Raw genomic sequence first — 56,654 nt, 5'->3', positions numbered from 1 at the left:
CGCAGGCCAGCCTGGCGTCGAGCAAGTCGCTGGCCGAACGCTATGCCGAGCTGGTCAAGGACCAGGCCGTCAGCCGGCAGGCCTACGACGAGGCGCGTGCCGCCAGCCTGCAGGCCGAGGCGGACGTCGAGCGCGCCCGCATCGACCTGCGCTACACCAAGGTGCTGGCGCCCATTTCCGGGCGTATCGGCCGCTCCGCCGTTACCGAAGGAGCACTGGTCAGCAATGGCCAGGCGCAGGAGCTGGCGACCATCCAGCAGCTGGATCCGATCTACGTCGACGTCACCCAGCCGGCGCGCGAGCTGCTCGCCTTGCGGCGTGACCTGGCCGAGGGCCGTCTGCAGAAGGCCGGCGAGAATGCCGCCAAGGTGACCCTGACGCTGGAAGACGGCAGCGCGTACCCCCATGAAGGCAAGCTCGAATTCAGCGAGGTCACGGTGGATTCCGGCACCGGTTCGGTGACCCTGCGGGCGGTGCTGCCCAACCCCGACAAGGTGCTGCTACCCGGCATGTTCGTGCATGCGCAATTGGTGGCGGGCCTGAAGAGCGAGGCGATCCTGGTGCCGCAGCAGGGCGTGACCCGCAATGCCAGGGGCGAGCCCACGGCAATGGTGGTCAATGCCGAGAACAAGGTCGAGCTGCGCCGGATCAGGACCGAGCGCACGGTCGGCAATCGCTGGCTGGTGGGCGAGGGGCTGCAACCGGGCGATCGGGTGATCACCGAGGGGCTGCAGTTCATCCAGCCGGGCGTCGAGGTCAATGCCGTGCCGGCGACCAATGTCGACAATATCGGGGCGCCTGCCGGGCCCCAAGGCCAAGAAGGCTGAGGGGTTCCTAGTTCATGTCCAGATTCTTTATCGACCGGCCGATCTTCGCTGGGTGATCGCTCTGGTGATCATGCTGGCCGGTGGCCTGTCCATCCTCAATTTGCCGGTCAACCAGTACCCCAGCATCGCCCCGCCGGCGATCGGCATCCAGGTCAACTATCCGGGCGCCTCGGCACAGACGGTGCAGGACACCGTGGTGCAGGTCATCGAGCAACAGCTCAATGGCATCGACGGGCTGCGCTACATCAGCTCGGCGAGCAACTCCGACGGCAGCATGGAAATCACCGTCACCTTCAACCAGGGCATCAATCCGGATATTGCCCAGGTGCAGGTGCAGAACAAGCTGCAGCTGGCCACGCCGCTGTTGCCGCAGGAGGTCCAGCAGCAGGGCATCCGCGTGACCAAGTCGGTGCGAAACTTCCTCATGGTGGTCGGGGTGGTTTCCAGCGACGGCAGCATGACCCAGAGCGACCTGGCCGACTACATCGTGTCGAATATCCAGGACCCGCTGTCGCGTACCCGTGGCGTCGGCGACTTCCAGGTGTTCGGTTCGCAGTATGCGATGCGCATCTGGCTGGACCCGGCCAAGCTGAACAATTTCCAGCTGACCCCGGTGGACGTGAGCAACGCCATCCGCGAGCAGAACGTGCAGATTTCCTCGGGCCAGTTCGGTGCGTTGCCGGCGGTGCCGGGGCAGCAACTGAGCGCGACCATCATCGGCAAGACCCGCCTGCAGACCCCCGAGCAGTTCCGCGAGATTCTGCTCAAGGTCAACAGCGACGGTTCCCAGGTGCGCCTGAAGGACGTCGGCCAGGTCGAACTCGGTGCCGAGCGCACGGCCATCACCGCCTTGTACAACGGCAAGCCGGCCGCCGGTATCGGTATCAAGCTGGCTACCGGTGCCAATGCGCTGGATACCGCCAAGGCGATACGCCAGACGCTGGCCGAGCTGCAGCCGTTCTTCCCGCCGGGCGTGGAGGTGGTCTATCCCTATGACACCTCGCCGGTAGTGGCGACCTCGATCAACAACGTGGTGCACACGCTGTTCGAGGCCATCGTGCTGGTGTTCCTGGTGATGTACCTGTTCCTGCAGAACTTCCGCGCGACCCTGATTCCGACGCTGGCGGTGCCCGTGGTACTGCTGGGCACCTTCGGCCTGCTGGCCGCCTTCGGTTTCAGCATCAACACCCTGACCATGTTCGCCATGGTCCTGGCCATCGGTCTGCTGGTGGACGATGCCATCGTCGTGGTGGAGAACGTCGAGCGGGTGATGGCCGAGGAAGGCCTGTCGCCGGTGGAGGCCACGCGCAAATCCATGGGGCAGATCCAGGGCGCGCTGGTGGGGATCGGCCTGGTGCTTTCGGCGGTGTTCGTGCCGATGGCCTTCTTCGGCGGCTCGACCGGCATCATCTATCGCCAGTTCTCCATCACCATCGCCTCGGCGATGGGCCTGTCGGTACTGGTGGCACTGATCTTCACGCCGGCGCTGTGCGCCACCATGCTCAAGGCCAGCGACGGCGAGCACCAGCAGAAGCGCGGCTTCTTCGGCTGGTTCAACCGCACCTTCGACCGCGGCGTGCATCGCTACGAGCGGGGCGTGGCCGGGGTGCTGAAGCGCAAGCTGCCGTTCCTGGTGGTCTACCTGGTGATCGTCGCGGCCATGGCGCTGCTGTTCACCCGCCTGCCCAGCGCCTTCCTGCCGAACGAGGACCAGGGCGTGCTGTTCGTCCAGGTGCAGACGCCGGCCGGCTCCACCGCCGAGCGGACGCAGAAGACCGTGGACGCCATGCGCGAGTACCTGCTGGAGGAAGAGGGCGATGTGGTCCGCTCGGTGTTCACCGTCACCGGCTTCAACTTCGCCGGGCGCGGGCAGAACTCGGCCATCGCCTTCGTCAGCCTCAAGCCCTGGGGTGAGCGTACCGCGGCCGGCTCCAGCGTCTTCGAGCTGGCGCAACGCGCGCAGCAGCGTTTCTTCCAGTTCCGCGACGCGCAGGTATTCGCCTTCGCCCCGCCGGCGGTCATGGAGCTGGGCAACGCCACCGGCTTCAACTTCTACCTGCAGGACCAGGCGGGCCTCGGCCACGACGCCCTGATGCAGGCGCGCAACCAGTTCCTGCAACTGGCGGCGCAGAGTCCGGTGCTGCAGGCCGTGCGGCCCAACGGCTGAACGACGAACCGCAGTACCAGCTGCTGATCGATGACGAGAAGGCGCGCGCGCTGGGCGTATCGCTGAGCGACATCAACAACACCCTGGCGGTTGGCTGGGGCTCCAGCTACGTCAACGACTTCATCGACCGTGGCCGGGTGAAGAAGGTCTACGTGCAGGGCGATGCGCCTTCGCGCATGACGCCCGAGGACCTGGACAAGTGGTTCGTGCGCAACGACCAGGGCGAAATGGTGCCGTTCAGTGCCTTCGGCAGTGGCGAATGGATCTACGGCTCGCCGAAGCTCGCGCGCTACAACGGCGTGCCGGGGATGGAAATCCTCGGCGAACCGGCGGCAGGCTACAGCACCGGCGATGCCATGGCCGAGGTGGAGCGGCTGGCACAGCAGCTGCCGTCCGGCGTCGGGGTGTCCTGGACCGGGCTTTCCTTCGAGGAAATCCTCTCCGGCGGCCAGGCGCCGGCGCTCTATGCGCTCTCGCTGCTGGTGGTGTTCCTCTGCCTGGCGGCGCTGTACGAGAGCTGGTCGATCCCCTTCGCGGTGATGCTGGTGGTGCCGCTGGGCGTCATCGGCGCGGTGCTGGCGACCACCGGCCGCGGCCTGACCAACGATGTGTTCTTCCAGGTCGGCCTGCTGACCACCATCGGCCTGACGGCGAAGAACGCCATCCTGATCGTCGAGTTCGCCAAGGACCTGCACCGCGACGGCATGGAACTGTTCGAGGCGACGGTGCAGGCCTGCCGCATGCGTCTGCGCCCGATCATCATGACCTCGCTGGCCTTCACCCTCGGCGTGGTGCCACTGGCCATGGCCAGCGGCGCCGGCGCCGGTAGCTCGCACGCCATCGGTACCGGGGTGATCGGCGGGATGGTCACCGCCACCGCGCTGGTGATCTTCTGGGTGCCGCTGTTCTTCGTGCTGGTGACCTCGATTTCCAGTCGCAAGTCCGAGCAAGGTGAACAAGCGAAGGGGGATGCCCAGTGAACAAGTCCTTATTGAGCCTGGCATTGCTGGCCGCCCTGAGCGGCTGCTCGCTGATCCCCGACTATCAGCGGCCGCAGAGTCCGGTCGCCGATGCCTGGCCCGAGGGGCCGGCCTATGCCGCCAGCGCGGCACAGGCGCAGCGCGAGCTGGGCTGGCGCGAATTCTTCCGCGACCCGACGTTGCAGCAGCTGATCGAAGTGGCGCTGGAGAACAACCGCGACCTGCGCGTGGCGGCGCTCAACGTCGATGCCTACCGTGCGCTGTACCGCGTCCAGCGCGCCGACCTGCTGCCGGCGGTGAGTGCCGATGGCGCGGGCAGCCGCAGCCGCACGCCCGGCGATCTGAACATGACCGGCGAGCCGGCGATCAGCAGCCAGTACAGCGCCACCTTCGGCGTATCCTGGGAGCTCGACCTGTTCGGCCGGCTGCGCAGCCTGCGCGACCAGGCGCTGGAAGAATTCTTCGCCAGCGAGGCCGCGCAGCGCAGTACCCAGATCAGCCTGATCGCCAGTGTCGCCAACGCCTGGCTGACGCTGCAGGCCGACCAGGCACTGCTGCAGGTGACCCGCGACACGCTCAAGACCTACGAGCAAAGCTTCGACTTGACCCAGCGCAGCTTCGATGTCGGCGTCGCCTCGGCGCTGGAGCTGCGCCAGGCGCGCAGCGCCGTCGACACCGCGCGGGTGAGCATCGAACAGTACACTCGCCAGGTGGCACAGGATCGCAACGCCCTGACCCTGCTGCTCGGGCAGAACCTGCCCGCCGGTTTGCCGAGCGAGGGCGGCCTGGAGCGCACCCAGCTGGCGGCCCTGCCGGTCGGCCTGCCCTCCGATCTGCTCTACAAGCGCCCGGACATCCTCCAGGCCGAGCACCAGCTCAGGGCGGTCAATGCCAGCATCGGCGCGGCGCGGGCTGCGTTCTTCCCGCGCATCAGCCTGACCGGTGCGGCGGGTACTGCCAGCAGCGAGCTGTCCGGCCTGTTCGATGGGGGCTCGGGTTACTGGAATTTCGCGCCGAGCATCAGCGTGCCGATCTTCAATGCCGGTCAGCTGCGGGCCAATCTGGATTACGTCCGGATCAGCGAGAACATCCAGGTGGCGCAATACGAACAGGCCATCCAGACCGCGTTCCGCGAGGTCGCCGACGGCCTGGCCGCCCAGGCCACCTACAGCCGCCAGGTCCAGGCGCAGCGCGATCTGCTGGAAACCAGTGAGGCCTACTACAACCTCGCCGAACGTCGTTATCGCACCGGCGTGGACAGCTACCTGACCCTGCTCGACGCCCAGCGCCAGCTGTTCAGCGTGCAGCAGCAGCTGATCGGCGACCGCCTCGCGCAGATGGTCAGCGAGGTCAATCTGTTCAAGGCGCTCGGCGGCGGCTGGCAGGAAAACGGGCAGGCGCAGGCCGGAAACGACTGAGGCGCCATCGGCGGTCACGGGGGGTCGTGACTGGCCGGAGCGCAGACCGGCAAAGCGCACAAACGAAAACGCCGCCCATTCGGGCGGCGTTCTTGTATGCGCTTCGGTTCAGCGATTGCGCGTCAGCAGCGCCGGTTTCTCGCCGCGCGGCCGGCTCGGCAGTTGCTCGAGCTGCTCCAGGCTGGGCAGGCGGTCGATCTTCGACTCCTTGTGGATGATCACCGGCTGCTTCTCGCGCGGCTTGGCCGCTTCCTGGCGCGTCACCGCCGGCTCTTCGATACGGCGGCCCTCGTTCTTGCGCCGCGGCTGGCCGTTGCGCCCCTGGCCCTGGCCACCACGGGCGGCCTGCCCCTGCCCCTGGCGCTTGCCTTTGCCCGAGGCGGCACCCGCGCCGGCAGCATGCGGCTGGGCATTGCCCTGGCGAGCGGAAGCGCCTGGGCGACGGCCGCGGTTCTGTTTGTTCTGGTACGGGCTGACGTAGTCGACGCGATTGCCGAAATTGTCCACGTCGTCGTCGAGAAACTCCTCGGGATCACGATCCGCTGGCAGTTGCGGTGGCCGGGTGATGGCCTGGGCCTCGCCGGTCGCCCCATCGCGTGCGGGCTTGCGGGCCTTGCTCTTGTTGCGGCGGTTGCGTTCCTTCTGTTCGGCGCCTTTCTCGGCCGGCTTGTCGCGCTCGCCGCGGGCCTTGCGTTCGCCGCGCTGCGGCCGGGGCTGGCGCGGTTCGCGGGCTTCGGGCTTTTCCGCCTCGATGCTGCTGGCGTCGAAGCCCATCGGATCGCCATCGGCAATCTTCTGCTTGGTCAGGCGCTCGATGCCCTTGAGCAGCTTCTCCTCGTCCGGCGCGACCAGAGAGATGGCTTCACCGCTGCGCCCGGCACGGCCGGTACGGCCGATGCGGTGCACGTAGTCTTCCTCGACGTTGGGCAGCTCGAAGTTGACCACATGCGGCAACTGGTCGATGTCCAGGCCGCGGGCGGCGATATCGGTCGCCACGAGGATGCGCACCTGGTTGGCCTTGAAGTCGGCCAGGGCCTTGGTCCGGGCGTTCTGGCTCTTGTTGCCGTGGATCGCGGCGGCCGGCAGGCCGTGCTTCTCCAGGTACTCGGCCAGGCGGTTGGCGCCGTGCTTGGTACGGGTGAACACCAGCACCTGTTCCCAGGCGCCCTGGGTGATCAGGTGCGCGAGCAGGGCGCGCTTGTGGCTGGCGGCAACGCGGAACACGCGCTGCTCGATGCGCTCGACGGTGGTGTTCGGCGGGGTGACCTCGATGCGCTCGGGTTCGTGCAGCAGCTTGGCGGCGAGGTCGGTGATGTCCTTGGAGAAGGTGGCCGAGAACAGCAGGTTCTGGCGCTTGGCCGGCAGCTTGGCCAGCACCTTCTTGACGTCGTGGATGAAGCCCATGTCGAGCATGCGATCGGCTTCGTCGAGCACGAGGATTTCCACGTGGGCCAGGTCGATGGCCTTCTGGTTGGCCAGGTCGAGCAGGCGGCCCGGGCAGGCGACCAGCACGTCGAGGCCCTTGGCCACGGCCTGGATCTGCGGATTCATGCCGACACCGCCGAAGATGCAGGCGCTTTTCAGCGGCAGGTCGCGGGCGTAGACCTTGAAGCTGTCATGGACCTGGGCGGCGAGCTCGCGGGTCGGGGTCAGCACCAGTACGCGCGGCTGTTTCGGGCCGTAGCGGTGCTCGCGGTCCGGGTGGCCGCCGGGGAACAGCAGTTCGAGTACCGGCAGGGCGAAGCCGCCTGTCTTGCCGGTTCCGGTCTGGGCGCGACCATCAGGTCGCGGCCTTGCAACACGGCGGGGATGGCCCGCTGTTGCACGGGAGTAGGCTGGGTATAACCGGCGGCCTCGACGGCACCGGCCAAAGCCTCGGAGAGACCGAGGGAAGCAAAGGACATGAGTAATCCTGTCTTGTTAGGGGCGTGGCCCTTGGGATGATCATGCCTGGCTTGAATCGCGACTGGCGTGCGATCCCGTCCGGTCCTGCCGCGATCTGCTGATGGCGGCATCCGGGCGTAAGCCTGGCGGAAGCGCGGAGTATAACAGAGCCTGTCAACGCCGCATTGCTTTGACAGTGTCGCAGGTCACGGGTTCATTAGCCAGCTCCGTATTGCTACGGAGCCGGGAAATTTCACCGAGGCAGCTTCAGGTTGTTCCAGATCGCCAGGCTCGGCTCGGCCTGGTTCAGCGTGTAGAAGTGCAACCCCGGCGCGCCGCCGACCAGCAGCTTCTCGCACATCTCGCTGATGACCTGCTCGCCGAAGGCCTGGATGCTGTCGATGTCGTCGCCATAGGCTTCCAGCTGCTTGCGCACCCAGCGCGGGATCTCGGCGCCGCAGGCATCGGAGAAGCGCGCCAGCTTGCTGTAGTTGGTGATCGGCATGATGCCCGGAACCACCGGGATGTCGACGCCCAGCTTGCGTACGCGCTCGACGAAATAGAAGTAGCAGTCGGCATTGAAGAAGTACTGGGTAATGGCGCTGCTGGCACCGGCCCTGGCCTTGTGCACGAAGTTCGCCAGGTCGTCCTCGAAACTGCGTGCCTGCGGGTGCATCTCCGGGTAGGCGGCGACCTCGATGTGGAAGTGGTCGCCGGTCTCGACGCGGATGAATTCCACCAGGTCGCTGGCGTGGCGCAATTCGCCGTTGGCCAGACCCATGCCGGACGGCAGGTCGCCGCGCAGGGCGACGATGCGCTTGATGCCGGCGTCGCGGTAGATGTTCAGCAGCTGGCGCAGCTCCTGCTTGCTGTCGCCGACGCAGGACAGGTGTGGCGCGGTCGGCACCTTCACCTCGCTGTCGAGCTGCAGCACGGTATTCAGGGTGCGGTCGCGGGTCGAGCCGCCGGCGCCGTAGGTGCAGGAGAAGAAATCGGGCTGGTAGCCGGCCAACTGGCGAGCCACGTTCAGCAGTTTTTCATGCCCGGCTTCGGTCTTGGTGGGGAAGAACTCGAAGCTGATCGACGGGCGATTAGCAGAAGTCATCAGTAATTCCTTTGACTGCTTCAGGCGCAGGCTGGAAAGCGCGTGCAGCACTTTCCAGCGCCTGGGATGGGCAGGTGGAAAAGGCCTGTGGCCGTTTTCCACCCTACGGCGATCAGTAGCGGTAGCTGTCCGGCTTGAACGGGCCTTCGACCGTTACTCCGATGTAGTCGGCCTGCTTGGCGGTCAGCTGGGTGACCACGCCGCCGAAGCCCTTGACCATTTCCAGCGCCACTTCTTCGTCGAGCTTCTTCGGCAGCACCATGACGGTGACGTTCTTGGTCTTCTCGGCCACCGGCAGGTCGGCGAACTTCTCGTTGTAGAGGTGAATCTGCGCCAGCACCTGGTTGGCGAAGGAGCCGTCCATGATCCGGCTCGGGTGGCCGGTGGCGTTGCCCAGGTTCACCAGGCGGCCTTCGGCCAGCAGGATCAGGTAGTCGTCGTTGGCCGGGTCGACGGTCTTGCCGGTGCGGTGGATCTTGTGCACCTGCGGCTTGACCTCTTCCCAGCCCCAGTTCTGGCGCATGAAGGCGGTGTCGATCTCGTTGTCGAAGTGGCCGATGTTGCACACCACGGCGCGCTTCTTCAGCGCCTTGAGCATGTTGGCGTCGCAGACGTTGACGTTGCCGGTGGTGGTGACGATCAGGTCGATCCGGCCCAGCAGGGCGCTGTCGACGCAGGTCTCGGAGCCGTCGTTGATGCCGTTCTGGTACGGGGAGACGACTTCGAAGCCGTCCATGCAGGCCTGCATGGCGCAGATCGGATCGACTTCCGAGATCTTGACGATCATGCCTTCCTGGCGCAGCGACTGCGCCGAGCCCTTGCCGACGTCGCCGTAGCCGATGACCAGCGCCTGCTTGCCCGACAGCAGGTGGTCGGTGCCGCGCTTGATGGCGTCGTTGAGGCTGTGACGGCAGCCGTACTTGTTGTCGTTCTTGCTCTTGGTGACCGAGTCGTTGACGTTGATCGCCGGGACCTTCAGGGTGCCGCCCTTGAGCATGTCGAGCAGGCGGTGCACGCCGGTGGTGGTTTCCTCGGTGATGCCGTGCACGCGCTCGAGCACCTGCGGGTACTTGTCGTGGAGGATCTGGGTCAGGTCGCCACCGTCGTCCAGCACCATGTTGGCGTCCCATGGCTGGCCGTCCTTGAGAATGGTCTGCTCGATGCACCACTCGTACTCTTGCTCGGTCTCGCCCTTCCAGGCGAACACCGGGATGCCGGCGGCGGCGATGGCGGCGGCGGCCTGGTCCTGGGTGGAGAAGATGTTGCAGCTCGACCAGCGTACCTCTGCCCCCAGCGCGACGAGGGTCTCGATCAGCACCGCGGTCTGGATGGTCATGTGGATGCAGCCGAGGATTTTCGCGCCCGCGAGCGGCTGCTCGGCGGCGTACTTGCGGCGCAGGCCCATCAGCGCCGGCATTTCCGATTCGGCGATGATGATCTCGCGGCGGCCCCAGGCGGCCAGGGAAATGTCGGCGACCTTGAAGTCGGTGAAACCGGCAGGCGTCATGACAGCACTCATCGAAGAGTTCTCCATTCGTAGTATGCGAATGGGCGCCGTTGATGCGTTCGAGGAAACGCCCCATCCGAGCCTGACAGGCGAGAACCGGATTCGACCTTCGCCAGGTTCGAAACGGTTCTCCATCTGCTGCAGCGCCCCTCGGACGGGTGGCGGGCACGGCCGAAGCGGGGTCGACCGGGAAAAGCCCGGCGATTATAGCCGCGCCGGCGGGCAATCCCAAGCCCGGCGCCGGCGAACTCGGCCGTGTGCTCGGGGGTCGTAATTTCAGGTTCGGTGCAAAGGCGCCGGGCGAGATCCAGGAGAACGCCATGAACCTTTTGCTGCGCATTGCGCCCCTGTTCCTGCTCGGCGCCTTCAGCCTGTCGGCCGCTGCCCAGTCCTGCTATGTCCGCAGCGAAGCCTCCGGTGCGGTGCCGTCGCCGGTGGTGACCGAGCACTGTTTCGAGTTCCACAACCTGGATAAGGACGACGCCATGGACTGGCTCTGCCAGGACAACGGGGCGGTCGAAAGCTCGCGGCGGGAAATCCGCGCCAGCTGCCCTGCGGGGTACTTCGGCATCTGCACCGCGCCGATGACCCCGGAGACCCTGGCCAACGAGCGCGCCGCCGGCTCCCAGGCGGCCAATGGCACCTGGCCGACCACCGTCGATGACGATGCGCGGATCGTGACCTATCACTACCAGGCCACGAACCGGGCGCAGGCGCGGGCCGAATGCGAAAGCGCGGGCGGCACCTGGTCGCGCTAGGCGCGAACGGTGGTGTCCACGCAGCCGATGCCCGAGCGATTTGTTCAACCGCGCCGGGGCGGGGATAATCCCGCGCTTTGCATCGATGAGTGGTTGAACCATGAAGCTGAGACTGCTGAGCCTGTCCCTGATCGCCGCCCTGGCCCTGAGCGCTTGCGATCGGGTCGACCCCAACTCACCGCTCGGCAAGCGCAAGGCGATCTACCAGCAGATGCTCGACACCAAGGAGGACCTTGGCGGGATGCTGCGCGGTCGCCTGGCCTTCGATGCGGCGGGGTTCGCTGCCGGCGCGGCCAGGCTCGACGAACTCTCGCGCCAGCCCTGGCAGCACTATCCTGAGGCCAAGGAGAAGCAGAGCGACGCGCGCGACGACGTCTGGCAGCGCCAGGAACGCTTCAACGAGATGGCGCGTGAACTGGAAGGCACCACCGCCGCGCTGGTCGAGGTGCCCCGCGCCTCGACGCCGACGCCCGAGGGCGTGGCGCCGGCCTTGCAGCGGGTCGAGGATGCCTGCGAAGCCTGCCACAAGGAATTTCGCGCCTACTGACCGGTATTCACTGCCGCAGGGCGCCGAGCTTGTGCCGGGCCTTGGCCAGCTGGTTCCTGCGCAATTCGATCAACTGCGCATCGCCGGTACCCAGCGCCTCCCGCAGGAGCGTCTCGCGGCGCTCCACCCGGCGGACGGCCTGTTCGTACTCGACCTGGTGAGGATGCAGCGCGACCAGCCCCTGGCACCGTTCGGTCAGGCCCTGCAGTTCGCCGTTCAGGTGGGCCTGGCGCAGCTTGTCGCCCCGCAGGCGCGCCTGCTGTAGCTGCTCGCGCAGTGACTGGCGCTGTTCGTTGCAATAGGCGTCGGGTTGCGCCGCCGCCGGCAGCGGACTGGCAGCAGCGCAGGCGAGTAGCAGGGCAAGCGGCAGATGCCTGGCAGTCATGCTTTGCCTCCGTAGTTGTTCTTCAGCTTCTATCGACCGCGGCGCCGGGCGAAAGTCCCTCAGAAGCCGGATATCCCGGCGCCATGCAGGCGCTCGCGCAGGGGCTGTAGCTCGTCGGCGCTGAAGAAGGCCTGCAACTGGCGGGCCCGACCCGGCCCGATGCCGGGCTCGGCCTGCCATTGGGCGGTGCTGCGCGCGGCCAGGGTGTTCCAGTTGGTCGTGGCGGCGAGCGATACCTTGGCCGGCAGGCCGAGCGCCCGCAGCCATTGCGGCAAAGACCTGCTGCGTGCCTGGGCGAAGCTGCCGGCCAGCGCTTGCGCCCGCTCCGCGCCGATGCCGGGCAGCTGGCGCAGTGCCGCGGCGTCCAGTTCCAGCCAGGCGAGCAGGTCCGGCAGCAGGCCCGCCTCCAGCAACGCCTGCCAACTGCCGATGCCGACGCCGGGAAGGTCGAGGCCCTGCTTGCCGCTCAGCCAGGCCAGGCGGGCGAGGAACTGCTGGCGACAGCCCGGCGTCGGTCGCCAGCAACTGTGGGCGTGATGCAGCGCCGGATCGGGCGCCACCACCACAGCGCGTTCGTGGGTGCGCCAGACCACGGCATCCAGCTGCGGGATGGCCTGGCCGGCGAGCACGATGGAAATCTGGTCGCCCGGGCGCACGTCCAGCGCCTGCCAGCGTTGCAGCGATCCCAGGCTGAGCCTGCCGATGCGCCGATCGTCCAGCTGCACCGGTTCGAGCTGCAGCAGCGGCGTGATCCGACCGCTGCGGCCGATGCGAAACTCCACGGCGCGTACCTGCGCCAGCGCCCTGCGCAGCGGATACTTCCAGGCTACCGCCCAGTACGGTTCGGCCTGCCAGCGTTCGGCCGGCGGCCGCTGGCCCTGGCGCAGCACCACGCCGTCGCTGGCGAAGGGCAGCGGTTGGTGATACCAGTGCTGGCGCAGGCGGCTGGCCTGGGCGGCGTCCTGCAGGCGCCGGGTGAAGCGTTGGCTGTCGCCGAAGCCCAGCGCCGCCAGGCGTTCGAGCCGCGTGGGCATGTCCTGCGGACCATTGGGCCAATCCCAGACGAACAGGCCGATCCGCGCGGCGCTGGCGGTTTCGAGCTGGCGGCTCGCCATGGCCCCGGCGACCCGGCTGCGCGCGCCCCCGCTACCGGCCACGGCTTGCACATGCCGCTCCAGCCGCCAGTAGAGTTCGCCCTGCAGAATCACCTCGCCCGGCTCCGCCAGTTGCTGCGGGATCGTCGGCAACTGCCAGGTCCTGGCGGTCCAGTCCTGACCGCTGCGACCGTCGCCGCGGCTGATGGCCTGCTGCAGATGGCCGTCGCGATAGACCAGGGTGACGGCCACGCCGTCGACCTTGGGCTGGATCCACAGGTCCGAGCGCTGTGCGATCCATGTGCGAACGGCGCCTTCGTCGGCGAGCTTGGCCAGCCCGGTCTGCCGCACCGGATGCACCTGCGGCCCGCCGGCACCGGCCAGCGGGTCGGCCTGCCGATAGCCGTCCGTGGAAAAGCAGCGCTGCCAGCCGTGCAGGCGGGCGCGGCTCTGGTCGTAGAGTTCATCGTCCACCAGCGACAGGCCGCGCCGGTGATAGGCCTCGTCCCAGCGGGCGAGTTGCTGCTGGAGATGGAGGATTTCCCGTTGTGCCCGTGTGGGAGTCCAGTCCGGGCAGGCGGCGAGGAAAGGCGAGACGAGGCACAGCGATAACGCGATCAGGCGTTGCATGGCGAGCTTCCTTGCTCCGATGGAGGGATGCGCCTGCCGTGACGGCAGGCCGCAGCGTCATTGTCGCCGGCTTGCCGCTGGCTGGCCGTGCGTCAGCGCATATTGAACAATTCCTGGTGGAAATCCTTCGGCGACAGGCCATGGCGCTGCAGATCCTGGCGCAGATCGTGGCCGAAGCCGGCCGGGCCGCAGAACCATAGGTCGCAGTCCTGCCAGTGCGGCGCCAGCTGGCGCAGGCGCTCGGGGGACAGCCGGCCGTTCTCGCTGGCCACCAGCACGTGCAGGCGCACGCGGGCGCGCCCGGCCAGTTGCTCGATGCGCTCGATGAAGCCGCGGTCCGGCGCGCTGGTGCAGTAGAACAGATCGGTGTTGCCGCCCTGGCCGCTGTCCGCCAGGGCCTGCAGCCGGCCGATGAAGGGGGCGATGCCGATGCCGCCGGCCACCCAGATCTGCCCGGGCTTGTCGCCGTGGAAATCGAAGCAGCCGTAGGGGCCCTCGATGGTGACCAGGTCGCCCACCTTCAGGGTGTCCGGCAGGGTACGGGTGTAGTCGCCGAGCCCCTTGATGGAGAACGCCAGCCGGCCGTCGTTGCGCCAGGCCGAGGAGAGGCTGAACGGGTGCGGGCCTTCCCGCGGGTCGAAGGTGACGAAGGCGAACTGCCCGGCCTGGTGGCCCGGCCAGGCGCCGTCGAGCTGTATTTCGACCCGCAGGACGCGGTTGTCCTGATGGTGGGTCAGTGCCTCTATGCGGCCGACCACCTGGTGCTTGCGGCCGATGCGGCGCAGCAGCGAGATGCACGCGGCCACCGAGCCGGCGGCCAGCATCAGCGCCAGCACCACGCCCAGCGGCGAGCGCCAGTACGCCGCCGGCGTCAGCACCAGCGAATGCAGCACCAGCAGCAGGTAGATCAGCGCCAGCCAGCGGTGCGTCTTGAAGAACCAGCGGTAGGGAAAGCGCTTGACCAGCGCCAGCACGATCAGGATCGCACCGGCATAGAAGGCCCACTCGCCGAGATCCTCGGCCGGCCCGTGCAGGTCGTGCAGAATGCCGGCGATACCTCCGGCCGCCTGTTCGGCGCCGCGGCGTGCCGGTCGCTCCAGCCAGCCGAGGCCGACCAGCCATTTCGGTATCTGCCCCCAGCCCCAGTGGACGGTGGCGATCACCAGGGCGCTGATGCCCAGCCACTTGTGCAAGCGGTAGGTCTTGTCCAGGCCGTCGAAGAAGCGTTCGAATCGTTTCGGCCGGGCGGCCAGTACCACCGCGATACTCATCGCACCGATGGCCAGCACGCCGCTGTAATTGACCAGCGCCTTGCGCAGGGGCCAGAACGGGTAGCGCGCCATGATGAAGTCATCGACCAGCAGCCATAGCAGGGTCAGGCCGACGAACAGGGCTGCATAGGTCAGTTTGATCGATCTCATAGGGACAAGCCTCCTCGCTGGCATGGGAACGCCAGCTTTTTCGAGCATGCGCATATGGCCGCGTGGACGCCATGACCACGGTCAGTAGTTGCCCTGGATGCCGGAAAGAACAGACCCGGGCCGGGCTTTTTATCTACAATTCGGCCCCTCAATCCCTCGAAGAGAAGCGCCCGTGCCCTCCGTCATCTCCATCGAGCAGCTCACCAAGACCTACGCGTCCGGCCATCCGGCGCTGAAGCGGATCGACCTGCAGATCCGCAAGGGCGAGATCTTCGCCCTGCTCGGCCCCAACGGCGCCGGCAAGACCACGCTGATCAACATCATCTGCGGCATCGTCAATCCCGGCAGCGGGCACGTGCGGGTGGATGGCCACGACATCATCCGCGACTACCGCGCCGCGCGCGCGCAGATCGGCCTGGTGCCGCAGGAGCTGTACAACGAGGGCTTCGAGAGCGTCTGGGCGACGGTGCGCTTTTCCCGCGGGCTGTTCGGCAAGGCGCCGGACGACGCCTATCTGGAGCGGCTGCTGCGCGACCTGTCGCTGTGGGACAAGCGCGATGCGCGCATCCTGGAGCTTTCCGGCGGCATGAAGCGCCGGGTGATGATCGCCAAGGCGCTGTCCCACGAGCCGTCCATCCTGTTCCTCGACGAGCCCACCGCCGGCGTCGACGTCGAGCTGCGCCGCGACATGTGGGAGATGGTCCGCGGCCTGCGCGCCCGCGGGGTGACCATCATCCTCACCACCCACTACATCGAGGAGGCCGAGGAGATGGCCGACCGCATCGGGGTGATCAGCAAGGGCGAGATCATCCTGGTCGAGGACAAGGCCGTGCTGATGCACAAGCTCGGCAAGAAGCAACTGACGCTGCAACTGCAGCGCCCGCTGGCGACGATCCCGCCCGAGTTCGCCGACTATCCGCTGGAGCTGACGAGCGAAGGCAACCAGCTGGTCTACACCTTCGATGCCCAGCACGAGCACACCGGCATCGCCGAGCTGCTCAAGCGCCTCGCCGAGCACGGCATCGACTTCAAGGACCTGCAGTCCAGCCAGAGCTCGCTGGAAGAGATTTTCGTCAGCTTGGTAAAAGGCAGCCGCACATGAATCTTTATGCAATCCGCGCCATCTACCTGTTCGAGCTGGCGCGTACCTGGCGCACCCTGCTGCAGAGCATCGCCACCCCGGTGATCTCCACTTCGCTGTACTTCGTGGTGTTCGGCTCGGCCATCGGCGCGCGGATGGAGGCGATGCACGGCATCCCCTACGGCGCCTTCATCATTCCCGGGCTGATCATGATGGCGCTGCTCACCGAGAGCATCTCCAACGCCTCGTTCGGCATCTACATGCCGCGCTATTCGGGGACCATCTACGAGGTGCTGTCGGCGCCGGTGTCGTACATCGAGATCGTCATCGGCTATGTCGGCGCGGCGGCGACCAAGTCGCTGATCCTCGGCGTGATCATCCTGCTCACCGCGCGGTTGTTCGTCGATTACCAGATCCAGCATCCGCTGATGATGGCGCTGTTCCTGGTGCTCACCGCGGTGACCTTTTGCCTGTTCGGCTTCATCATCGGTATCTGGGCCGACGGCTGGGAGAAGCTGCAGATCGTCCCGGCGTTGATTGTCACGCCGCTGGCGTTCCTCGGCGGCAGCTTCTACTCGATCGAGATGCTGCCGCCGCTGTGGCAGAAGATCACCCTGTTCAACCCGGTGGTGTACCTGATCAGCGGCTTCCGCTGGAGCTTCTACGGCGTCTCGGACATCAGCGTCGGCGTCAGCCTGGCGATGATCCTCGGCTTTCTCGCCGCCTGCCTGCTGGCGGTGTGGTGGATCTTCCGGACCGGCTACCGGCTGAAGAACTGAGCACGAATGAAAACGCCCGCGAGCGCGGGCGTTTTCCTGTGCGGGTCCGGCTTACTTGCCGAACAGCTTGCCGAGGCCGAGAGCGGCATCCTTGGCCTGGGTGATGGCCTGGACCTTCTCGTCGATTGCTGCACCTTCATCGGTAGCGCTGGCATTGGCCGCCAGTTCCTCGCTGTTCAGCTGCGCGCAGCCGCCTTCCACCTGCGCGATGCTGTTGTTGAGCTTCTCGTTGCCGAGCATCTGGCCGAGCAGCTTGCCGGTTTCCAGATGGCCTTGCTGAGCGGCCAGCCGCTGTTCGCACTTGGCCTGCACGTCAGCAGCGTCAGCGGCCTGCAGCGAAGCGCTGCCGAGGGCGAGGGCGGCACAGCAGAAGAGATGGGAAATACGCATGGATAACCTCCTGTAAAAGCCGATCGCGGCATGCGATCGGGTGCGTCCATTCGAAAGGGGCGGCGATGATAGCGCCTGGCCTTCGGATCGGAAAGGCCCTGGGACGGGTGTTTCGTGGGGGCGGAGCCGCGTATCCGTTTTCAGGTGCCCATGTGCCGGCTTGGTGCGGGCCGAAATGCAAAAGCCCCGCGCGGCTCGTGCCGGCGGGGCTTTTAGCGGTGCGCTCGTGCGCGGCTGCTTTTACAGCCCGGCCGCGGCGCGCAGGGCGTCGGCCTTGTCGGTGCGCTCCCAGGTGAAGGCGGTGAAGGTGTCGGCACCCACCGTCATCTCGTAGGGAGTGCGGCCGAAGTGGCCGTAGGCCGCGGTGGCGCGGTACATCGGGTGCAGCAGGTCGAGCATGCGGGTGATCGCGTAGGGGCGCAGGTCGAAATGCTCGCGCACCAGGGCGATGATCTTGTCGTCGCCGAGCTTGCCGGTGCCGAAGGTGTTCAGCGAGATGGAGGTCGGCTGGGCCACGCCGATGGCGTAGGACACCTGGATCTCGCAGCGATCGGCGAGACCGGCGGCGACGATGTTCTTGGCCACGTAGCGGCCGGCGTAGGCGGCGCTGCGGTCGACCTTGGACGGGTCCTTGCCGGAGAAGGCGCCGCCGCCGTGGCGGGCCATGCCGCCGTAGGTGTCGACGATGATCTTGCGTCCGGTCAGACCGCAGTCGCCCACCGGGCCGCCGATGACGAACTGGCCGGTCGGGTTGATGTGGTACTGGGTGTCCTTGTGCAGCAGCTCGGCCGGCAGGCAGTGCTTGATGACCAGTTCCATCACCGCTTCGCGCAGGTCGCTCTGCTTGACGTCCGGGTTGTGCTGGGTGGACAGCACCACGGCGTCGATGCCGGCGACCTGGCCGTTCTCGTAGCGGCAGGTGACCTGGCTCTTGGCGTCCGGGCGCAGCCACGGCAACAGGCCGTTCTTGCGCGCTTCGGCCTGGCGCTCGACCAGCGCGTGGGAGAAGCGGATCGGTGCCGGCATCAGCACGTCGGTCTCGTTGCTGGCGTAGCCGAACATCAGGCCCTGGTCGCCGGCGCCTGGTCTTCCGGCCGCGAACGGTCGACGCCCTGGGCGATGTCCACCGACTGCTTGCCGATGATGTTGATGATGCCGCAGGTGGCGCCGTCGAAGCCGACGTCCGAGCTGTTGTAGCCGATGTCGACGATGACGTCGCGCACCAGTTGCTCCAGATCGACCCAGGCGGAGGTGGTGACTTCGCCGGCGACGATCGCCACACCGGTCTTGACCAGAGTCTCGCAGGCCACGCGGGCATGCTTGTCCTCGGCGATGATGGCGTCGAGCACCGCATCGGAGATCTGGTCGGCGATCTTGTCCGGATGCCCTTCGGACACGGACTCGGAGGTGAAAATCGAGTATTCGCTCATCTATCGGTTCCTAATTACCGGTGGGTGAGTCGGTCGTCAGGGGCGGGCCGGGAAAAGTGCCGGGCCTGGATCTGAAAACCGTTCTTCAAGCCAATGTAGAGACTCTCGCCGGGCGTGAGCCCCGCGGCATCGGCCCAACGGGCCAGATCGTCCTGTTCGAAGCCCAGCCAGAGATCGCCGCAGGCCTCCCTGGCCCAACTCTGGTTGTGGCTGCACAGCTCGGTGACCAGCAGGCTGCCGCCCACCTTCACCAGCCGTGCCAGTTGTTTCATCGCCTCGCCCGGTGCCGCCAGGTGATGCAGGACCATGTTCAGCACCACGCAATCGGCTGCCGGGCAGTCGTCGTGCAGGGCGTCGGCGAGCTTCAGCTCGACGTTGCCCAGGCCCGCCTGCTCGCAGCGCATGCGCGCCAGCTCGAGCATGGCCGGGCTGTTGTCCAGCGCCACCACGCGGGCGAAGCGCCGCGCCAGCTCCGGCAGGAAGCTACCGTCGCCGGGACCGACCTCCAGTGCCGTGGCGCTGGCGTCGACAGGCAGCGTATCGAGCAGGGCCAGCACGCTGTCGCGATACTGCGGCAGGCCGGCAATCAAATCCTGGCGGGCCTGGAAGCTGCCGGCCATGCGCGCGAAGAAATCCTCGCTGGCGGCGCTGCGCTGGGCGTGCACCGCGGCGATGCGCGCCTCGATCTCGCTCGGCAGCTGCAGCCGGTCGGCCTCCTCGAGCAATGCCGCGTGCAGCTTGCCACCCAGGCTGTCGGGTTGTGGCAGGCTGCGCCGGTAGAACACCGCGTTGCCTTCGCGACGGGTGGCGAGCAGGCCGACCTGGGTCAGCACCTTGAGGTGGTGGCTCATGCCCGACTGCCCGGTGGCGAAGATCTGCGCCAGTTCCAGCACGCCGAAGGAGTCGCTGGCCAGCGCCCGCAGCACCTTCAGGCGCAGCGCGTCGCCGCCGGCCTTGCACAGCGCGGCGAGCTGGTCGCTGACATCGAAACGGATCTGGGGAATGCGCAGGCTCATATGGCGCGCAGTCTAGTCGGTCACTTTTCGTACAGCAAGATCAATATCAAAAACTTTTGATATTGCCTCGGCGGCCCGCGCTCACGGCAGCAGGCGCGACAGGCCGAGGGCGCAGGACACCAGGCCGAGGCCCAGCAAAAAGAAGTTGGGCAGGATGTCCAGCAGCCGCTGGAGCCGGCCGGCGCCGCTGAGGCGGCGCGACAGCAGGCTGTAGGCCAGCAGGATGCTCAGGTCGATGGCCGCCCAGATGGCGATCAGCGCCGTCGCCTGCGGCGCGAACGGCTGCGCGGGCAGGATGAAGCCGGGCAGGAAGGCGAGGAAGAACAGGATGTCCTTGGGGTTCGACAGGCCCACGGCCATGGCCCGCCAGAAATAGTGCGATTCGCGCCGGCGCGGTGGCGCGGCTTCGCTGGCGCCGCCGCAGAGCCCGTCGCAGCCCAGCCAGATCAGGTAGAGCCCGCCGAGCACTTGCCCGGCCTCGAGCACCACCGGCTCCAGGTCCAGCGCCAGGTAGATCATCGACAGCGCGGCGACCATCAGCACCTGGGCGGATACCACGCCGCCGAGAATGGTCCACAGCGGCCAGCGGCGCCGGGCGTCGGCGACCACCAGCGCGACCACCGGGCCGGGGGAGGCGATCAGCAGGGCGACCGCGGCGGCGAAGGCGAGATAGGTGGCGTTCATAGCTCGGTCACCAGTTCGAAGACCCGCGTCTGCTTGCCCAGCCGCTCCGCATAGAAGCGCGGGTTGCAGATGGCGAAGGCGCGCTGCATCCAGCGGTCGTTGCCGTCGAAGCGAGCGTCGAAGCGGCTGCGGGCGTGGGCGGTACGGCGGTTGTCGATGATCAGCAGGTCGCCGCGGGCCAGCCGTATCGGCTCGGCCACCTCCCAGGCGATGCGCCGCAGCTTTTCCAGCAGGCTGCGCGCGTGCTCGCTCGGCGCCAGCATGAACTGCGGGTCGAAGCGGAAGAAGGGCGCGTCCGGGTCGCCGTAGAGCACGCTCTGGTGGCGGCCGATGTCGATCCGCTGGTTCTTTTCCCGTGGGCCGTAGTCGGAGAGGAAGTTGTAGGGCTCGTTGAGCAGAAATGCCTGTTCTTCATGGCTCAGGCGCTCGAGGATCGGCTCGACCGAAGCGACGTAGGTGATCGCTTCGGCCGCCGGGTCCTGGCGCAGGCAGAGCAGCACCAGGTAGTCCGGCAGGATGGCGTGGAAGGCGTTCTCGGTGTGCAGGTCGAGCTCGGTGTCGAAGCTGTCCGAGGTGGCGGCGCGCGATTGCGCCTGCTGGGCGAAGAAGTTGTTGACGATGCTGCCGCCGGACTCCTGGACATAGCCGATCGGCTCGCCGAGCAACGCCGTCGCCTGCAGCAGCAGGCGCTCGCTGCTGTCGTCGTCCTTGCGTATCCGCTCGCGGCACGGCGGGGTCGGTGGAATATCGCCGATGGGCAGGTCTTGCAGCAGCACAAAGCCTTGCCGGTTGCCGAACAACTTGAAGTGAAGGATCTGCGCGATCTGCTCCTGCTGCAGGCCGCCGCTGCGGATGGCGGAGGCCAGGAGATGGTCGAATGGGTCATGAAACATGGCATCCTTCCCTTGAGTTTTAGTTATCGGGTTACGATTGGCGTTTGCGCTGCAGACAGCATTGGGATGCAGTATTGAGAGAGTGCCGGTGCTTTAAAAACGGAAAAAACGAGCAGTAAGGATGAGTTTTAATCATGCTTGAGCAAGACATCCCGGCTCCGCGGATGCCGCCCCTGTATGCGCTGCGCGCTTTCGAAGTGGCGGCCCGTTTCGGCTCCTTCACCCAGGCGGCACAGAGCCTGTACATCACCCAGAGCGCCGTCAGCCGGCATGTGAAGACGCTGGAAGAGCACCTCGCTGCCAGCTCTTCGAGCGCCGCGGCTCGCGATTGACGCTGACCGATGCCGGGCGGCTGCTGGCGCAGGAGCTGAAGATCGGCTTTCGCACCATCGAAAGCGCCTGCATCGCCGTCACCCGCCAGCGCGGCGCGCTGCGGCTCAAGGCGCCCTCGACCCTGACCATGCGCTGGCTGCTCAAGGCCCTGGACGCCTTCCAGCAGGCACATCCGCACAATCGCGTGCAGCTCACCAGCGCCTGGATGGACCTGGATGCGGTGGACTTCCACAGCGAACCGTTCGACTGCGCGATCCTGCTCGGCCACGGCGGTTTCCCGGCGGACTGGCAGCGCGTGAAGCTGTTCGACGAATGGCTGGTGCCGGTCTGCGCGTCCGCGCTGCGCGGCGACCGGCCTTGGGATGTGCGGCAACTGGCCGCTGCCGAGCTGATCCATCCGTCGCGCGACTGCCGCGACTGGCGCCGCTGGCTGCAGCGCACCGGGCTGGCCGACCAGGTCGCCTGGCAGCAGGGCAAGCTCTTCGACACCCTGGAGCTGGGCATCTCCGCCGCGGCGCAGGGGCATGGCGTATCGATCGGCGATCTCGCGCTGGTCGGCGCCGAACTGCAGCGCGGCAGCCTGGCGCTGCCGTTCGGGCAGGCGGTGAAGTCCGGCGACAGCTACTACCTGGTCTGGCCGGGCGGTGGCGACGAGTCGGCCACGCTGATGCGCATGCGCGACTATCTGCTCGAACACCTGCCGGATATTTCCGGCCAGGGTGTCGAGCTGCTCGAGTGATGCCGGTGGCCGACGGGATGGCCGAGCCATTTCAGTCATTGCCGCGCCCACCCTCGGTAGGGGAAAATGGCGGCCTTTTTCTACGTACCACCCGCAGGAGATTCAGCGATGCCCAGCCGTCGTGAGCGAGCCAATGCCATCCGCGCCCTCAGCATGGATGCCGTGCAGAAAGCCAACAGCGGCCACCCCGGTGCCCCCATGGGCATGGCGGACATCGCCGAAGTGCTCTGGCGTGACCACCTCAAGCACAGCCCGACCAACCCGCAGTGGGCCGACCGCGACCGCTTCGTGCTGTCCAACGGCCACGGCTCGATGCTGATCTACTCGCTGCTGCACCTGACCGGCTACGACCTGTCGATCGACGACCTGAAGAACTTCCGCCAGCTGCACAGCAAGACCCCGGGCCATCCGGAGTTCGGCTACACCGCCGGCGTCGAGACCACCACCGGCCCGCTCGGCCAGGGCATCGCCAACGCCGTGGGCTTCGCCCTGGCCGAGAAGGTCATGGCCGCGCAGTTCAACCGCCCCGGCCACGAGATCGTCGATCACAACACCTACGTGTTCCTCGGCGACGGCTGCATGATGGAAGGCATCTCCCACGAGGTCTGCTCGCTGGCCGGCACCCTCGGGCTGAACAAGCTGATCGCCTTCTACGACGACAACGGCATCTCCATCGACGGCGAGGTGCATGGCTGGTTCACCGACGACACCCCGCGCCGCTTCGAGGCCTACGGCTGGCAGGTGATCCGCAACGTCGACGGGCATGACGCCGACGAGATCCAGATGGCCATCGAGACCGCGCGCAAGAGCGACCAGCCGACGCTGATCTGCTGCAAGACCATCATCGGCTTCGGCTCGCCGAACAAGCAGGGCAAGGAGGAATCCCACGGCTCGGCGCTGGGCGAGGCCGAGATCGCCCTGACCCGCGAGGCGCTGGGCTGGACGTACGGCCCGTTCGAGATTCCCGCCGAGATCTATGCCGAGTGGGATGCCAAGCAGAAGGGCGCCGAGGCCGAAACCGCCTGGAACCAGCGCTTCGCCGCCTACGAGGCCGAGTTCCCGGCGCTGGCCGCCGAGTTCAAGCGGCGCATGGCCGGCGAGCTGCCCGCCGACTTCGCCGAGAAGGCCAGCGCATTCATCCGCGAAGTGGCCACCAAGGGCGAGACCATCGCCAGCCGCAAGGCCAGCCAGAACTGCCTGAACGCCTTCGGCCCGCTGCTGCCGGAACTGCTCGGCGGCTCGGCCGACCTCGCCGGTTCCAACCTGACCCTGTGGAAGGGCTGCAAGCCGGTGGTGGCCGAGGATGCCTCGGGCAACTACATGTACTACGGCGTGCGCGAATTCGGCATGAGCGCCATCATGAACGGCGTCGCCCTGCATGGCGGCCTGATTCCCTACGGCGCGACCTTCCTGATGTTCATGGAGTACGCGCGCAACGCCGTGCGCATGTCGGCGCTGATGAAGCAGCGCGTGCTCTACGTGTTCACCCACGATTCCATCGGCCTCGGCGAGGACGGCCCGACCCACCAGCCGGTCGAGCAGCTGACCAGCCTGCGCACCACGCCGAACCTGGACACCTGGCGCCCGGCCGACACGGTCGAGTCGGCGGTGGCCTGGAAGCATGCCATCGAACGCAAGGACGGCCCGAGCGCGCTGATCTTCTCGCGGCAGAACCTGCCGTTCCACGTGCGCGACAACGAGACCGAGGCGGCCATCGCCCGCGGCGGCTACATCCTGAAGAACTGCGCCGGCGAGCCGGAACTGATCCTCATCGCCACCGGCTCGGAAGTCAGCCTGGCGGTGCAGGCCGCCGACCAGCTGGCCGAACAGGGCCGCCAGGTGCGCGTCGTCTCCATGCCCTGCACCAGCGTGTTCGACGCCCAGGACGCGGCCTACAAGCAACTGGTGCTGCCGGTGGAAGTCGGTGCGCGCATCGCCATCGAGGCGGCGCATGCGGACTACTGGTACAAGTACGTCGGCCTCGACGGCCGCATCATCGGCATGACCAGCTACGGCGAGTCGGCCCCGGCCGGCCAGCTGTTCGAGGAATTCGGCTTCACCGTCGACAACATCCTCGCGGTGGTCGAGGAGCTGCTGGAAGACTGAACCGAGCCGCGGTGGATGACTGCGGTCATCCACCCTACGTAACTCCACCTTCCGTAGGGTGGAAAACCCGCGCAGCCGGTTTTCCACCGGCAGGACCGACGAAGATCCCATGGCCAACGCCCGTCCCTATCGCGTCGCCCTCAACGGCTACGGCCGCATCGGTCGTTGCGTGCTGCGCGCCTTCTACGAGCGCGGTGCGGCCTTCGACTTCCAGTTCGTCGCGCTCAACGACCTGGCCGACATGGCCAGCCTGGAATACCTCACCCGTTTCGACTCCACCCATGGCCGCTTCCCCGGCGAGGTCGGCGTGCAAGGCGACTGCCTGCACCTCAATGGCGACTGCGTGAAGGTGTTGCGCGAATCGACGCCGGAGGCCGTCGACTGGCGCGCGCTGGGCGTGGATCTGGTGCTGGAGTGTTCCGGCGCCTACCACAGCCGCGCCGACGGCCAGCGCTTCATCGACGCCGGCGTGCCGCGGGTGCTGTTCTCGCAGCCGATGGCCAGCGCTGCGGACGTCGACGCCACCGTGGTGATGGGCATCAACCACGAGCAATTGAGCGGCGCCGAGACGCTGGTTTCCAACGCCTCCTGCACCACCAACTGCGGCGTACCGCTGCTCAAGCTGCTCAATGACGCGGTCGGCCTGGACTACGTGTCCATCACCACCATCCACTCGGCGATGAACGACCAGCCGGTGATCGACGCCTACCACCATGAGGACCTGCGCCGCACGCGCTCGGCCTTCCAGTCGGTGATCCCGGTGTCCACCGGTCTTGCGCGCGGTATCGAACGCCTCTTGCCGGAACTCTCCGGGCGGATACAGGCCAAAGCGGTGCGGGTGCCGACGGTGAACGTGTCCTGCCTGGACATCACCCTGCAGACCAGCCGCGACACCGATGCACGGACGATCAACCGCGTGCTGCGCGAGGCCGCCGAATCCGGCCCGCTGAAAGGCCTGCTCGCCTACACCGAGCTGCCCCACGCCAGCTGCGATTTCAACCACGACCCGCATTCGGCGATCGTCGACGGCAGCCTGACCCGCGCTTCCGGGCCGCGGCTGGTGAACCTGCTGGCCTGGTTCGACAACGAATGGGGGTTCGCCAACCGCATGCTCGATGTCACCGAACACTACCTGCGCGTCGCCCGACGCGGCCGACCCTGACTCATCGCTGCTTCTCGACCTTTAAGGAAGACCAACATGACCGTTTTGAAGATGACCGACCTCGACCTCCAGGGTAAGCGCGTGCTGATCCGCGAGGACCTCAACGTGCCGGTGAAGGATGGCGCGGTGAAGAGCGATGCGCGCATCCTGGCCTCGTTGCCGACCATCAGGCTGGCGCTGGAGAAGGGCGCCGCGGTGCTGGTCTGCTCGCACCTGGGCCGTCCGGAAGAGGGCGTCTACAGCGAGGAGGACAGCCTCAAGCCGGTCGCCGATTACCTGTCCAAGGCCCTCGGCCGTGAGGTGCCGCTGGTCAAGGACTACCTGGGCGGCGTCGAGGTCAAGCCGGGCGAGCTGGTGCTGCTGGAGAACGTGCGCTTCAACATGGGCGAGAAGAAGAACAGCGACGAGCTGGCGCAGCAGTACGCCGCGCTGTGCGACGTCTTCGTCATGGACGCCTTCGGCACCGCGCACCGCGCCCAGGGTTCGACCCATGGCGTGGCCAAGTTCGCCAAGGTCGCCTGCGCCGGCCCGCTGCTGGCCGCCGAGCTGGAGGCGCTGGGCAAGGCGCTGGACAAGCCGGCGCGGCCGATGGTGGCCATCGTCGCCGGCTCCAAGGTCTCGACCAAGCTCGACGTGCTGACTTCGCTGGCCGACATCTGCGACCAGCTGATCGTCGGCGGCGGTATCGCCAACACCTTCCTCGCCGCGGCCGGCTACAAGGTCGGCAAGTCGTTGCACGAGGCCGACCTGCTCGACACCGCCAAGGCCATCGCCGCCAAGGTCGCCGTGCCGCTGCCGGTGGACGTGGTGGTCGCCAAGGCGTTCGCCGAGAGCGCCGAGGCCACGGTCAAGGCCATCGGCGACGTCGCCGACGACGACATGATCCTCGACATCGGCCCGCAGACCGCCGCGCAGTTCGGCGAGATGCTCAAGGCCTCGCAGACCATCCTCTGGAACGGCCCGGTCGGCGTGTTCGAGTTCGACCAGTTCGGCAACGGCACCCAGGTGCTGGCCCAGGCCATCGCGCAGAGCCCGGCGTTCTCTATCGCCGGTGGCGGCGACACCCTGGCGGCGATCGACAAGTACGGCGTCGCCGAGCAGATCTCCTACATTTCCACCGGTGGCGGTGCCTTCCTCGAATTCGTCGAAGGCAAGGTGCTGCCGGCGGTCGAGGTGCTGGAGCAGCGCGCGGGTTGAGCCCGCCGCTTCGTCGCGGCGCCAGGGCAACCCCCGTGGCCTGCAGTGGTCCCTGTTCTATCGGGAACGAGGAAAGGGGATGCACCATGCGTTATGCCGTTCTTGCTGTTTGCTGCCTGGGCCTGGCCGGTTGTGCCGGCGGCTCGCCGGACAGTGCCTGCCAGGTGCTCGATCCGCCTGCCGCCATCGGGCCGACCGCCGAGCATGAGCAGCGCGTCGAGATGCAGGCGACCGGCGATCCGACTGCCACCACCCGGGGCGGCCTGCAGGATTGCCCCTGAATGCTGAGGTAAAGCAATGAAAAGCCTGTCGATTGCGCTCGTGGCACTACTGTCGTTGGCCGGCTGCGGCCACTGGCAGTCCGGGCCCGATGCACCCTTCGTGCGCTGGAAGTGCCAGGGCCAGCAGCACATCGCCTGGCGCTACGCCGATAGCGGACGAACCGCGGTCGACCTGAAGATCGGTAATAGTGCGCAGATTCATACCCTGCGCAAGGAACCTGCCACGCATGGCAGTTTCTATAGCGATGGCGTACTCGCCTTTCACGACAAGGGTAACGAGGCGCTGGTCTACCGTGTGGCCGACGATGAACTGCTGGCCCATGGCTGCAGCGCTTCGCTGATCAACCTGTAGCGTAGCGAGTAACTGCACCCCGCCGCATTGTTGCGGGGCGCCCTATTAAAAGCGGTGGCGGCGCTGGCATTTGCCGCCCCCGCCACTACAATGCCGCGCCCAGCGTGTGGCGCTTGAACGGCGCCGGCCACTGCGGCAGGCTTTACACGATTAACGACCCAGACCGGGAGAAAGGAAAACATGGCACTCATCAGCATGCGCCAGATGCTCGACCACGCCGCCGAGTTCGGCTACGGCGTACCGGCCTTCAACGTCAACAACCTCGAGCAGATGCGCGCCATCATGGAAGCGGCCGACAAGACCGATTCCCCGGTGATCGTCCAGGCTTCCGCCGGTGCGCGCAAATACGCCGGTGCGCCGTTCCTGCGTCATCTGATCCTGGCGGCGATCGAAGAATTCCCGCATATCCCGGTGTGCATGCACCAGGACCACGGCACCAGCCCGGACGTCTGCCAGCGCTCGATCCAGCTGGGCTTCTCCTCGGTGATGATGGACGGCTCGCTGAAGGAAGACGGCAAGACCCCCGCCGACTACGACTACAACGTGCGCGTGACCCAGCAGACCGTGGCCTTCGCCCATGCCTGCGGCGTCTCCGTGGAAGGCGAGCTGGGCTGCCTGGGTAGCCTGGAAACCGGCATGGCCGGCGAGGAAGACGGCGTCGGCGCCGAGGGCGTGCTCGACCACAGCCAGCTGTTGACCGATCCGGAAGAGGCCGCCGACTTCGTCGCCAAGACCAAGGTCGACGCCCTGGCGATCGCCATCGGCACCAGCCACGGCGCCTACAAGTTCACCAAGCCGCCGACCGGCGACACCCTGTCGATCCAGCGTATCAAGGAAATCCATGCGCGCATCCCCGACACCCACCTGGTGATGCACGGCTCCTCCTCGGTGCCGCAGGAATGGCTGAAGGTCATCAACGAGTACGGCGGCGAGATCGGCGAGACCTACGGCGTGCCGGTCGAGGAAATCGTCGAGGGCATCAAGTACGGCGTGCGCAAGGTCAACATCGACACCGACCTGCGCCTGGCCTCCACCGGCGCGATCCGCGAGTTCCTGGCGAAGAACCCCAGCGAGTTCGACCCGCGCAAGTACCTGGCCAAGACCGTCGCCGCCATGCGCGACATCTGCATCGCCCGCTACGAGGCCTTCGGCACCGCCGGCAATGCCAGCAAGATCAAGCCGATCTCGCTGGAAGGCATGTTCCAGCGCTACGCCAACGGCGAGCTGGACCCGAAGATCAACTGATCGTTCGGCCATGAAGAAGCCCGCGTTTGCGGGCTTTTTCGTTTCTGCGCCGTATGCGTGCTCAGCTGGCGAGCAGCGCCTGGATCTGGCAGCGCAAGGTGTCCAGCGCGAAAGGCTTGGCCAGGACCGGAGCCGACCGCGCGATGGCGCTGCCGGACTCGTAGATCTCGATGGGATGGCCGCTGATGAAGATCACCTTGAGGTCCGGGCGCAGCTTGAGCGCCGGCTCGGCGATCATCACGCCGGAGACGTTGCCCGGCAGCCGGAAGTCGCTCACCAGCAGATCCAGCTGCGGCTTGCTGGCGAGAATCTCGAAGGCCTCGGCGGCATTGCTCGCCTCCAGTACCCGGTAGCCTTCGCCAACGAGGTAATCGGACAGCAGCGCGAGGACGTGGGGCTCGTCCTCGACGAGCAGCACGATTTTGGTCGAAGGCTGGTTCATAGCGGTGATTCTCGTTCGGTTCTATGAACGTTCCATTGCATGGCGCTGAAACGAGGGCAGGGCTCGAACATTGCTTGGAGCGGCCGTGCCCGTGCAAGTTCAGCAATTGCCGGCCATGAGTCAATCACGACCTTCGGCCCCCGATCTTCGGTTGAGGCTGGGCCGGCTTTCGGCATTGGCAGTGGCCTGGGCGCGGTTTAGGCTTCCGGGAGCCCGCCAGGAATGTTGCCCATGACCGACGAGAAGCAGTTGCACGTCATCGCCGAGCGTACCCTCGATCACTATCGCCATCGTGCCGAGGCCTTCCGCGAGGGGACCCGCGACCACGATGTCAGCCAGAACATCGAGGCCCTGCTGCGTCATATCCGGGCCGAGCCGCCGCTGCGCATCCTCGACCTGGGCTGCGGTCCGGGGCGCGATCTCAAGGCGTTCGCCGCCCGCGGGCATACGGCTGTCGGCCTCGACGGCACCGAGGCGTTCGTGGCCATGGCCCGGGCCGAGAGCGGCTGCGACGTCTGGCATCAGGATCTGTTGCAGTTGGACCTGCCGCGCGAGGCCTTCGATGGCATCTTCGCCAATGCCGTGCTGTTCCATGTCCCCAGCAGCGCCCTGCCCAGGGTGCTGCTGCAACTGCGCGAGACGCTGAAGCCCGGCGGCGTGCTGTTCTGTTCCAACCCCCGCGGGCAGGACGAGGAAGGCTGGAGCGGTGAGCGCTATGGCGTCTGGTACAGCTGGCCGACCTGGCGCGAGCGGCTGCTGGCGGCCGGTTTCAGCGAGCTCGAGCACTATTACCGTCCTGTCGGCTTGCCGCGTGCGCAGCAGCCCTGGCTGGCCAGCGTCTGGCGCCGGCCGTGACGGCCGCTCGACATGGACTGCCTGGCCCTGGCATTCGAGTACGACCGGTTCTTGGAACGCCCCGCAGAATGCAAGCCATGCCGGTTGCCGTCATGCGTTTTGCACGGCTTAATCCGTTCGTCGAATATTCATAACTTATTGTTTTTAAACGATAAATAAGTTTTCTGTGTGGTTGGCACGAACGCTGCTCTGTAACGCTCGCTGGAGTCTAATCGGAGTACAGAACAATGACCGCCGCACAACGCTTCCTTACTGCCGCTTTCCCTGAATTCGAAGTGCTGACCGAGCCGCGTCCGGATGGTGGGTTGCTGCTCACCCTGCGCAACGACGACCGCACGCTGGTCAGGCGCGCCCTCTCCAAGGGCCAGACCCAGGCCAGGAGGCAGCTCGAATGGGTCGTCAGCTCGGTTCGTCGCGACCTCGCGCTGGAAGCCGGCATGTCGCCATCCATTGCGCATCTGCAGAGCCAGAGCCGAACGGCGCTGCCGACTTACGAATATGCCTGAGACCGCGGCTGCGGCACCCAAGCCGCAGCCAGCGCGACCGGGCCGTCGAGCCTGGCGCCCATACCGTGAAGCCTGAGGAGGAGTTCCGCATGAACGCCATCGACCTGCTGATCGAGGATCATGAGCGCGTGAAGGATCTACTGACGCGCCTGAGCGAATCCACCGAGCGCGCCCTGAAGACGCGCGCCGAGCTGCTGCATAAGCTGGACGTGGAGGTGACCATCCATACCCAGCTGGAGGAGCAGATTCTCTATCCGGCCTACAAGGAAGCCGGTGGCAAGGAAGAGCTGAAGATGTACCACGAGGCCAAGGAGGAGCACCGCGCCGTCGATTCGCTGGTGCTGCCCGACCTCAAGGCCACCGATCCGGGGAGCGTGCAGTTCTCCGGGCGGGTCAAGGTCTGCAAGGAGTTGCTGGAGCATCACATCGAGGAAGAGGAGTCCGAGATGTTCCCGCATGCCCGCGAATTGCTCGGCGACCAGCGCCTGCAGGAGATGGGCAGGCAAATGGCCGAACTGAAGGCGCGCCTGAAAAAGGAATTCGCCGGCCGGCAGGCGGCCTGAGGCTTAGCTTGCCCTTGCCGGGGCGCTTTGCCCCGGCTCGTTCGACCATGGGCGAAGCGGCCTTTTTCGGCTTTGCTGATCTGCATCAATAACCTGTGCGGGCCCCGCTGAGGCCCTAGATGGCTCAATGGCATCACGCATGAGTGGCTCCTGCAACCGATTCCCTGACAGGCGAAAAACACCCGCCCGGCAGCTGGGAGTGACATGCGCAATGGGACAGGGGCGGGCATGGAAGACGAGCTGAAGGCGTTGTTGCAACGGGTCGGGCTGGGGGCGGAGCAGATTCTTACGCGCAAGCGTTTCCTCCAGTGGCAGGCCGCGGATGCGCTGCGCCTGAACCGGGCCGCGGTGGATGTCGATGCGGCGCACCAGCGTTTCATCGACAAACTCTACGGACACCTCGCGGAATTCGACGTACCGGCGGAAATCCTCAACGATCCCGCTGGCGTGGCACGCCTCAAGCACAGCCAGCGGAGCTATTACCAGCGCCTGTGGAATGGTCCCTACGAGCGCGACTACGTGAAGGACCGCCTGCTGGTCGGGCTGGTGCACCAGCGGGTCGGCGTCGATCTGGAATGGTACCTGGGTGCTTATCGGCTGTATCTGTCGGAAATGCTGCGACTGCTGCTGGGCGATGCCGAGCAGCATGCGGTCTACGACAGTCTGCTGAAGATCGTGTTCTTCGACATGATCCTCGCCATCGATACCTACAGCGCGGCCCAGCGACACGCCCTCGAAGATAGCGAGGCGCGGCTGGCACGTGCGCTGCGCGGCTCCGAGGACGGCATCTGGGAATGGGACATCGAGCACGACCGGTTGCACCTCTCCGAGCGCTGGACCGGCATGCTCGGCCTGCCGACGGAGCCGAGCTACTGCAGCCGCAGCTGGTTCGAGCGGGTGCATCCGGATGACCTGCCGGGCCTGCGCGAGGCCATCAGCGCCCACCTGAACGGCCGCAGCCCGACCCTGGCCCACGAGTACCGCATCCGCACCCGCTTCGGCGAATACCTCTGGGTACTGGTGCGCGGTGTGGTCGAACGCTGCGAGCAGGGCGCGCAGCGCATGGCGGGTTCGCAGACCGATATCAGCGCCCGCAAGGCCGCCGAGGAATGCCTGCGGCATGCCGCGCGGCACGACTCGCTGACCGGGCTGGCCAACCGCCTGCATCTGGACGAGCTGCTCCAGCAAGCCCAGCAGCGTGCCCACGGCCGGGCCTCGGCGCTGCTGTTCGTCGACCTGGACCGTTTCAAGCTGATCAACGACAGTCTCGGCCACCGCGTCGGCGACCAGGTGCTGGTGGAAGTCGCACAACGCCTCGCGCACTGCCTGCGGCCGGGCGATCATCTGGCGCGTTTCGGCGGCGACGAGTTCGTCGCCCTGCTCGGCGACCTGGCCTGCGAGGCCGATGCCGAGCGGGTGGCACAGCGGATGCTCAATGCGCTGCGCCAGCCATTGCAGCTCGGCGAGCGCACCCTCTCGGTCAGCGCCAGCATCGGCATCGCACCGTTGTACCGCAACGGCCAGGCACTGGATGCGCTGCAGGCGGCGGACCTCGCCCTGTACCGCGCGAAAAGCGCCGGCAAGAACCAGTTCGCGCTGTTCTGCGAAAGCCTGCATTCCACGGCGGCGCGCCAGCTGGAGCTGGAAAGCGCGCTGGCGCAGGCGCTGACGCGCAACGAGTTCGTCCTGTACTTCCAGCCGATCTGCCGCATCGACCGCGGGCAACCCTATCTGGTGGGGGTCGAAGCCCTGCTGCGCTGGCGTTACAACGATGCGCTGGTGGCGCCGAACGAATTCATTCCGGTACTGGAGGAGTCCCGGGAGATCGTCCGGGTCGGCGAATGGGTGCTGCGCGAGGCCTGCCGGCAGGTCCGTTGCTGGCAGCAGGCCGGACAGGCGCAGCTGTACTGCACGGTGAACCTGTCGATCCGCCAGCTGCAGGCGCCCGGCTTCACGGCGCTGCTGGCGCGCGTGCTGCGCGAAACCGAGTTGCCGCCCGCCAGCCTGGTACTGGAGATCACCGAGACCCTGCTCATGCAGGACAGCGAGCTGATGCTGAACAGCCTGCGCGAGATCGCTGCGCTCGGCGTGCGCCTGGCACTGGACGATTTCGGCACCGGCTATTCCTCGCTCGGCTACCTGAAGCGCTTTCCGCTGCACATCCTCAAGGTCGACCGCAGCTTCATCGCCGCCGCGCCGGAGGACGCCGATTCGGTCGCCATCAGCCGGGCGGTCATCGGCCTCGGTCATAGCCTCGGCCTGGCGGTGATCGCCGAGGGGGTGGAGCGCCCCGAGCAGCTGCAGTTCCTGATCGACGAGGGTTGCCAGAATGCCCAGGGCTTCTGGTTCAGCCGGCCGAGGCCGGCCGCCGAGCTGCAGCGGCTGTTCAATGGCGAGAACTGCTTCGACGGCTTCTGGGGCCTGCTGCCGCAGGCCAGCCTGGCGCCCCTGGGCCTGGAGCGCTGACGCCGGCGCCCCCTGCGCCACGGCGCGCCAGGGCACTCTTGGCCCTCGCAAGGGTCAACACTCCTGTGGATCTTGATGAATCAAGAACTCGCCGGCCGCCCGCCGGCTCATCCTGAAGGAGGTTAACCATGCGTCTCACCTATTTGCTGCCCCCGGTACTCGGTCTTCTGCTGGTCGGTTGCGGCCCGGACGAAGACCGTGAGCGCGAGCCGACCCCGCCGCCGGCCACCACCGAGCAGCCAGCCGCACCGTCGACCGATACCACCACTCCGCCTGCCGGGACGGGCACGGGTACGGGCACCGCTCCGAGCACCGGCACGTCCGGCGGCATGGCCACTCCGCCCGCCGACAATGGCAGCGACATGGGCACCGAGTCCGATTCGGGCACTGCGCCCGGTACCTCGCAATAAAGGCGGTTTCGCCGAACCTGATCCAGGCACCTCGCGTAGCGCGCGGGTGCCTTCAGCAGGAGACATTCGATGAAGTGGACATTCGCCCCCGCCCTGGCCTTGGCCACGCTGGCCCTGTTGGGCTGCTCCCCCGAGGAGGAGGAGTCGGCGCTGGACAACAACAGCCGCAACCAGCAGGAATATCAGAACACCGCCACCGACCCGGCCGGGCCACGTGAGCTGTCGCCGCCGTCGAACACGCCCAACGAGTAGCCGCCCGGTGTCTGCGGGTCAGACGAACTGGGCCGCGGCAAAGCCCGAGGCCCAGGCCCACTGGAAGTTGAAACCGCCCAGGTGGCCGCTGACGTCCAGCACCTCGCCGATGAAGTACAGCCCCGGCGATTTCTGCGATTCCAGGGTCTTGGACGAGACTTCGCGGGTATCCACGCCGCCCAGCGTCACTTCGGCGGTGCGATAGCCCTCGGTGCCGGCGGGCACCAGTTGCCAGTCGCTCAGCTGCGCGGCAATCGCCTCCAGCTCCACCCTCGTGTATTGCTTCAGCGCTCTGGAGACGAACCAATGCTCGCAGAGCAGCCCGGCCATCTTGCGGGTGAAGACTTCGCCGAGCAGGGTCTTCAGCTCTGCATTGGGGCGTTCCTGCTGCTGCGTCGTCAGCCATTCGTCGAGGTTCAGGTGCGGCAGCAGGTCGATATGCAGCACGTCGCCCGGCTGCCAGTAGGAGGAGATCTGCAGGATCGCCGGGCCCGACAGGCCGCGGTGGGTGAACAGGATGTTCTCGCGGAAGCTCTGCCCGTTGCAGCTGACCAGGCAGTCCTCCACCGAGGTCCCGGATAGCTCGGCGCACATGGCCTTGAGCGTCGGTTCGGTGATGCTGAAGGGCACCAATCCGGCGCGGGTCGGCAGCACGTTGTGGCCGAACTGGCGGGCGACCTGGTAGCCGAAGCCGGTGGCGCCCAGGGTCGGGATCGACAGGCCGCCGGTGGCGATCACCAGCGACTGGCAATGCACTGGCCCGATGCCGGTCTGCAGCGCATAGCCCGTGTCGGTCTTCCTCACCGTCTCGACGGCGATGCCGAGGCGCAGGTCGACACCGGCCCGCGTGCATTCGCCGAGCAGCATCTCGAGGATGTCGCTGGACTTGTTGTCGCAGAACAGCTGGCCGAGCTTCTTCTCGTGGTAGGGCACGCCATGGCGGGCGACCAGCTCGAGGAAGTCCCACTGGCTGTAGCGCGCCAGCGCCGACTTGCAGAAATGCGGGTTGCCGGAGAGAAAGTTCGCCGGCTCGGTGTACAGGTTGGTGAAATTACAGCGCCCGCCGCCGGACATCAGGATCTTCTTGCCGGCCTTGTTGGCGTGATCGAGCAGCAGTACCCGGCGCCCGCGCGACGCCGCGTTGAATGCGCACATCAGGCCGGCGGCGCCGGCGCCGATGATGGTGACTTCTGGGGTTAGCACGGGGTGCCCTCGTTCGCAGAAAAGCCGCGCATCTTACCGTGCCTGTCCGCCAGGCTCGACGGCATCCTGCTTGAGCAGGTGCACGGCCATGCTGCGCAACGGCGCCAGTTGCCGGCAGATCAGCCCGAGCTGGGTCTGCACCAGGCGATGGCCGTCGTCGGTGTCGTCCGGCAGCTGCTCGAGCCGCTGCGCCAGGGCATCTTCCTCTTCGCTGTAGATGGCCACCGGGCGCTTGTGCCGCAGCGCCGCGGCGAGGTCGTCGAGGCTGGCGGCGAGCTGCTGCGCGGCGCTTTCCAGCAGCGCGTCGCTGGCGTCGTCGGGCAGGCTCTCGCGGTGCGCGCCGAGGCCGGAGAGGTAGTTGAGCAGGGTGTGCGAGAGGATCAGGAAGCGGAAGCCGGTCTCGGCTTCCTTGCGGAAGTGCCCGGGCTCCAGCAGCATGTTCGACAGCGTGGTGGACAGCGCCGCATCGGCGTTGTGCGCGTTGCGCCGGGCCAGCCGATAGGCCAGGTCGTCGTGCTTGCCGCTCTCGTACTGGCGCATGATCTGGCGCAGATAGTCGCTGTTGCAGCTGAGGGTGTTGGCCACCACCTGGTTCAGCCGCCGGCCCTGCCAGTCCGGCAGGATCAGGAACACCGCGGCGGCGGCGATCAGGCTGCCGAGCAGGGTATCGAACAGGCGCGGCCAGATCAGTCCGTAGCCGTCGCCGACCTGGTTGAAGCAGAACAGCACCAGCAGGGTGATCGCCGCCGTGGCCAGGGTGTAGCGCGTGCTGCGGGTGGCGAAGAAGACCACCCCGGCGACCACCGCGAACAGCGCCTGGACCTGCGTATTGGGAAACAGATCGAACAGCGCCCAGCCGGCCAGCAGGCCGAGCACGGTGCCGCTGACCCGCTGTACCAGCTTGATCCGCGTGGCGCCGTAGTTGGGCTGGCAGACGAACACCGTGGTCAGTAGCACCCAGTAGCCCTGCTCGGGATGGATCGCGTGCAGCACCGCATAGCCGCCGACCAGGGCGATGCTCATGCGCAGGGCATGGCGGAACAGCAGCGAGGTCGGCGTCAGTTGCTGGCGCACGCGGTTGAAGGCCTCGCGCAGCGATTGCGGCTGGCGGTCCAGCAGGCTGCTGTCCTGCTCGCCCTGCAGCGCGTCGGGGTCGCTGGCGCTGGCGAGCTGGCGCTGCACAGTGGCGAGGTTGCCGGCCAGGGCGCGCAGCGAGCGCAGCAGGCCGCGCCAGGCCGGGTTGCTCTGCAGGCGCAGGTGCTCCAGCGAGGCCTCCAGGTCGGCCATCGCCTGGGCGTTGGCCTCGCTGTAGCGGAACGCCTGGCGCAGCTGCACCGCCTCGGCCAGCTCGCCGCAGGCGCTGGCCTGCAGGCGCAGCAGGCGCTGGCAGCGGAACAGCACGTCGCTGTGGAAGAAGGCCTCGGCCAGCGCCTGGTAGGGATAATGCGAGGAGCTGACGCGTTCGTGCAGGTCCTGGGCGAGGAAGTAGAGCTTGAGGTAGCGGTTGATCTTCACCCCGGGCCGCCCCTGGCCGAGGCGGTTGAGCAGGGTCTCCTTGGCCGCATTCAAGGCATTGACCACCCGGCCGTTCTGCTGCGCCAGTTGCAGGCGGCGCTCCTCGACGTCGAGCTGGCGCACCGGCTCGAACAGCGCGGCCTTGAGGCGGAAGTAATGGCCCAGTTCGCGATACAGCCGGGCCAGGCTCTGCTGCACCGGCTGGTGGGTGAACAGGGCGTTCCACAGCACCGAGAGCAGGCCGTACCAGGCCGCGCCGGCGAGCAGCAGCAGCGGGTCGCGCCAGAACTGCAGCGCCGCCGCCTCACCACGCTGATCGGCGGCGATCATGCTGTAGATCGCGAGGATCAGCGTCGCCTGGGCGATGGTCGCGTAGCGTTCGCCGAGCGCGCCGAGCATCACCAGGGCGAAGGTCGAGGCGGCCAGGCCGAGGACGAACAGCAGCGGGTAGGGGAACAGCAGTTCCACCGAGACCGAGGCGACGCTGAAACACAGCAGCGTCACCAGCAGCGCGCTGAGCCGGCCGAGCCAGCTGTCGTCGGTTTCCGCCAGGGCGCTGGCGATGATGCCGAGGAACAGCGGAATCACCAGTGCCGGTTGTCCGAGCTGCCAGCTCAGCCCCATGCTGCCGGCCAGCGCGATGAACACCCGCAGGCTGTAGCCGAACTTCTCCAGCGCCCAGAGGCGCCGCAGGGACTGGCGGAACGAGGGTGTCGGCATGGGCGGGCGGACCTGGCGGCGGGAAAGGTTCTATTGGACGCCGTCAGCACAACGCTGTCACGGGCTGCGGCGAATTTTCCCGCGTGGTAACGACCGCGCGCGCGGCAGTAGGGTGGAAAACTCGCGAAGCGATTTTCCACGCGGGGCGTGCAGCGATACGCCTCGTGAGCCCTGCACCCTATCCGCGTGGATGGCTTCGGCCATCCACCCTACAGCGCGCGGACCTTCAGCGAGCGGCCCTTGATCTTGCCGGCATTGAGGCGCTTCAGTGCCGGCCCGGCGACGTCGCGTTCCACCGCGACGTAGGCCTGGAAGTCGAAGATCGCGATCTTGCCGACCTTGCTTCCGGGAATGCCGGCATCGCCGGTCAGGGCGCCGAGAATGTCGCCGGGGCGCAGCTTGTCCTTGCGGCCGGCGGCGATGCACAGCGTCTGCATGGGTGCCTGCAGCGGTTCGCCGCTGTGCGCCGCGAGGCTCTCCAGCGACTGCCAGTTCAGCGGCGCCCGCTGCAGTTCCTCGATGGCCCGGGCGCGGTGCGCCTCCGCCGGGGCCACCAGGCTGACGGCGATGCCCCTGTTGCCGGCACGGCCGGTGCGGCCGACACGGTGCACATGGACCTGGGCGTCGCGCGCCAGTTCGACGTTGATCACCAGGTCCAGCGCGTCGATGTCCAGCCCGCGCGCGGCCACGTCGGTGGCCACCAGCACCGACAGGCTGCGGTTGGCGAACATCGCCAGCACCTGGTCGCGCTCGCGCTGCTCGAGGTCGCCATGCAATGCCATCGCCGAGATGCCGCTGGCATTCAACTGCTCGACCAGGTCCTGACACTGCTGCTTGGTGAAGCAGAACGCCACGCAGCTCTGCGGGCGGAAACTGGCCAGTACCCGCACCACTGCCGGCAGCCGTTCGCCGGCGTCGATCTCATAGAAGCGCTGCTCGATCTGGGTGTCGTCGTGCAGGGCCTCGACCTTTACCTGCTGCGGCGTGCGCATGAAGGCCGCCGCGAGCTGCGCGATGCCGCTCGGGTAGGTGGCGGAGAACAGCAGGGTCTGCCGCTTGGCCGGGGTCCGCCCGATGATCGCGGCGATGGCGTCGTAGAAGCCCATGTCGAGCATGCGGTCGGCCTCGTCGAGCACCAGCGTATTGAGCCCGTCGAGTTGCAGCGTGCCTTTGTCCAGGTGCTCCTGGATGCGCCCCGGGGTACCGACGATGACGTGCGCGCCATGTTCCAGCGAGCCGATCTGCGGACCGATGGGAACCCCGCCGCAGAGGGTGAGGATCTTGATGTTGTCCGCTGCGCGTGCCAGCCGGCGCAGCTCCTTGGCGACCTGGTCGGCGAGCTCGCGGGTCGGGCACAGCACCAGCGCCTGGCAGCCGAAGTAGCGCGGGTTCAGTGGGGCGAGCAGGGCGATGCCGAAGGCGGCGGTCTTGCCGCTGCCGGTCTTGGCCTGGGCGATCAGGTCCTGGCCCTCGAGCATCGCCGGCAGGCTCTGCGCCTGGATCGGAGTCATCGCCGTGTAGCGAGGGCGTCGAGGTTGGCCAGCATGGCGGCGGAAAGCGGCAGGGTGGTAAAGGCGGAACTGGGCACGGGCGGGGTCTTCGGCGGCGGAATCGGCGTGCAGTCTAACAGGGCCGCCCGGGCCTGCGCGGCGAACGGCCGGACGGTGGGAATGAAATGTTTTGTATGGTGGCCAGGCGGAACCCCGAGGCAGTGCGCCGATCGAAAATGGCCCACTCGTCACCCTCAGGAGGTCGTTTTGTCACGCGTGCTTTTCCTCGCCGGATTGCTGGCACTCCCCGCATTCGCGGCGCAGCCCACCCTCTATGGCCGTTACGAACACATCAAGATCGAAGAAATCGGCAAGACCCTGCCCGCCAAGATGGACACCGGCGCCATGACCGCCTCGCTGTCGGCGCGCGACATCGAGCAGTTCCGCCGCGATGGCGAAGACTGGGTACGCTTCCGCCTGGCCGTCGCTGGCGCCGATGACACGCTCTACGAGCAGCCCCTGCTCGGCATCAGCCGCATCAAGACGCGTGCCGAAGAGGCCGGCGGCAGCGCATCGCGCCGCGAGCCGCCGCGGGCCGAGCGGCCCATCATCGGCATGCAACTGTGCATTGGCGACCAGTTGCGCGAAGTGGAGGTCAACCTGACCGATCGCACCCATTTCAGCTATCCGTTGCTGATCGGCGCCGAGACCATCCGCGACCTGGATGCGGCGATCTACCCCACTGAGAAGTACACCGCAGGCCAACCGGCCTGCTGAAGCAGGCCGCTCCCGCACGTTTGTGCCGTCCGGCTTCGGTCGAGGCCTGCTTCGCTTATTGCAATCAAGTCGAAATAAAGGATGTTCATTATTTCGACTTGTTATCTTTGCTTTAAACTTTAGTTTATAGGTCGTTAGTTTGAAACTTATATGGGTTCGTTCGGGCTTGTTGATGAGTGGTAATTAAATTGGAATATGATTTGGTGCGAATAGTCATATGCCGCTGTTAATTATCACGTGACCGGCCGGTCGTGTTTCGGGGTGGCTGGTCGATTGCCCTCGGCCTGCGACCGGTCCGCCTGCAGGGTGACGGCCGGCTGTCTGGGGCGACGGTTACGGTGCGATTGAGCGCAACAGGGCGTGCAGCTGGAGGGCTCTGTTTGGCACCTGCCCGCCTTTTTCGCTTGTTTGTCAGACTAAAGTCGGGGCTTTCATTCTATAAGGCACCTTTGTTAGATTCAGTATGTGGTTCTTTCTTGCAATAACAATAAGGCGGAGAACGTCAATGGCCGACAACGATAAACAAAATGCTGCTGCGTACTGGAAGGCGAATGTTCGCCTTATCACTTGGAGCTTAGTGGTCTGGGCTCTTGTCTCATACGGTTTCGGTATCCTCCTGCGCCCGCTGGTGTCCGGTATCCCTGTAGGGGGAACGGATCTTGGCTTCTGGTTCGCTCAACAGGGTTCCATCATCACGTTCATTGCGATCATCTTCCACTACGCGTGGCGGCTGAACAAACTGGACAAGGAATTCGGGGTTGAGGAGTAACCACTATGAGCCAATATTGGATCAACATGATGTTCGTGGGCGCCTCGTTCCTGCTCTATATCGGGATCGCGGTCTGGGCTCGCGCTGGGTCGACTAAGGAATTCTACGTCGCCGGTGGTGGCGTTCACCCTGTCACCAACGGCATGGCGACCGCGGCAGACTGGATGTCTGCGGCATCCTTCATCTCCATGGCCGGTATCATCGCCTCCGGCGGTTATGCCACCTCCGTCTACCTGATGGGCTGGACCGGCGGCTACGTGCTGCTGGCGATGCTGCTTGCGCCCTACCTGCGCAAGTTCGGCAAGTTCACCGTGCCGGACTTCATCGGTGACCGTTTCTACAGCCGCGGCGCGCGCCTGGTTGCAGTTATCTGTCTGATTCTGATTTCCGTGACCTACGTAATCGGTCAGATGGCCGGTGCCGGTGTGGCGTTCTCCCGCTTCCTGGAAGTAAGCAACTCCGCCGGTATCTGGATCGCGGCCGCGATCGTGTTCGCCTACGCGGTGTTCGGTGGGATGAAGGGCATCACCTACACCCAGGTGGCGCAGTACGTGGTGCTGATCATTGCCTACACCATCCCGGCGGTGTTCATCGCCATGCAGCTGACCGGCAACCCGATCCCGATGTTCGGCATGTTCGGTACCCACGTCGATTCCGGCGTGCCGCTGCTGGACAAGCTGGATCAGGTCGTCACCGACCTGGGCTTCGCTGCCTACACCGCAGACATCGACAACAAGCTGAACATGTTCCTGTTCACCCTGTCGCTGATGATCGGTACCGCCGGTCTGCCGCACGTGATCATCCGCTTCTTCACCGTACCGCGGGTAGCTGATGCTCGCTGGTCCGCCGGCTGGACGCTGGTCTTCATCGCCCTGCTGTATCTGACCGCACCGGCCGTTGCCTCCATGGCGCGCCTGAACCTGGTACAGACCATCTATCCGGAAGGTCCGCAGGCCGAAGCGATCCGTTACGAAGATCGTCCGGAGTGGGTGCAGACCTGGGAACATACCGGTCTGATCAAGTGGGAAGACAAGAACAGCGATGGCCGTGTGCAGATGTACAACGACGCCAACGCCACCTTCGCCCCGACCGCCCAAGAGCGCGGCTGGAACGGTAACGAGCTGACCGTCAACAACGACATCATCGTGCTGGCCAACCCGGAAATCGCCAACCTGCCGAGCTGGGTCATCGGTCTGATCGCCGCGGGTGCCATTGCCGCTGCACTGTCGACCGCTGCCGGCCTGCTGCTGGCGATCTCCTCGGCGATCAGCCACGACCTGATCAAGACCCTGATCAATCCGAAGATCAGCGAGAAGAGCGAGATGAGGGCCGCCCGTATCTCCATGACGGCAGCCATCCTCCTGGCGACCTATCTGGGTCTGAACCCTCCGGGCTTTGCGGCCCAGGTGGTGGCCCTGGCGTTCGGTCTCGCGGCAGCGAGCCTGTTCCCGGCGCTGATGATGGGTATCTTCTCCAAGCGCGTGAACAGCGCGGGTGCCGTGGCCGGTATGCTGGTGGGTGTGGTGAGCACCGCCGTGTACATCTTCCTGTACCTGGCTGGTTCTTCATCCCGGGCACCGCGACCCTGGCCAACACGCCTGACCAGTGGTGGATGGGGATTTCCCCGCAGGCCTTCGGTGCCGTAGGTGCCATCCTGAACTTCGCCGTGGCCTACGCGGTGTCGATGGCCACCCAGGCACCGCCGCAGGAGATCCAGGACCTGGTCGAGAGCGTGCGTACCCCGAAGGGTGCTGGCGCTGCGCTTGATCACTAACTGATAATGCAACCGGACGTCAGACCTGGTCTGGCACGAGGTTGAGGTACAAGTCGGGCTTCCATCTGGAAGCCCGATTTTTTAGGGGGACTCGTATATGTTCTGGCATCTAATCGCGGCGGCAGCCGCCGCCGCTGCCGCCGCGGGGATCGCACTGCTGTTGCGTTCCTTGACGCGCAAGCGGCTGCCGAAGTGGATCGTTCCGGTATTTGCCGGCTTGGGCATGCTGGCATATGCCATTCACTACGAATACACCTGGTTCGCCAGCACCCAGGCGCGCCTGCCGGAAGGCTCCCTGGTGGTGTCGAGCGAAAAGGGCGGCATGCTCTGGCGGCCCTGGACGATGATGTATCCCATGCCGCTGGCCTATACGGTGCTGGATGACGCGAATGCGCAGGTCCAGGACACCGAGCAAGGGCGTGTTGCCCGCTTCGTGCTGTATCGCTTCGAGAAGAGCAGCCTGATGTCCACCGTGCGAAGTGCTCGCTATCAGCTGCTGTGCAGCGAGAAGGCGATGTTCAGGCTCAACGAGGCCGGCGAGGCGAAGGCCGAGACACTGACTCGGCTGGAGCCGGCTTCACCGCTCTATCAGGCCATCTGCGGGCGCGATCGGTAAGCGCTCGCCTCGACGTATGGCGGCCGCGCATCAGCACCGTCCGATGCGCGCTCCGGGGTGACGCGGGGGACAGGCGGTCGTCCCCTGCGGCCGCAGCGCGCAGGTCGCTGGAGCATCGGCTCAGATCGAATTGAATGCGGCCTTGCGCGCGCGCTGCCAGCACCTGAGCCGCTGGGCCAGCTCGTCGAAGTGCTGCAGTCCCGTGCGCTGGGCGCGGTTGAGCAGTATCAGGGCGATTTCCGCCGTGGCCATGGCATCGGCTGCCGCGTTGTGGCGCTGCGGAATGTGGATGTTGAACTGGTCGAGCCAGTGATCCAGGCCGCCGCGATGGATCATCGCTTCCGGAAACAGCATGGGCGCCAGATCCGCTACGTCGAGGAAGGTGTGCTCCAGGTTGTAACCCAGTTCGTTTTTCAGTGCGCGGGCCAGCATGCGCTGATCGAAGGGCGCGTGAAAGGCCAGTATGACGCTGTCGGCGGCGAACTCCATGAAACTGAGCAGTGCTTCGGTCGGCGGCAACCCGCTGGCCAGCTCGCTGGGGGCGATGCCGTGTATCAGCACGCTTTCGGTGAGCTTGACCTGGCGGCACAGGGTGCATTCGAACTGCTGGGAATAGTCGATGGCACCGTCTTCGATGACCACCGCGCCGATGGCGATGACCAGGTCGCGCTTGAGGTGCAGCCCGGTGGTTTCCAGGTCGAGCACCACCAGCCGCTGTTCACGCAGGGGGACGGCCTTGGGAAGCGTCGGCCGTGGCAGCTCGGCGATGCGCCGCTGCTGCTCGTGGGGGAGCTTCGGCCCGCGTGGGTTGAACCAGAACATACTCATAACTGATAGCGCACCGCGAGACTGGCCTGTAGACGCTGGGCCTGGCGGAAGGATTCGCGCAGGATTCGGCGGTCGAGCACATTGAGCGTATCCGGATCCAGGCGGTTGGAATAGGGCAATCCGTCGCGTGCCTGCTGTTGATGGTGCTGCATGCGCGTCTGCTGGATGAAATGGTAGGCCTCTTCGTAGGCCGCGCCGTCCTTGTCCTCGATGACGCCTTTTTCCACCAGCTTGCGCAGCCGCTCGAGCGTGTTGCAGCTGCCGATGCCATTGCTCAGCGCCAGCAGGCGGGCACCGTCGACGAAGGGCGTCAGGCCCTGCACCTTGAGGTCCAGGGTGTCCTTGGTTTCGCCCTTGCGGGCCACGACGAAATCGCGGAAGCGGCCGACCGGTGGCCGATGGCGCAGGGCGTTGTCGGCCATCATGCGCTGGAACAGGCTGTTGTCGGCGATTTCCTCGAGCAGGTTCTGGCGCAGCTGCTCGCAGCCTTCGGGCGAGCCCCAGATGGCGCGCAGGTCGAAATAGATGGTGCTGCTGAGCAGGTTTTCCGGCGTCGCCTCGCGGATGAACGAGCTGAAGCGGCGGCTCCATTCCTGGTGCGACAGGCACAGCTGCGGATTGCTGGCCATGATGTTGCCCTTGCACAGGGTAAAGCCGCAGGTATCGAGGTCGCGGTTGATGCGTTCGGCCAGCGGCAGCAGGCGCCCGCGGATGTGCGCGGCTTCGGCGGCGTCGGCGGCCTCGAAGAGCATGCCGTTGTCCTGGTCGGTGTGCAGGGTCTGTTCCTGGCGGCCTTCGCTGCCGAAGCACAGCCAGGTGAACGGAATGCCGGGATCGCCCATATTGGCGATGGCCAGTTCGATCACCCGGCAGACGGTGTGGTCGTTGAGCAGGGTGACGATGTGGGTGATCTGCGCCGAGGAGGCGCCGTGGGCCAGCATGTTGTCGACCAGCTGCCGGATGCGGCTGCGAATGACCACCAGCGCATCGACGCTGTCCGCATGGCGGATGGTTTGCGCCAGGTGCACCAGGTCCACGCGCTGCAGGGAGAACAGGTCGCGCTCGGATATCACCCCGCACAGCAGGCCGTCCTCCACCACACAGACATGCGCGATGTGCCGCTCGGTCATGGCGATCGCCGCGTCGAAGGCGGTGGCGTCCGGCGGCAGGTAGAACGGATCGTGCGTCATGAACTGCGCGATCGGCTGGCTCAGATCGGTGGTGCCGCTGCCGATGACCCGGCGCAGGTCGCGCAGGGTGAAGATGCCCTGCGGATGGAGGGCTTCATCGACGATGACGATGCTGCCGACGTTCTCCTCCTGCATCAGCGCCACCGCCTCGTTCAGCGGCCGGCTGGGCAGGCAGGACACCGGATGGTGCAGTGCCAGGTCGCCGATGCTGGTTTCCAGCGAGAAGTTCTCGCCGAGGCTTTCCACGGCGCGCATCTGCGCCTGCTGGTTGACCAGGTCGAGCAGGCTGCTCACGCCACGTATGGCGAAGTCGCGAAACACGTCGGAGCTGGACACCAGCTTGACGAAGGCCGGTTTGTTCAGCAGGAAGCAGAAGGTGTCTTCGGCCGCCAGGTGCGCGGTGCGGGTGGCGCGCTCGCCCATGAGGGCGGCCATCGGGAAGCACTCGCCGACGATGACCTCGAAGGTGGTGTCGGTGCCGCGCTTGGCGGTATGGGGGCGCTGGCCGTGGACGCGGCCCTGCTTGACGATGAAGAAGTGCTGCACCACGCCATCGTCCGGTGAAATGATGCAGTCGCCTTCGGCATAGAAGCGCAGCTCGCAATTCTCGACGAGATAGGCGAGGTGCGTCGGCTCCATCTGGTTGAACGGGGCGTACTTGCGCAGGAATTCCATGGTGCCGTGGATGTTCTGCAGTACAGCCGTCTTCCCTGCCTGGGCGAAGGCGTCAGGTGTGCTCATGGGTGATTTCCATTTTTTGTCCATGGTGGGCCGTGGGCCGGTTCGGCCCAATTGGACGTAAGTCTAGTCAGCGCGGGTATCCCGGAAGCTGATCGGGGTCAGCCCGGCGTTTCAGGGTGTTGCGGCGGGGCGGGAGACAAAAAAACCGCCCCGAGGGGCGGTTTTTCTGGTGCGGGACGAGGTTACAGGCCGTTCTTGGCCTTGAACTCGCGGCGGCGGCGGTGCAATACCGGCTCGGTGTATCCGTTGGGCTGCTTGGTGCCTTCGAGGACCAGCTCCAGCGCAGCCTGGAAGGCCACGCTGTTGTCGAAGTCAGGTGCCATCGGGCGGTACAGCGGGTCGCCCTCGTTCTGGCGATCGACCACGGCGGCCATGCGCTTGAGGCTTTCGATCACCTGATCCTTGGTCACTACACCGTGGCGCATCCAGTTGGCGACGTGCTGGCTGGAGATACGCAGCGTGGCGCGGTCTTCCATCAGCGCGACGTCGTTGATGTCCGGCACCTTGGAGCAGCCGACGCCTTGTTCGACCCAGCGGACCATGTAGCCGAGGATGCCCTGGGCGTTGTTGTCCAGCTCGTTGCGCTTCTCTTCCTCGCTCCAGTTGGTGTCCTGTGCCAGCGGGAGGGTGAGGATGTCGTCGATGGACGCTTTCTCGCGCTTGGCCAGCTCGGCCTGACGTGCCTGCACGTCGACCTTGTGGTAGTGCATGGCGTGCAGCGTGGCGGCAGTCGGCGACGGGACCCAGGCGGTGTTGGCGCCGGCCAGCGGGTGGCCGACCTTCTGCTCGAGCATGGCGGCCATCAGGTCCGGCATGGCCCACATGCCCTTGCCGATCTGCGCCTTGCCCTGCAGGCCACAGGCGAGGCCCACGTCGACGTTGTTGTTCTCGTAGGCGTTGATCCACTTCTCGGCCTTCATGGCGGCCTTGCGCACCATCGGGCCGGCTTCCATGGAGGTGTGGATCTCGTCGCCGGTGCGGTCGAGGAAGCCGGTGTTGATGAACACCACGCGCTCGCGCGCTTCCTTGATGCAGGCCTTGAGGTTGATCGTGGTGCGACGCTCCTCGTCCATGATGCCGACCTTGAGGGTGTTGCGCGCAAGGCCGAGGACGTCCTCGACGCGGCCGAACAGTTCGCTGGCGAAGGCCACTTCTTCCGGGCCGTGCATCTTCGGCTTGACGATGTACATCGAGCCGGTGCGGGTGTTCTTGCGGCTGGTGTTGCCGTTGAGGTTGTGGATGGCGATCAGGCTGGTGAACAGGCCGTCCATGATGCCTTCCGGCACTTCGTTGCCGTCCTTATCGAGGATGGCGTCGTTGGTCATCAGGTGGCCGACGTTGCGGATGAACAGCAGCGAGCGGCCGTGCAGGGTCAGCTCGCCGTTGCCGGCGGCCTGGGTGTAGACGCGGTCCGGGTTCATCGCGCGGGTGATGCGCTTGCCGCCCTTCTCCAGCTCCTCGACCAGATCGCCCTTCATCAGGCCGAGCCAGTTGCGGTAGACGATGGTCTTGTCGTCGGCGTCGACGGCGGCGATGGAGTCCTCGCAGTCCATGATGGTGGTCAGCGCCGCTTCCATCAGGATGTCCTTCACGCCGGCGGCATCGGTCTGGCCGATCGGACTGGCCGGGTCGATCTGGATCTCGAAGTGGATGCCGTTGTTCTTCAGCAGTACGGCGATCGGTGCGCCGGCTTCGCCCTGGAAGCCCTGCAGCTGGGCCGGGTTCTTCAGGCCGGTGGTGCTGCCGTTGTTCAGCGCGACGACCAGCTTGCCGCCGTCGATGCGGTAGCCCGTGGAATCGGCATGCGAGCCGGTTTCCAGCGGGGCGGCCTGGTCGAGGAAGTCACGCGCGTAGGCGATGACCTTGTTGCCGCGGACTTCGTTGTAGCCCGGGCCCTTCTGCGCACCGCCTTCCTCGGAGATGGCGTCGGTGCCGTACAGCGCGTCGTACAGCGAGCCCCAGCGGGCGTTGGCGGCGTTCAGGGCGAAGCGCGCGTTCATGATCGGCACCACCAGCTGCGGGCCGGCCATGTGGGCGATCTCTTCGTCGACGTTCTCGGTGGTGGCCTGGAAGTCTTCGGCTTCCGGCAGCAGGTAGCCGATTTCCTGCAGGAAGGCCTTGTAGGCCACGGCGTCGTGGGCCTGACCGGCGCGGGCCTGGTGCCAGGCGTCGATCTGCGCCTGCAGCGCGTCGCGCTTGGCCAGCAGGGCGCGGTTCTTCGGCGCCAGGTCGTGGATGACGCTGTCGGCGCCGGCCCAGAAGGCCGCGGCATCGACGCCAGTGCCAGGAATCGCCTCGTTGTTCACGAAGTCGTACAGGACTTTGGCGACCTGCAGGCCACCGACTTGAACGCGCTCAGTCATTACTCGCCTCACTTGGTTCTTCTCATTCGCCGGACGGATTCGTTTCTTGTAGTCCGAGTCGCCGGATACTACATGAAGCCGTGGGGAAAATCAGTCCGCTGTCGGTCGCGTGCCGTTGGGGCATTGCGCGGCGGTCCTGCCGGCCTTGGCCTGCTATACCTATTGGGCCCTGTCCGCGCTGGACGCAGCGGCGCATCGCGCGGGCGGCTCACCCATTTTCAGCCAAGGAGCATCCCATGGAGCACCTCGTACTCACGGTCATCGCCGAGGATCAGCCGGGGCTGGTCGAGCGGCTGGCCCAATGCATCGCCGACCACGGCGGCAACTGGCTGGAGAGCCGCATGTCGCGCATGGCCGGGCAGTTCGCCGGCATCCTGCGGGTAGCCGTGCCGGCGCCGGCCCACGCCGAACTCAGCGCCGCGCTGCAAGGGCTGCAGGCCCAGGGCATTCGCGTCCTGCTGGCGCACAGCGGCGCGGAGCCGGAGACGAACTGGCAGGAGATCCAGCTGGAACTGGTGGGCAACGACCGCCCGGGCATCGTGCGCGACATCACCCGGCTGCTGGCCGAGCACGGCATCAACCTGGAAAGCCTGGACACCGACGTGCTGCCGGCGCCGATGAGCAGCGAACCGCTGTTCCGCGCCGAGGCGCGCCTGGCGGTGCCCAGCGAGCTGTCGCTGGAACTGCTGCAGCAGCGTCTGGAAACCCTGGCCGATGACCTGATGGTGGAACTCAGGCTGCAGCCGACCAGCTAGCACGGCTTCAGGCGGCGCTCCGGCGCATGATGCGCCAGGCGTCCAGGCTATACACCGCAAGGCCGGCCCAGATGCAGAAGAACGCCAGCTGCCTGTCCACCGGGAAGGGCTCGCCGAACACCTGCACGGCGAGGACCAGCAGCAGCGTCGGCGTCAGGTACTGCAGGAAGCCCAGGGTCGAGTAGGGCAGGTGGCGCGCGGCGGCGTTGAAGCCCAGCAGCGGGACCAGCGTCACCGGCCCGGCGGCCATCAGCCAGAGCGCCTCGGAGGTGCTCCAGAATGCCGGCTCGGTACTCGCGCCGCTGCCGAAGAACAGCAGCCAGGCCGCGGCGACCGGCAACAGCAGCCAGGTTTCCACCACCAGCCCCGGCAGGGCGGCCACCGGCGCCTGCTTGCGCAGCAGGCCGTAGGTGCCGAAGCTCAGCGCCAGCACGATGGAGATCCAGGGAAACTCGCCAAGCGTCAGCAACTGCAGGCTGACCCCCACTGCCGCCATCGCCACGGCCAGCCATTGCAAGGGCCGCAGGCGCTCGCGCAGCACCACCAGCCCGAGCAGCACGTTGACCAGCGGGTTGATGTAGTAGCCGAGGCTGGCCTCGACCATGCGGTCATGGTTCACCGCCCAGACGTAGATCAGCCAGTTGGCCGCGATCAGCACGCTGGAAATGCCCAGCACGCCGAGGCGCCGCGGATGCGTCAGCAGCTCGCGCCACCAGCCCGGATGGCGCCAGAGCAGCAGCACCAGGGTGCCGAACACCGCCGACCAGATGACGCGCTGGGTGACGATCTCGAGTGCGCTGAATTGCTCGAGCGACTTGAAGTAGAGCGGAAACATGCCCCAGATGCTGAAGGTTGCCAGCCCCAGCAGGTAACCTTTGCGCAGATCGGCGGTAGCCATGGAGTCCTTCGACGGCAGCGGGAGGCCGGTCATTCTGCGCCGCAATGTCGCACTTGTCTGCTGGTATCACTCTCTGCAATGCGTCGATGGGGAACACGGCCCGGCTGGTCCCGTCAGAGTTCGAAACGGCAGTCCATTGGAGGCAGCATGAAACTTCGCACCCAGGTGGCCCTGGTCACCGGCAGCACCCACGGTATCGGCCGTGGTATTGCCGTGAGACTGGCCGAGGAAGGCGCCGATGTGGTGCTCAACGGCCGCGAGGACGATGCCGAGGCGCGCGAAAGCGTCGAACAGGTGCGCCGCTGCGGGCGCCGCGCCTGCTTCATCGCCGCCGACGTCAGCCGGGTCGAGGAGTGCCGGCGCCTGGTGCGCGAGAGCGTCGAGCGCATGGGCCGGCTGGATATCCTGGTCAACAACGCCGGGGTGCAGACGCATGCGGCATTCCTCGATGCCCGCGAGGACGACTACGATCGGGTACTGGACGTCAACCTGCGCGGGCCGTTCTTCCTCGCCCAGGCCTTCGCCCGCTATCTGCGCGAGCAGGGCCGCGGCGGGCGCATCATCAACAACAGCTCGGTGCATGAAGAACTGCCGCACCCCAACTTCACCGCCTACTGCGCGAGCAAGGGCGGCCTGAAGATGCTGATGCGCAACATCGCCATCGAGCTCGCCCCGCTCGGCATCACGGTGAACAACGTGGCCCCGGGAGCCGTGGAGACGCCGATCAACCGCGAGCTGATGAGCCAGCCGGACAAGCTCGCCAGCCTGCTGCAGAACATTCCCGCAGGGCGCCTCGGCCGGCCACACGACGTGGCTGGCGTGGTCGCCTTCCTGGCCTCGGCGGACGCCGAGTACATCACCGGAGCTACACTGGTAGTCGATGGTGGCCTGCTATGGAACTACAGCGAGCAGTGAATGACCGATACCCAGACGCATCCCCCGTTCGACTACGACACCAGCGCCGTCTCCGCGGCCGACACCCTGACCCCGGCCGACCGCTATCAGGAGCTGTTCGTCGCGGTGCAGATGCAAGGGGTGTTCGCCGACAGCAAGACCTTCGTCGACTGCGCGCCGCTGCATCACCCGGAGCTGATCCTCGAGCGCTACCGGACCCGCTGCGGCGATCCCGGGTTCGACCTGAAGGCCTTCGTCGCCGAGCACTTCAGCCACTACCGGCTGCCTGCCAAGGAATTCGTCGCCAACCCCGACGACAGCCTGGCCGAGCACATCGACCGGCTCTGGCCGGTGCTCACCCGGCATCCGCAGGAACACCCCGCGTACTCCTCGCTGCTGCCGCTGCCGCACGACTACGTGGTGCCGGGCGGACGCTTCACCGAGCTGTACTACTGGGATTCCTACTTCACCATGCTCGGCCTCGACGAGAGCGGGCGCTGCGACCTGCTGCGCTCGATGGCCGACAACTTCGCCTACCTGATCGACACCTACGGGCATGTGCCCAACGGCAACCGCACCTATTACCTGGGGCGCTCGCAGCCGCCGGTGTTCGCCCTGATGACCGAGCTGTTCGAGGAAACCGGCGTGCATCGGGCCAGTGATTACCTGCCGCAGCTGCGCAAGGAATACGCCTTCTGGATGGATGGCAGCGACTCGCTGCGCCCGGGCGAGTCGCACCGGCGCTGCGTCTGCCTGGCCGACGGGTGGTGCTCAACCGCTACTGGGACGAGCGCGACACCCCGCGCGAGGAATCCTATCGCGAGGATGTCGAGACGGCGCGTGCCAGCGGCCGGCCGCGCCACGAGGTCTATCGCGACCTGCGCGCCGGCGCCGAATCGGGCTGGGACTTCAGCTCGCGCTGGCTGGACGATGCGCACCGCCTGAGCACCATCCGCACCACCGGTATCCTGCCGGTGGACCTCAACAGCCTGCTCTACCGGCTGGAGCGGCAGATCGCCGAACTCTCCGCAGTGAAGGGCCAGTCGGCCTGCGCAGCCGAATTCCGCCAGCGTGCCGCGACGCGGCTGGCGGCGATCGATCGCTACCTATGGAACCCGCAGGTTGGCGCCTACTTCGATTACGACTGGCAGGGCCGGCGCCAGCGCGACAACCTCACCGCTGCCACCCTGGCGCCGTTATTCGTGCAACTGGCCAGCGCCGAGCAGGCCGCCGCGGTCGCCGGCATCGTGCGCACGCGCCTCCTGGCCCCCGGCGGGTTGTCGACCACCGAGATCGCCGGCAGCGGCGAGCAATGGGATCGGCCCAACGGCTGGGCGCCGTTGCAGTGGATCGGCATTCGCGGATTGCAGCACTACGGGCACGACGCGCTGGCGCTGGACATCGAGGCGCGTTGGCTGAGCATCGTCGGCCACCTGTTCGAACGCGAAAGCAAGCTGGTCGAGAAGTACGTATTGCGGCCCTGTACCGAACACGCCGGCGGCGGTGAGTATCCGCTGCAGGATGGTTTCGGCTGGACCAATGGCGTTACCCGCAAACTGATGCAGGAAGACCCCAGCCACCAGGCCAACCGCTGCCGTGCCGGGCATTGCCGCGCGCAATGGGCCGATGCGCGCGAGCACAGCAGGCAAAGGGCGCCCTGATGGCCGGACGGCCGCTCACGGGCGGCGGTAGGTCAGCAGCACGATGCCGGTGACGACGATCAGCCCGCCGACGATCTGCCCCGGATTGAGCAACTGATCGAGCACCAGCCAGCCCAGCAGCAGGCTGGCCAGCGGCTCGACGTTCATCACCGGCGCGTTGCGCGGCATGTCCAGCCGCGGCACCGAGACGAACAGGGTGATGAAGCCCGTGCCGTAGAGCGCCACCAGCGCCGCCAGCGCCAGCCAGCCGGTGCTGCTGGCCGGCAGGGCGAGCCCGCCGGGCAGGACGCCGCTGAATCCGGCGAGATTGGCGCTGGCGAACACGATCAGCATGGTCAGCATGCTGCGCACCGAACCGCGCAGCGTCGACAGCTTGTGATCGGTGACCCACAGCGCGCAGGCGAAGGCCGTGGCGGCGCAGAACGCCAGCGTCACGCCCAGCGCCCACTGCGGGCCGCCGGCTGTGTCGCTGGCCAGCCGCGCGGGCACGTCCAGCACCAGCGCCAGACCGACGAGGATCACCCCCATCAGTGCCGCGGTACGTGCCGTCGGCCGGGGGCCGCCCAGCGCCCAGGTCAGCAGGGCCAGGAGGATCGGAAACAGATTCGCCACCAGCAAGGCGATGGCCACGGGAATGCGTGCCACCGCCGAATACAGGCACAGGCTCTGTATCGCGATCAGCAGGCCGAGCAGCAGCTGCCAGCGCCAGGTGGCGGCGCCCAGGCGGACGGGCTGGCGCTGCCAGGCCACCAGGGCGGCGAGCGCCAGCAGGGTGCCGCCGGAGCGCATCAGGATCGCCAGCAGCACGCCGGCGCCGTCGTCGAAGGCGATCCGCGCCGCGATGTGGTTGCCGGCGAAGGCGCAACCGAGGCAGAGCAGCAGGAGCACGGCGATGTGGCGCGCAAAGGGTGTCGCTGCGAAAACAGCGGGGGGCGTGGACATGGACTTCTCTTGTCAGGGGTTGCCGTTTCGCCGTAAGCCGCGCCGCTGCGAGAGCTCCATCGTAGGAGCGGGCCATGCCCGCGAAGTTTTGCAGCGGGCCAGTTCGCGAGCATGGCTCGCTCCTGCAAGGCGCGAAAGGCCGAATGATCGCCGGCCCGCATGGTGACAGCAAGCCACGTCAGGGGCGGCGATAGGGATTCGCCGTCACCGGGGACAGGTCGAAGGTGCCTCTCTCGACGAAGCGCTGGGTGCCGAACAGGCCGCCGGCGAGCTTGCCGCGCAGCACATAGGGCACTTCCTGCATGTCGATGTTTTCGGCAAGGCCCAGCGCCTGGCGTGCCGCGGAGAAGGCCGAGATGGTCACCGGCACGCTGAGCACCGTTTCGCCGAAACGTGGCACCGTGCCGCGCTGGTCGCTGACGCCGCTGGCCAGCCGCCGGCCGTTGACCTCCAGGTCCAGCGCGACGCCGTTGTAGTCGATGGCGCCGTCGTTGGGATTCTGCAGGCGCAGCCGGACCAGGAAGCGCAGCTCCAGGCCTTCGCCCTGCAACGGCTGGATGCCGGCGACCTGGACGTTGAGCGGATCGCGCGGCGCAAGGGCGGCGCAGGCGCCCAGGGCCAGTGCGAGCAAGGCCACCAGCAGCAGGCGCAGGGTTCGCGCCGGGGAATGGCGCTCGTGGAATGTGTGCACTCAGGCTTTCCTGTCCAGGTTCTTGATGCCTTGCAGCAGCTCGATGGGCAGCGGGAAGACGATGGTCGAGTTCTTGTCGCCGGCGATGTTGCTCAGCGTCTGCATGTAGCGCAACTGCATGGCGCCCGTCTGGCGGCCGAGCATCTCGGCGGCCTGCATGAGCTTCTCCGAGGCCTGCAACTCGCCCTCGGCATGAATGACCTTGGCCCGTCGCTCGCGTTCCGCCTCGGCCTGGCGGGCGATGGCGCGGATCATGGATTCGTCGAGGTCGACGTGCTTGATCTCGACGTTGGACACCTTGATCCCCCAGGCATCGGTCTGCGCGTCCAGCACCTGCTGGATGTCGTTGTTGAGCTGCTCGCGCTCGGCGAGCATGTCGTCCAGATCGTGCTTGCCGAGCACCGCGCGCAGCGTGGTCTGCGCCAGCTGGCTGGTGGCCGAGTGGTAGTCCTCGACCTGGATGATCGCCTTCTCCGCGTCCAGCACGCGATAGTAGACCACCGCGTTGACCTTCACCGAGACGTTGTCGCGGGAAATCACGTCCTGGGTCGGTACGTCCAGCACCAGGGTACGCAGGTCGACCCGGACCATCTGCTGCAGGCCGGGAATCACCAGGATCAGCCCCGGCCCCTTGACCTTCCAGAAGCGCCCGAGCTGGAACACCACGCCGCGCTGGTACTCGCGCAGGATGCGGAACGCCGAGGCGACCAGGCCTGCCAGCAGCACCAGCAGGACGATGAAACTCATTTCATAACCCATGATTCAGCTCCTCTTTCATAGGGGCGACCTCCAGTTGCAGGCCGTGCCGGGCGACTACGCGCACCTGCTGCCCGGCCTGCAGCGGCGTGGCGCTGCGGATCTGCCAGTTCTCGCCCTGCAGGTGGGCCCAGCCGTTCGACGGCGCTTGCGGCTGCACCGCGCTGACCACCGCCAGGCTGCCGATCAGTTCGCTGTCGCCGCCGACCAGTTGCCGGCGCCGCGCTCGCAGCGCCATGGCGACGATGGCGAACACCAGCAGCGCGCTGGCCAGGCCCAGCGGCACGATCAGCCACAGCGGAATGCCGTAGCCGGGCACCTCGGTGTCGATGAGGATCACCGCGCCGACGACGAACGCGGCGACGCCGCCGATGCCCAGCACGCCGAAACTCGGCAGGAACGCCTCGGCCACCATGAAGGCGATACCGAGCAGGATCAGCGCCACCCCGGCGTAGTTCACCGGCAGCAGTTGCAGCGCGTAGAGCGCGAGGATCAGGCAGATGCCACCGAGCACGCCGCCGGCACCGATACCGGGGTTGGAGAACTCCAGGATCAGCCCGTAGATGCCGATCATCATCAGGATCAGCGCCACGCTGGGGTTGGTGATCACCGCCAGCAGGCGCACCCGCCAGTCCGGCGCGTGCTCGATCAGCTCGGCGCCGGCGGTCTGCAGTTGCACCTCGGCGGAAACGGTCCGCAGCGTCTTGCCGTCGAGCTGCGCCAGGAGGTCGGCGAGATCGCTGGCCAGGTAGTCGATCACCTTGAGCTCCAGCGCCTCCGACGCGGACAGGCTGACCGCCTCGCGCACGGCCTGTTCGGCCCACTCGGCATTGCGCTCGCGCAGCTGGGCGAGGCCGCGGATATAGGCGGAGGCGTCGTTGATCTGCTTGCGGCTCATGGCATCGCCGGGCGCTGCGGGGCTTGCTCCTCGTCGGCATCCGGTTGCTGTGGCGGGGCGCCGGGCATGCCGCCACCGATCTGCACCGGCGTCGCCGCGCCGAGATTGGTGCCGGGGGCCATCGCCGCGATATGGCTGGCATAGAGCATGTAGGTGCCGGCGCTCGCCGCGCGCGCGCCGCTGGGCGTCACGTAGGTGGCGACCGGCACCGGGCTGGCGAGGATTTCCTTGATGATCGCGCGCATCGAACTGTCGAGGCCGCCGGGAGTGTCCAGCTGCAGCACGAGCAGCTGGGCGGCTTCGTCCCGCGCATGCTGCAGCCCGCGGATGATGTAGTCGGCGCTGGCCGGACCGATCGCGCCCTCCACGCGCAGCACCGTCACCGGTGCCGCGGCCGCTGCCGAACCGGCCAGCGCGAACAGCAGGAGCAGCAGCCAGCCCAGGCGCAGGGGCAGGTGGCGAGACATGGGTTATCCTCCGCAGGCAGCTCGGCGATCGGCCCGGTATCTGTTCAGCGTAGACGACCGGGGGCGGGGCACCCGTGGCTGCGCCGGTTCGCCGCTGCCGGCGTCCGGCCGAACCCGTGCCCGGTAACCGCCACAGCCCCCTGGCGGGTGCCGACAGCAGAAGGAGCCGACCATGCGCGCCCACCATCCTGACCACGGCCATGCCGGAGAAGCAGGGCCGTTCTGCCCGCCGATGCGGGCGAGGTGGCGGTGATGCCGGCGCCCCGCAACAAGACCGTCGAGGCGTTGATGCGCGCCGTACGCTGGGTCGGGTTGGTGGCCTGTACGCTGGCCGCGTTCGGCTACCTGGCCATCGGCAACTACAACATGGCCGGGCTGATGCTGGCGCTGGCCGTGCTGTCCTGGATCAATATCCGCCGCAAGCGCGCAGCGGAGCCGCCGCGACGCTGAGCACCTCAGCGCCCGCGCCGGCCGAGGACCAGGCCGATGCCCAGCGCCAGCAGCGCGCCGGCGCCCAGCGCCAGTCGGCCGGGCGTCGACGAGTCGAGTGCGAGCGCCTGCTGGCGGACCTGGTCGCCGAAGCGGCCGTCGATGCGATGCAGGCCTTCGACCGGCTGGAAGAGGTTGTCCGGGCGCCGTCCGCTTCCGCCTCGGCGCTCATCTGGCCGTCCCAGGCCCGCCTGGCCAGCAGCCGGTCGAGCAGGCCGGGCATCAACAGCGTGCCGATGATCGCCTTCAGGCTCGCGCTGCCGACCCAGAGTTCGCGCGGCGCCTCGCGGGCGGCGCGCAGGATGGCCCGCG

The 56,654-nt window shown here is 66.7% G+C and carries 43 protein-coding genes, 9 pseudogenes and 1 riboswitch (1 of these 53 running past the window's edge); of the genes and pseudogenes, 28 read left to right on the top strand and 24 right to left on the bottom strand.

Annotation, left to right across the window (positions count from 1 at the left end; genetic code table 11):
* From BAY1663_RS03385 to adeC, 3 genes and pseudogenes are all read left to right on the top strand, one after another.
* Positions 1–827 carry the 3' portion of an efflux RND transporter periplasmic adaptor subunit gene (locus tag BAY1663_RS03385; protein WP_037037964.1) on the top strand. The gene continues 313 nt to the left of window position 1, outside the view, so 827 of the gene's 1,140 nt are visible here — the last part of the coding sequence; the start codon falls outside the window, past its left edge; the stop codon is at positions 825–827.
* Between the two features lie 14 nt (positions 828–841).
* Positions 842–3,974: pseudogene (locus BAY1663_RS03380) on the top strand (efflux RND transporter permease subunit).
* Positions 3,971–5,392 carry an AdeC/AdeK/OprM family multidrug efflux complex outer membrane factor gene (adeC, locus tag BAY1663_RS03375; RefSeq protein ID WP_037037962.1) on the top strand — a complete coding sequence of 474 codons (1,422 nt, stop codon included), beginning with the start codon at positions 3,971–3,973 and terminating at the stop codon, positions 5,390–5,392. The pseudogene BAY1663_RS03380 and the gene adeC overlap by 4 nt, the downstream one beginning before the upstream one ends.
* 108 nt (positions 5,393–5,500) lie before the next feature.
* Here the strand turns inward: adeC and BAY1663_RS03370 are convergent.
* From BAY1663_RS03370 to ahcY, 3 genes and pseudogenes are all read right to left on the bottom strand, one after another.
* Positions 5,501–7,296 (bottom strand): annotated as a pseudogene (locus BAY1663_RS03370) (DEAD/DEAH box helicase).
* 233 nt (positions 7,297–7,529) lie between these two features.
* Positions 7,530–8,381: a methylenetetrahydrofolate reductase [NAD(P)H] gene (gene metF / locus BAY1663_RS03365; RefSeq protein WP_037037960.1), complete on the bottom strand. Its 852-nt coding sequence runs from the start codon at positions 8,379–8,381 to the stop codon at positions 7,530–7,532.
* A 112-nt stretch (positions 8,382–8,493) separates the two neighbouring features.
* Positions 8,494–9,900, bottom strand: coding sequence for an adenosylhomocysteinase (gene ahcY, locus BAY1663_RS03360; protein WP_037037958.1), 1,407 nt, complete (start codon positions 9,898–9,900; stop codon positions 8,494–8,496).
* A 23-nt stretch (positions 9,901–9,923) separates the two neighbouring features.
* Positions 9,924–10,046, bottom strand: a riboswitch (S-adenosyl-L-homocysteine riboswitch).
* Between the two features lie 162 nt (positions 10,047–10,208).
* On the opposite strand from ahcY, the gene BAY1663_RS03355 reads away from it, so the two are divergent.
* Both BAY1663_RS03355 and BAY1663_RS03350 read left to right on the top strand, forming a co-directional pair.
* On the top strand, positions 10,209–10,646 hold the full coding sequence (locus BAY1663_RS03355) for a hypothetical protein (protein ID WP_037037957.1): 438 nt from the start codon (positions 10,209–10,211) through the stop codon (positions 10,644–10,646).
* A 100-nt stretch (positions 10,647–10,746) separates the two neighbouring features.
* Complete coding sequence (locus BAY1663_RS03350; protein WP_037037956.1) at positions 10,747–11,193, top strand: cytochrome c; 447 nt, start codon at positions 10,747–10,749, stop codon at positions 11,191–11,193.
* Positions 11,194–11,200: 7 nt separating this feature from the next.
* Here the strand turns inward: BAY1663_RS03350 and BAY1663_RS03345 are convergent, their stop codons facing one another.
* The 3 genes from BAY1663_RS03345 to BAY1663_RS03335 all read right to left on the bottom strand — a co-directional run bounded on the left by BAY1663_RS03345 (position 11,201) and on the right by BAY1663_RS03335 (position 14,723).
* Positions 11,201–11,578, bottom strand: coding sequence for a DUF1090 domain-containing protein (locus BAY1663_RS03345; RefSeq protein WP_037037954.1), 378 nt, complete (start codon positions 11,576–11,578; stop codon positions 11,201–11,203).
* A gap of 59 nt (positions 11,579–11,637) precedes the next feature.
* On the bottom strand, positions 11,638–13,302 hold the full coding sequence (ligB, locus tag BAY1663_RS03340; protein ID WP_037037952.1) for an NAD-dependent DNA ligase LigB: 1,665 nt from the start codon (positions 13,300–13,302) through the stop codon (positions 11,638–11,640).
* A 92-nt stretch (positions 13,303–13,394) separates the two neighbouring features.
* Positions 13,395–14,723, bottom strand: coding sequence for a ferric reductase-like transmembrane domain-containing protein (locus tag BAY1663_RS03335; RefSeq protein WP_037037950.1), 1,329 nt, complete (start codon positions 14,721–14,723; stop codon positions 13,395–13,397).
* A gap of 172 nt (positions 14,724–14,895) precedes the next feature.
* Here BAY1663_RS03335 and BAY1663_RS03330 point away from each other — a divergent pair, with 172 nt between their 5' ends.
* Together BAY1663_RS03330 and BAY1663_RS03325 are read left to right on the top strand one after the other, a co-directional pair.
* Positions 14,896–15,825: an ABC transporter ATP-binding protein gene (locus BAY1663_RS03330; protein ID WP_037037949.1), complete on the top strand. Its 930-nt coding sequence runs from the start codon at positions 14,896–14,898 to the stop codon at positions 15,823–15,825.
* The gene (locus BAY1663_RS03325; protein WP_037037947.1) at positions 15,822–16,583 is read left to right on the top strand and encodes an ABC transporter permease; all 762 of its coding nucleotides are present in this window, start codon (positions 15,822–15,824) and stop codon (positions 16,581–16,583) included. The genes BAY1663_RS03330 and BAY1663_RS03325 overlap by 4 nt, the downstream gene beginning before the upstream one ends.
* A 51-nt stretch (positions 16,584–16,634) precedes the next feature.
* Here BAY1663_RS03325 and BAY1663_RS03320 read toward each other — a convergent pair whose 3' ends face one another.
* The 5 genes and pseudogenes from BAY1663_RS03320 to BAY1663_RS03300 form a co-directional block, all read right to left on the bottom strand.
* The gene (locus BAY1663_RS03320) at positions 16,635–16,973 is read right to left on the bottom strand and encodes a hypothetical protein (RefSeq protein WP_037037945.1); all 339 of its coding nucleotides are present in this window, start codon (positions 16,971–16,973) and stop codon (positions 16,635–16,637) included.
* Positions 16,974–17,213: 240 nt separating this feature from the next.
* Positions 17,214–18,403 (bottom strand): annotated as a pseudogene (gene metK / locus BAY1663_RS03315) (methionine adenosyltransferase).
* 14 nt (positions 18,404–18,417) lie between these two features.
* The gene (locus tag BAY1663_RS03310; RefSeq protein ID WP_037037941.1) at positions 18,418–19,419 is read right to left on the bottom strand and encodes a metalloregulator ArsR/SmtB family transcription factor; all 1,002 of its coding nucleotides are present in this window, start codon (positions 19,417–19,419) and stop codon (positions 18,418–18,420) included.
* Between the two features lie 81 nt (positions 19,420–19,500).
* Positions 19,501–20,103: a LysE family translocator gene (locus BAY1663_RS03305; RefSeq protein ID WP_037037940.1), complete on the bottom strand. Its 603-nt coding sequence runs from the start codon at positions 20,101–20,103 to the stop codon at positions 19,501–19,503.
* Positions 20,100–20,996, bottom strand: coding sequence for a TauD/TfdA family dioxygenase (locus tag BAY1663_RS03300; RefSeq protein WP_037037938.1), 897 nt, complete (start codon positions 20,994–20,996; stop codon positions 20,100–20,102). The genes BAY1663_RS03305 and BAY1663_RS03300 overlap by 4 nt, the downstream gene beginning before the upstream one ends.
* Before the next feature lie 134 nt (positions 20,997–21,130).
* Here BAY1663_RS03300 and BAY1663_RS03295 point away from each other — a divergent pair.
* The 7 genes and pseudogenes from BAY1663_RS03295 (at position 21,131) to fba (ending at position 28,411) form a co-directional block, all read left to right on the top strand.
* Positions 21,131–22,068, top strand: a pseudogene (locus tag BAY1663_RS03295) (LysR substrate-binding domain-containing protein).
* Positions 22,069–22,176: 108 nt separating this feature from the next.
* Positions 22,177–24,174 carry a transketolase gene (gene tkt / locus BAY1663_RS03290; RefSeq protein ID WP_037037936.1) on the top strand — a complete coding sequence of 666 codons (1,998 nt, stop codon included), beginning with the start codon at positions 22,177–22,179 and terminating at the stop codon, positions 24,172–24,174.
* 109 nt (positions 24,175–24,283) lie between these two features.
* Positions 24,284–25,336, top strand: coding sequence for an erythrose-4-phosphate dehydrogenase (gene epd / locus BAY1663_RS03285; protein ID WP_037037935.1), 1,053 nt, complete (start codon positions 24,284–24,286; stop codon positions 25,334–25,336).
* Positions 25,337–25,372: 36 nt separating this feature from the next.
* Entirely contained in the window at positions 25,373–26,533 is a 1,161-nt protein-coding gene (locus BAY1663_RS03280) for a phosphoglycerate kinase (protein ID WP_037037934.1), read from the top strand.
* Between the two features lie 86 nt (positions 26,534–26,619).
* On the top strand, positions 26,620–26,814 hold the full coding sequence (locus BAY1663_RS03275) for a hypothetical protein (RefSeq protein ID WP_037037933.1): 195 nt from the start codon (positions 26,620–26,622) through the stop codon (positions 26,812–26,814).
* A gap of 16 nt (positions 26,815–26,830) precedes the next feature.
* A complete protein-coding gene (locus BAY1663_RS03270) occupies positions 26,831–27,166 on the top strand; it encodes an MliC family protein (protein WP_037037931.1) in 336 nt (111 codons plus the stop codon).
* A 180-nt stretch (positions 27,167–27,346) separates the two neighbouring features.
* On the top strand, positions 27,347–28,411 hold the full coding sequence (fba, locus tag BAY1663_RS03265; RefSeq protein ID WP_037037929.1) for a class II fructose-bisphosphate aldolase: 1,065 nt from the start codon (positions 27,347–27,349) through the stop codon (positions 28,409–28,411).
* A 61-nt stretch (positions 28,412–28,472) separates the two neighbouring features.
* Here fba and BAY1663_RS03260 read toward each other — a convergent pair whose 3' ends face one another.
* Positions 28,473–28,853, bottom strand: coding sequence for a response regulator (locus BAY1663_RS03260; protein ID WP_037037927.1), 381 nt, complete (start codon positions 28,851–28,853; stop codon positions 28,473–28,475).
* A 231-nt stretch (positions 28,854–29,084) separates the two neighbouring features.
* Between BAY1663_RS03260 and BAY1663_RS03255 the strand changes: the two genes are divergently transcribed.
* The 6 genes from BAY1663_RS03255 to BAY1663_RS03230 all read left to right on the top strand — a co-directional run bounded on the left by BAY1663_RS03255 (position 29,085) and on the right by BAY1663_RS03230 (position 33,905).
* Positions 29,085–29,708 (top strand): bifunctional 2-polyprenyl-6-hydroxyphenol methylase/3-demethylubiquinol 3-O-methyltransferase UbiG, encoded by a 624-nt coding sequence (locus BAY1663_RS03255; RefSeq protein WP_037037925.1) that lies wholly within the window; start codon positions 29,085–29,087, stop codon positions 29,706–29,708.
* A 227-nt stretch (positions 29,709–29,935) separates the two neighbouring features.
* Complete coding sequence (locus BAY1663_RS03250) at positions 29,936–30,214, top strand: DUF3509 domain-containing protein (RefSeq protein ID WP_037037924.1); 279 nt, start codon at positions 29,936–29,938, stop codon at positions 30,212–30,214.
* Between the two features lie 89 nt (positions 30,215–30,303).
* Positions 30,304–30,777: a hemerythrin domain-containing protein gene (locus tag BAY1663_RS03245; protein WP_037037922.1), complete on the top strand. Its 474-nt coding sequence runs from the start codon at positions 30,304–30,306 to the stop codon at positions 30,775–30,777.
* 228 nt (positions 30,778–31,005) lie between these two features.
* A complete protein-coding gene (locus BAY1663_RS03240) occupies positions 31,006–33,243 on the top strand; it encodes a bifunctional diguanylate cyclase/phosphodiesterase (protein WP_037037920.1) in 2,238 nt (745 codons plus the stop codon).
* Positions 33,244–33,371: 128 nt separating this feature from the next.
* Positions 33,372–33,653, top strand: a complete 282-nt coding sequence (locus BAY1663_RS03235; protein ID WP_037037919.1) for a hypothetical protein — start codon at positions 33,372–33,374, stop codon at positions 33,651–33,653.
* A gap of 69 nt (positions 33,654–33,722) precedes the next feature.
* Positions 33,723–33,905 carry a hypothetical protein gene (locus tag BAY1663_RS03230; RefSeq protein ID WP_037037917.1) on the top strand — a complete coding sequence of 61 codons (183 nt, stop codon included), beginning with the start codon at positions 33,723–33,725 and terminating at the stop codon, positions 33,903–33,905.
* A gap of 18 nt (positions 33,906–33,923) precedes the next feature.
* On the opposite strand, the gene BAY1663_RS03225 is transcribed toward BAY1663_RS03230, so the two are convergent.
* The 3 genes and pseudogenes from BAY1663_RS03225 to dbpA all read right to left on the bottom strand — a co-directional run bounded on the left by BAY1663_RS03225 (position 33,924) and on the right by dbpA (position 38,931).
* Entirely contained in the window at positions 33,924–35,108 is a 1,185-nt protein-coding gene (locus tag BAY1663_RS03225; RefSeq protein ID WP_037037916.1) for an NAD(P)/FAD-dependent oxidoreductase, read from the bottom strand.
* Positions 35,109–35,141: 33 nt separating this feature from the next.
* The gene (yccS, locus tag BAY1663_RS03220) at positions 35,142–37,343 is read right to left on the bottom strand and encodes a YccS family putative transporter (protein WP_037037915.1); all 2,202 of its coding nucleotides are present in this window, start codon (positions 37,341–37,343) and stop codon (positions 35,142–35,144) included.
* Between the two features lie 209 nt (positions 37,344–37,552).
* Positions 37,553–38,931, bottom strand: a pseudogene (dbpA, locus tag BAY1663_RS03215) (ATP-dependent RNA helicase DbpA).
* Between the two features lie 169 nt (positions 38,932–39,100).
* Between dbpA and BAY1663_RS03210 the strand changes: the two are divergent.
* The 4 genes and pseudogenes from BAY1663_RS03210 to BAY1663_RS03195 all read left to right on the top strand — a co-directional run bounded on the left by BAY1663_RS03210 (position 39,101) and on the right by BAY1663_RS03195 (position 42,769).
* Positions 39,101–39,610, top strand: a complete 510-nt coding sequence (locus tag BAY1663_RS03210; protein WP_037037914.1) for an ATP-dependent zinc protease — start codon at positions 39,101–39,103, stop codon at positions 39,608–39,610.
* A gap of 505 nt (positions 39,611–40,115) precedes the next feature.
* Positions 40,116–40,379, top strand: coding sequence for a DUF4212 domain-containing protein (locus tag BAY1663_RS03205; protein WP_037037913.1), 264 nt, complete (start codon positions 40,116–40,118; stop codon positions 40,377–40,379).
* Positions 40,380–40,384: 5 nt separating this feature from the next.
* Positions 40,385–42,153: pseudogene (locus BAY1663_RS03200) on the top strand (sodium:solute symporter family protein).
* A 97-nt stretch (positions 42,154–42,250) separates the two neighbouring features.
* Positions 42,251–42,769, top strand: coding sequence for a hypothetical protein (locus BAY1663_RS03195; protein WP_037037912.1), 519 nt, complete (start codon positions 42,251–42,253; stop codon positions 42,767–42,769).
* A 120-nt stretch (positions 42,770–42,889) separates the two neighbouring features.
* Here BAY1663_RS03195 and BAY1663_RS03190 read toward each other — a convergent pair whose 3' ends face one another.
* From BAY1663_RS03190 to BAY1663_RS03180, 3 genes are all read right to left on the bottom strand, one after another.
* Positions 42,890–43,597, bottom strand: a complete 708-nt coding sequence (locus tag BAY1663_RS03190) for a PolC-type DNA polymerase III (protein ID WP_037037911.1) — start codon at positions 43,595–43,597, stop codon at positions 42,890–42,892.
* Positions 43,594–45,528 (bottom strand): putative nucleotidyltransferase substrate binding domain-containing protein, encoded by a 1,935-nt coding sequence (locus tag BAY1663_RS03185; RefSeq protein WP_037037909.1) that lies wholly within the window; start codon positions 45,526–45,528, stop codon positions 43,594–43,596. The genes BAY1663_RS03190 and BAY1663_RS03185 overlap by 4 nt, the downstream gene beginning before the upstream one ends.
* Before the next feature lie 182 nt (positions 45,529–45,710).
* Entirely contained in the window at positions 45,711–47,891 is a 2,181-nt protein-coding gene (locus tag BAY1663_RS03180; protein WP_037037907.1) for a malate synthase G, read from the bottom strand.
* 236 nt (positions 47,892–48,127) lie between these two features.
* Here BAY1663_RS03180 and BAY1663_RS03175 point away from each other — a divergent pair, with 236 nt between their 5' ends.
* Entirely contained in the window at positions 48,128–48,646 is a 519-nt protein-coding gene (locus BAY1663_RS03175; RefSeq protein ID WP_037037905.1) for a glycine cleavage system protein R, read from the top strand.
* Between the two features lie 7 nt (positions 48,647–48,653).
* On the opposite strand, the gene rarD is transcribed toward BAY1663_RS03175, so the two are convergent.
* A complete protein-coding gene (rarD, locus tag BAY1663_RS03170) occupies positions 48,654–49,544 on the bottom strand; it encodes an EamA family transporter RarD (protein ID WP_037038017.1) in 891 nt (296 codons plus the stop codon).
* Between the two features lie 147 nt (positions 49,545–49,691).
* On the opposite strand from rarD, the gene BAY1663_RS03165 reads away from it, so the two are divergent.
* A complete protein-coding gene (locus BAY1663_RS03165) occupies positions 49,692–50,459 on the top strand; it encodes an SDR family NAD(P)-dependent oxidoreductase (RefSeq protein ID WP_037037904.1) in 768 nt (255 codons plus the stop codon).
* Positions 50,460–52,099, top strand: a pseudogene (gene treF / locus BAY1663_RS03160) (alpha,alpha-trehalase TreF).
* A gap of 15 nt (positions 52,100–52,114) precedes the next feature.
* Here treF and BAY1663_RS03155 read toward each other — a convergent pair.
* The 4 genes and pseudogenes from BAY1663_RS03155 to BAY1663_RS03140 form a co-directional block, all read right to left on the bottom strand.
* Entirely contained in the window at positions 52,115–53,041 is a 927-nt protein-coding gene (locus tag BAY1663_RS03155; protein ID WP_037037902.1) for an EamA family transporter, read from the bottom strand.
* A gap of 178 nt (positions 53,042–53,219) precedes the next feature.
* Positions 53,220–53,732, bottom strand: a complete 513-nt coding sequence (locus tag BAY1663_RS03150; protein WP_037037900.1) for an LEA type 2 family protein — start codon at positions 53,730–53,732, stop codon at positions 53,220–53,222.
* Entirely contained in the window at positions 53,733–54,491 is a 759-nt protein-coding gene (locus BAY1663_RS03145) for a slipin family protein (RefSeq protein ID WP_037037898.1), read from the bottom strand.
* Positions 54,481–55,853, bottom strand: a pseudogene (locus BAY1663_RS03140) (nodulation protein NfeD). The gene BAY1663_RS03145 and the pseudogene BAY1663_RS03140 overlap by 11 nt, the downstream one beginning before the upstream one ends.
* Positions 55,854–56,105: 252 nt before the next feature.
* Between BAY1663_RS03140 and BAY1663_RS03135 the strand changes: the two are divergent.
* Positions 56,106–56,303 carry a hypothetical protein gene (locus BAY1663_RS03135; protein ID WP_037038016.1) on the top strand — a complete coding sequence of 66 codons (198 nt, stop codon included), beginning with the start codon at positions 56,106–56,108 and terminating at the stop codon, positions 56,301–56,303.
* 5 nt (positions 56,304–56,308) lie between these two features.
* Here the strand turns inward: BAY1663_RS03135 and BAY1663_RS03130 are convergent.
* A pseudogene (locus tag BAY1663_RS03130) lies at positions 56,309–56,654 on the bottom strand (short-chain dehydrogenase); the annotation flags it as partial.

It is taken from the genome of Pseudomonas sp. BAY1663 (genome assembly GCF_000582595.1).
Lineage (GTDB): Bacteria > Pseudomonadota > Gammaproteobacteria > Pseudomonadales > Pseudomonadaceae > Stutzerimonas > Stutzerimonas stutzeri_AF.
Note: the sequence above shows the minus strand (reverse complement) of the source record. Positions and strands in the feature narration are given on the sequence as shown.

Excerpts from the sequence above, each read along its gene's own strand:
- BAY1663_RS03135 (WP_037038016.1), top strand. The coding sequence starts at position 56,106 with ATGCCGGCGCCCCGCAACAAGACCGTCGAGGCGTTGATGCGCGCCGTA.
- BAY1663_RS03230 (WP_037037917.1), top strand. The coding sequence starts at position 33,723 with ATGAAGTGGACATTCGCCCCCGCCCTGGCCTTGGCCACGCTGGCCCTG.
- BAY1663_RS03255 (WP_037037925.1), top strand. The coding sequence starts at position 29,085 with ATGACCGACGAGAAGCAGTTGCACGTCATCGCCGAGCGTACCCTCGAT.
- epd (WP_037037935.1), top strand. The coding sequence starts at position 24,284 with ATGGCCAACGCCCGTCCCTATCGCGTCGCCCTCAACGGCTACGGCCGC.
- BAY1663_RS03345 (WP_037037954.1), bottom strand. The coding sequence starts at position 11,578 with ATGACTGCCAGGCATCTGCCGCTTGCCCTGCTACTCGCCTGCGCTGCT.
- BAY1663_RS03245 (WP_037037922.1), top strand. The coding sequence starts at position 30,304 with ATGAACGCCATCGACCTGCTGATCGAGGATCATGAGCGCGTGAAGGAT.
- BAY1663_RS03195 (WP_037037912.1), top strand. The coding sequence starts at position 42,251 with ATGTTCTGGCATCTAATCGCGGCGGCAGCCGCCGCCGCTGCCGCCGCG.
- metF (WP_037037960.1), bottom strand. The coding sequence starts at position 8,381 with ATGACTTCTGCTAATCGCCCGTCGATCAGCTTCGAGTTCTTCCCCACC.
- BAY1663_RS03355 (WP_037037957.1), top strand. The coding sequence starts at position 10,209 with ATGAACCTTTTGCTGCGCATTGCGCCCCTGTTCCTGCTCGGCGCCTTC.
- BAY1663_RS03310 (WP_037037941.1), bottom strand. The coding sequence starts at position 19,419 with ATGAGCCTGCGCATTCCCCAGATCCGTTTCGATGTCAGCGACCAGCTC.
- BAY1663_RS03235 (WP_037037919.1), top strand. The coding sequence starts at position 33,372 with ATGCGTCTCACCTATTTGCTGCCCCCGGTACTCGGTCTTCTGCTGGTC.
- yccS (WP_037037915.1), bottom strand. The coding sequence starts at position 37,343 with ATGCCGACACCCTCGTTCCGCCAGTCCCTGCGGCGCCTCTGGGCGCTG.
- BAY1663_RS03335 (WP_037037950.1), bottom strand. The coding sequence starts at position 14,723 with ATGAGATCGATCAAACTGACCTATGCAGCCCTGTTCGTCGGCCTGACC.
- BAY1663_RS03260 (WP_037037927.1), bottom strand. The coding sequence starts at position 28,853 with ATGAACCAGCCTTCGACCAAAATCGTGCTGCTCGTCGAGGACGAGCCC.
- BAY1663_RS03145 (WP_037037898.1), bottom strand. The coding sequence starts at position 54,491 with ATGGGTTATGAAATGAGTTTCATCGTCCTGCTGGTGCTGCTGGCAGGC.
- BAY1663_RS03205 (WP_037037913.1), top strand. The coding sequence starts at position 40,116 with ATGGCCGACAACGATAAACAAAATGCTGCTGCGTACTGGAAGGCGAAT.
- BAY1663_RS03280 (WP_037037934.1), top strand. The coding sequence starts at position 25,373 with ATGACCGTTTTGAAGATGACCGACCTCGACCTCCAGGGTAAGCGCGTG.
- BAY1663_RS03270 (WP_037037931.1), top strand. The coding sequence starts at position 26,831 with ATGAAAAGCCTGTCGATTGCGCTCGTGGCACTACTGTCGTTGGCCGGC.
- BAY1663_RS03180 (WP_037037907.1), bottom strand. The coding sequence starts at position 47,891 with ATGACTGAGCGCGTTCAAGTCGGTGGCCTGCAGGTCGCCAAAGTCCTG.
- rarD (WP_037038017.1), bottom strand. The coding sequence starts at position 49,544 with ATGGCTACCGCCGATCTGCGCAAAGGTTACCTGCTGGGGCTGGCAACC.
- BAY1663_RS03175 (WP_037037905.1), top strand. The coding sequence starts at position 48,128 with ATGGAGCACCTCGTACTCACGGTCATCGCCGAGGATCAGCCGGGGCTG.
- BAY1663_RS03185 (WP_037037909.1), bottom strand. The coding sequence starts at position 45,528 with ATGAGCACACCTGACGCCTTCGCCCAGGCAGGGAAGACGGCTGTACTG.
- BAY1663_RS03300 (WP_037037938.1), bottom strand. The coding sequence starts at position 20,996 with ATGTTTCATGACCCATTCGACCATCTCCTGGCCTCCGCCATCCGCAGC.
- ahcY (WP_037037958.1), bottom strand. The coding sequence starts at position 9,900 with ATGAGTGCTGTCATGACGCCTGCCGGTTTCACCGACTTCAAGGTCGCC.
- BAY1663_RS03325 (WP_037037947.1), top strand. The coding sequence starts at position 15,822 with ATGAATCTTTATGCAATCCGCGCCATCTACCTGTTCGAGCTGGCGCGT.
- BAY1663_RS03190 (WP_037037911.1), bottom strand. The coding sequence starts at position 43,597 with ATGAGTATGTTCTGGTTCAACCCACGCGGGCCGAAGCTCCCCCACGAG.
- BAY1663_RS03320 (WP_037037945.1), bottom strand. The coding sequence starts at position 16,973 with ATGCGTATTTCCCATCTCTTCTGCTGTGCCGCCCTCGCCCTCGGCAGC.
- BAY1663_RS03165 (WP_037037904.1), top strand. The coding sequence starts at position 49,692 with ATGAAACTTCGCACCCAGGTGGCCCTGGTCACCGGCAGCACCCACGGT.
- fba (WP_037037929.1), top strand. The coding sequence starts at position 27,347 with ATGGCACTCATCAGCATGCGCCAGATGCTCGACCACGCCGCCGAGTTC.
- BAY1663_RS03250 (WP_037037924.1), top strand. The coding sequence starts at position 29,936 with ATGACCGCCGCACAACGCTTCCTTACTGCCGCTTTCCCTGAATTCGAA.
- BAY1663_RS03275 (WP_037037933.1), top strand. The coding sequence starts at position 26,620 with ATGCGTTATGCCGTTCTTGCTGTTTGCTGCCTGGGCCTGGCCGGTTGT.
- BAY1663_RS03240 (WP_037037920.1), top strand. The coding sequence starts at position 31,006 with ATGGAAGACGAGCTGAAGGCGTTGTTGCAACGGGTCGGGCTGGGGGCG.
- BAY1663_RS03350 (WP_037037956.1), top strand. The coding sequence starts at position 10,747 with ATGAAGCTGAGACTGCTGAGCCTGTCCCTGATCGCCGCCCTGGCCCTG.
- BAY1663_RS03305 (WP_037037940.1), bottom strand. The coding sequence starts at position 20,103 with ATGAACGCCACCTATCTCGCCTTCGCCGCCGCGGTCGCCCTGCTGATC.
- tkt (WP_037037936.1), top strand. The coding sequence starts at position 22,177 with ATGCCCAGCCGTCGTGAGCGAGCCAATGCCATCCGCGCCCTCAGCATG.
- ligB (WP_037037952.1), bottom strand. The coding sequence starts at position 13,302 with ATGCAACGCCTGATCGCGTTATCGCTGTGCCTCGTCTCGCCTTTCCTC.
- BAY1663_RS03155 (WP_037037902.1), bottom strand. The coding sequence starts at position 53,041 with ATGTCCACGCCCCCCGCTGTTTTCGCAGCGACACCCTTTGCGCGCCAC.